Origin of the sequence: Streptomyces sp. NPDC002476 (genome assembly GCF_042889785.1) — a bacterium.
Taxonomy (GTDB): Bacteria; Actinomycetota; Actinomycetes; order Streptomycetales; family Streptomycetaceae; genus Streptomyces.
Genome location: NZ_JBIARH010000019.1, coordinates 1 through 57671 on the forward strand (window position 1 = coordinate 1; position 57671 = coordinate 57671).

45 protein-coding genes, 4 pseudogenes and 1 riboswitch (1 of these 50 running past the window's edge) are annotated in these 57671 nt (G+C 72.1%); of the genes and pseudogenes, 36 read left to right on the forward strand and 13 right to left on the reverse strand.

Annotation, left to right across the window (positions count from 1 at the left end):
* Positions 1-151 precede the first annotated feature (151 nt).
* From ACFYXM_RS21645 to ACFYXM_RS21660, 4 genes and pseudogenes are all read left to right on the forward strand, one after another.
* A complete protein-coding gene (locus ACFYXM_RS21645; protein WP_389291484.1) occupies positions 152-613 on the forward strand; it encodes a hypothetical protein in 462 nt (153 codons plus the stop codon).
* 64 nt (positions 614-677) lie between these two features.
* Positions 678-1063, forward strand: a pseudogene (locus tag ACFYXM_RS21650) (LuxR C-terminal-related transcriptional regulator); the annotation flags it as partial.
* An 86-nt stretch (positions 1064-1149) separates the two neighbouring features.
* Positions 1150-1341, forward strand: coding sequence for a DUF6381 family protein (locus ACFYXM_RS21655; protein WP_389291486.1), 192 nt, complete (start codon positions 1150-1152; stop codon positions 1339-1341).
* 311 nt (positions 1342-1652) lie between these two features.
* On the forward strand, positions 1653-2162 hold the full coding sequence (locus tag ACFYXM_RS21660) for a DUF664 domain-containing protein (RefSeq protein ID WP_389291487.1): 510 nt from the start codon (positions 1653-1655) through the stop codon (positions 2160-2162).
* 126 nt (positions 2163-2288) lie between these two features.
* On the opposite strand, the gene ACFYXM_RS21665 is transcribed toward ACFYXM_RS21660, so the two are convergent.
* Both ACFYXM_RS21665 and ACFYXM_RS21670 read right to left on the reverse strand, forming a co-directional pair.
* Positions 2289-3095 carry an SAM-dependent methyltransferase gene (locus tag ACFYXM_RS21665; RefSeq protein WP_389291489.1) on the reverse strand — a complete coding sequence of 269 codons (807 nt, stop codon included), beginning with the start codon at positions 3093-3095 and terminating at the stop codon, positions 2289-2291.
* Positions 3096-3296: 201 nt separating this feature from the next.
* Entirely contained in the window at positions 3297-3863 is a 567-nt protein-coding gene (locus tag ACFYXM_RS21670; protein WP_389291490.1) for a DUF4291 domain-containing protein, read from the reverse strand.
* A 245-nt stretch (positions 3864-4108) separates the two neighbouring features.
* On the opposite strand from ACFYXM_RS21670, the gene ACFYXM_RS21675 reads away from it, so the two are divergent.
* From ACFYXM_RS21675 to ACFYXM_RS21705, 7 genes are all read left to right on the forward strand, one after another.
* Complete coding sequence (locus ACFYXM_RS21675; protein ID WP_389291492.1) at positions 4109-4291, forward strand: hypothetical protein; 183 nt, start codon at positions 4109-4111, stop codon at positions 4289-4291.
* Positions 4292-4346: 55 nt separating this feature from the next.
* A complete protein-coding gene (locus ACFYXM_RS21680) occupies positions 4347-5738 on the forward strand; it encodes a serine hydrolase domain-containing protein (protein ID WP_389291493.1) in 1392 nt (463 codons plus the stop codon).
* A gap of 1 nt (position 5739) precedes the next feature.
* On the forward strand, positions 5740-6120 hold the full coding sequence (locus ACFYXM_RS21685) for a M20/M25/M40 family metallo-hydrolase (protein ID WP_389291495.1): 381 nt from the start codon (positions 5740-5742) through the stop codon (positions 6118-6120).
* Positions 6117-6974 (forward strand): GNAT family N-acetyltransferase, encoded by an 858-nt coding sequence (locus ACFYXM_RS21690; RefSeq protein WP_389291496.1) that lies wholly within the window; start codon positions 6117-6119, stop codon positions 6972-6974. The genes ACFYXM_RS21685 and ACFYXM_RS21690 overlap by 4 nt, the downstream gene beginning before the upstream one ends.
* Positions 6971-8077 (forward strand): o-succinylbenzoate synthase, encoded by a 1107-nt coding sequence (gene menC / locus ACFYXM_RS21695; protein ID WP_389291498.1) that lies wholly within the window; start codon positions 6971-6973, stop codon positions 8075-8077. The genes ACFYXM_RS21690 and menC overlap by 4 nt, the downstream gene beginning before the upstream one ends.
* A gap of 159 nt (positions 8078-8236) precedes the next feature.
* On the forward strand, positions 8237-9835 hold the full coding sequence (locus ACFYXM_RS21700; protein WP_389291499.1) for a helix-turn-helix domain-containing protein: 1599 nt from the start codon (positions 8237-8239) through the stop codon (positions 9833-9835).
* A 205-nt stretch (positions 9836-10040) separates the two neighbouring features.
* Complete coding sequence (locus ACFYXM_RS21705) at positions 10041-10487, forward strand: nitroreductase family deazaflavin-dependent oxidoreductase (RefSeq protein ID WP_389291501.1); 447 nt, start codon at positions 10041-10043, stop codon at positions 10485-10487.
* A gap of 142 nt (positions 10488-10629) precedes the next feature.
* Here the strand turns inward: ACFYXM_RS21705 and ACFYXM_RS21710 are convergent, their stop codons facing one another.
* Positions 10630-11604 (reverse strand): acetylxylan esterase, encoded by a 975-nt coding sequence (locus ACFYXM_RS21710; RefSeq protein WP_389291503.1) that lies wholly within the window; start codon positions 11602-11604, stop codon positions 10630-10632.
* A gap of 172 nt (positions 11605-11776) precedes the next feature.
* Here ACFYXM_RS21710 and ACFYXM_RS21715 point away from each other — a divergent pair.
* Positions 11777-12032: pseudogene (locus ACFYXM_RS21715) on the forward strand (alpha/beta hydrolase); the annotation flags it as partial.
* Positions 12033-12147: 115 nt separating this feature from the next.
* Here ACFYXM_RS21715 and ACFYXM_RS21720 read toward each other — a convergent pair.
* Entirely contained in the window at positions 12148-12720 is a 573-nt protein-coding gene (locus ACFYXM_RS21720) for a rhodanese-like domain-containing protein (RefSeq protein ID WP_389291505.1), read from the reverse strand.
* A 98-nt stretch (positions 12721-12818) separates the two neighbouring features.
* On the opposite strand from ACFYXM_RS21720, the gene ACFYXM_RS21725 reads away from it, so the two are divergent.
* The 8 genes from ACFYXM_RS21725 (at position 12819) to ACFYXM_RS21760 (ending at position 20093) form a co-directional block, all read left to right on the forward strand.
* Positions 12819-13097 carry a metal-sensitive transcriptional regulator gene (locus ACFYXM_RS21725; protein WP_389291507.1) on the forward strand — a complete coding sequence of 93 codons (279 nt, stop codon included), beginning with the start codon at positions 12819-12821 and terminating at the stop codon, positions 13095-13097.
* Positions 13098-13216: 119 nt separating this feature from the next.
* Complete coding sequence (locus tag ACFYXM_RS21730; RefSeq protein ID WP_389291508.1) at positions 13217-14185, forward strand: NADPH:quinone oxidoreductase family protein; 969 nt, start codon at positions 13217-13219, stop codon at positions 14183-14185.
* A gap of 230 nt (positions 14186-14415) precedes the next feature.
* The gene (locus ACFYXM_RS21735; protein WP_389291510.1) at positions 14416-16020 is read left to right on the forward strand and encodes an ABC transporter substrate-binding protein; all 1605 of its coding nucleotides are present in this window, start codon (positions 14416-14418) and stop codon (positions 16018-16020) included.
* A 23-nt stretch (positions 16021-16043) separates the two neighbouring features.
* A complete protein-coding gene (locus ACFYXM_RS21740) occupies positions 16044-17009 on the forward strand; it encodes an ABC transporter permease (RefSeq protein ID WP_389291652.1) in 966 nt (321 codons plus the stop codon).
* The gene (locus ACFYXM_RS21745; protein ID WP_389291512.1) at positions 17002-17859 is read left to right on the forward strand and encodes an ABC transporter permease; all 858 of its coding nucleotides are present in this window, start codon (positions 17002-17004) and stop codon (positions 17857-17859) included. Before ACFYXM_RS21740 ends, ACFYXM_RS21745 begins: the two co-directional genes overlap by 8 nt.
* Positions 17860-17951: 92 nt before the next feature.
* A complete protein-coding gene (locus ACFYXM_RS21750; RefSeq protein ID WP_389291654.1) occupies positions 17952-18869 on the forward strand; it encodes an ABC transporter ATP-binding protein in 918 nt (305 codons plus the stop codon).
* Positions 18862-19566, forward strand: a complete 705-nt coding sequence (locus tag ACFYXM_RS21755; RefSeq protein ID WP_389291514.1) for an ABC transporter ATP-binding protein — start codon at positions 18862-18864, stop codon at positions 19564-19566. Before ACFYXM_RS21750 ends, ACFYXM_RS21755 begins: the two co-directional genes overlap by 8 nt.
* A 332-nt stretch (positions 19567-19898) precedes the next feature.
* Positions 19899-20093, forward strand: a complete 195-nt coding sequence (locus ACFYXM_RS21760) for a hypothetical protein (protein WP_389291516.1) — start codon at positions 19899-19901, stop codon at positions 20091-20093.
* A gap of 67 nt (positions 20094-20160) precedes the next feature.
* Here ACFYXM_RS21760 and ACFYXM_RS21765 read toward each other — a convergent pair whose 3' ends face one another.
* Positions 20161-21171, reverse strand: a complete 1011-nt coding sequence (locus ACFYXM_RS21765) for an alpha/beta fold hydrolase (protein ID WP_389291518.1) — start codon at positions 21169-21171, stop codon at positions 20161-20163.
* Positions 21172-21356: 185 nt separating this feature from the next.
* Positions 21357-21695, reverse strand: a complete 339-nt coding sequence (locus ACFYXM_RS21770) for a DUF779 domain-containing protein (RefSeq protein ID WP_389291655.1) — start codon at positions 21693-21695, stop codon at positions 21357-21359.
* 640 nt (positions 21696-22335) lie between these two features.
* Here ACFYXM_RS21770 and ACFYXM_RS21775 point away from each other — a divergent pair.
* The 4 genes from ACFYXM_RS21775 to ACFYXM_RS21790 all read left to right on the forward strand — a co-directional run bounded on the left by ACFYXM_RS21775 (position 22336) and on the right by ACFYXM_RS21790 (position 27440).
* Positions 22336-22809, forward strand: a complete 474-nt coding sequence (locus ACFYXM_RS21775; protein WP_389291519.1) for a pyridoxal-phosphate dependent enzyme — start codon at positions 22336-22338, stop codon at positions 22807-22809.
* Positions 22810-22811: 2 nt separating this feature from the next.
* The gene (locus ACFYXM_RS21780; protein WP_389291521.1) at positions 22812-24044 is read left to right on the forward strand and encodes an MFS transporter; all 1233 of its coding nucleotides are present in this window, start codon (positions 22812-22814) and stop codon (positions 24042-24044) included.
* Between the two features lie 61 nt (positions 24045-24105).
* Entirely contained in the window at positions 24106-25170 is a 1065-nt protein-coding gene (locus tag ACFYXM_RS21785; protein ID WP_389291523.1) for an ornithine cyclodeaminase family protein, read from the forward strand.
* Entirely contained in the window at positions 25167-27440 is a 2274-nt protein-coding gene (locus ACFYXM_RS21790; protein ID WP_389291525.1) for a M20/M25/M40 family metallo-hydrolase, read from the forward strand. Before ACFYXM_RS21785 ends, ACFYXM_RS21790 begins: the two co-directional genes overlap by 4 nt.
* Positions 27441-27526: 86 nt before the next feature.
* Here the strand turns inward: ACFYXM_RS21790 and ACFYXM_RS21795 are convergent.
* The 3 genes and pseudogenes from ACFYXM_RS21795 to ACFYXM_RS21805 all read right to left on the reverse strand — a co-directional run.
* Positions 27527-27823 (reverse strand): annotated as a pseudogene (locus tag ACFYXM_RS21795) (FGGY-family carbohydrate kinase); the annotation flags it as partial.
* A gap of 153 nt (positions 27824-27976) precedes the next feature.
* Entirely contained in the window at positions 27977-28822 is an 846-nt protein-coding gene (locus ACFYXM_RS21800; protein WP_389291527.1) for an MIP/aquaporin family protein, read from the reverse strand.
* A 311-nt stretch (positions 28823-29133) separates the two neighbouring features.
* Entirely contained in the window at positions 29134-29523 is a 390-nt protein-coding gene (locus ACFYXM_RS21805; protein WP_389291528.1) for an ArsR/SmtB family transcription factor, read from the reverse strand.
* 93 nt (positions 29524-29616) lie between these two features.
* On the opposite strand from ACFYXM_RS21805, the gene ACFYXM_RS21810 reads away from it, so the two are divergent.
* Complete coding sequence (locus ACFYXM_RS21810; RefSeq protein WP_389291530.1) at positions 29617-31590, forward strand: heavy metal translocating P-type ATPase; 1974 nt, start codon at positions 29617-29619, stop codon at positions 31588-31590.
* A gap of 670 nt (positions 31591-32260) precedes the next feature.
* A riboswitch (cyclic di-AMP (ydaO/yuaA leader) is annotated at positions 32261-32446 on the forward strand.
* Positions 32447-32450: 4 nt separating this feature from the next.
* The gene (locus ACFYXM_RS21815; protein ID WP_389291532.1) at positions 32451-33221 is read left to right on the forward strand and encodes a transglycosylase SLT domain-containing protein; all 771 of its coding nucleotides are present in this window, start codon (positions 32451-32453) and stop codon (positions 33219-33221) included.
* Between the two features lie 153 nt (positions 33222-33374).
* Here the strand turns inward: ACFYXM_RS21815 and ACFYXM_RS21820 are convergent, their stop codons facing one another.
* Positions 33375-33692 carry a hypothetical protein gene (locus ACFYXM_RS21820; protein WP_389291534.1) on the reverse strand — a complete coding sequence of 106 codons (318 nt, stop codon included), beginning with the start codon at positions 33690-33692 and terminating at the stop codon, positions 33375-33377.
* Positions 33693-34262: 570 nt separating this feature from the next.
* On the opposite strand from ACFYXM_RS21820, the gene ACFYXM_RS21825 reads away from it, so the two are divergent.
* The 9 genes from ACFYXM_RS21825 (at position 34263) to ACFYXM_RS21865 (ending at position 54020) form a co-directional block, all read left to right on the forward strand.
* Positions 34263-35030: an SMI1/KNR4 family protein gene (locus tag ACFYXM_RS21825; RefSeq protein ID WP_389291536.1), complete on the forward strand. Its 768-nt coding sequence runs from the start codon at positions 34263-34265 to the stop codon at positions 35028-35030.
* Positions 35031-35179: 149 nt separating this feature from the next.
* Positions 35180-36040: a Gfo/Idh/MocA family protein gene (locus ACFYXM_RS21830; RefSeq protein ID WP_389291538.1), complete on the forward strand. Its 861-nt coding sequence runs from the start codon at positions 35180-35182 to the stop codon at positions 36038-36040.
* Positions 36041-36137: 97 nt separating this feature from the next.
* On the forward strand, positions 36138-36329 hold the full coding sequence (locus tag ACFYXM_RS21835) for a hypothetical protein (protein ID WP_389291539.1): 192 nt from the start codon (positions 36138-36140) through the stop codon (positions 36327-36329).
* A gap of 1227 nt (positions 36330-37556) precedes the next feature.
* Positions 37557-38498: a sterol desaturase family protein gene (locus tag ACFYXM_RS21840; protein ID WP_389291540.1), complete on the forward strand. Its 942-nt coding sequence runs from the start codon at positions 37557-37559 to the stop codon at positions 38496-38498.
* 82 nt (positions 38499-38580) lie between these two features.
* Positions 38581-48159, forward strand: coding sequence for an amino acid adenylation domain-containing protein (locus ACFYXM_RS21845; protein WP_389291542.1), 9579 nt, complete (start codon positions 38581-38583; stop codon positions 48157-48159).
* A complete protein-coding gene (locus tag ACFYXM_RS21850) occupies positions 48149-49831 on the forward strand; it encodes a phytoene desaturase family protein (protein ID WP_389291544.1) in 1683 nt (560 codons plus the stop codon). The genes ACFYXM_RS21845 and ACFYXM_RS21850 overlap by 11 nt, the downstream gene beginning before the upstream one ends.
* Positions 49828-51576, forward strand: a complete 1749-nt coding sequence (locus ACFYXM_RS21855; RefSeq protein ID WP_389291545.1) for a phytoene desaturase family protein — start codon at positions 49828-49830, stop codon at positions 51574-51576. The genes ACFYXM_RS21850 and ACFYXM_RS21855 overlap by 4 nt, the downstream gene beginning before the upstream one ends.
* The gene (locus tag ACFYXM_RS21860; RefSeq protein ID WP_389291546.1) at positions 51573-52628 is read left to right on the forward strand and encodes an MDR family NADP-dependent oxidoreductase; all 1056 of its coding nucleotides are present in this window, start codon (positions 51573-51575) and stop codon (positions 52626-52628) included. Before ACFYXM_RS21855 ends, ACFYXM_RS21860 begins: the two co-directional genes overlap by 4 nt.
* Before the next feature lie 249 nt (positions 52629-52877).
* A complete protein-coding gene (locus ACFYXM_RS21865) occupies positions 52878-54020 on the forward strand; it encodes a cytochrome P450 (protein WP_389291656.1) in 1143 nt (380 codons plus the stop codon).
* A 37-nt stretch (positions 54021-54057) separates the two neighbouring features.
* On the opposite strand, the gene ACFYXM_RS21870 is transcribed toward ACFYXM_RS21865, so the two are convergent.
* From ACFYXM_RS21870 to ACFYXM_RS21880, 3 genes and pseudogenes are all read right to left on the reverse strand, one after another.
* Complete coding sequence (locus tag ACFYXM_RS21870; protein WP_389291548.1) at positions 54058-55347, reverse strand: cytochrome P450; 1290 nt, start codon at positions 55345-55347, stop codon at positions 54058-54060.
* 435 nt (positions 55348-55782) lie between these two features.
* A pseudogene (locus ACFYXM_RS21875) lies at positions 55783-56046 on the reverse strand (ferredoxin-NADP reductase); the annotation flags it as partial.
* Positions 56047-56091: 45 nt separating this feature from the next.
* The gene (locus tag ACFYXM_RS21880) at positions 56092-56553 is read right to left on the reverse strand and encodes a hypothetical protein (RefSeq protein ID WP_389291549.1); all 462 of its coding nucleotides are present in this window, start codon (positions 56551-56553) and stop codon (positions 56092-56094) included.
* 819 nt (positions 56554-57372) lie between these two features.
* Between ACFYXM_RS21880 and ACFYXM_RS21885 the strand changes: the two genes are divergently transcribed.
* Positions 57373-57671, forward strand: the start of a protein-coding gene (locus ACFYXM_RS21885; protein WP_389291550.1) for a glyceraldehyde-3-phosphate dehydrogenase. Its footprint extends 1147 nt past the window's final position; the window shows 299 of its 1446 coding nt (coding positions 1-299); its start codon is at positions 57373-57375; its stop codon lies off the right edge, out of view.

Genomic DNA, 57671 nt, shown 5'->3' on the forward strand with positions numbered 1-57671 from the left:
CGCAAGGCGGAGGGGCGTCCGCATACTGGATGTATGCGGACGTTCCGACAACGCGGCGAGGTGCCGCAGCTGACGCCGCGCGCCCGCCAGGGATTACGGGACAGCCCTTAAGCTCGACGGGGGGCCGGACCACTGACCGACGGAGGCTCCCATGACGACGGCGATCGAACTGCGCGATGTGGCCCCCCGCCTCGCCACCGGCGCGTTCCTCCTGAACTCCGGCCTGGGCAAGCTGAAGGCGGACGAGGAAACCGCGCGGACCGTGCACGACATGGCCTGCGTCGCCTACCCGTTCCTGCGGAGGATCGAGCCCGGGCGATTCACCCGGATGCTCGCCTGGTCGGAGGTCGCGATCGGCGGTGCCCTGGTCTCCCCGGTCGTGCCGACGCGACTGGCCGGGCTGGCGCTGACCGGGTTCTCGGGAGGGCTGCTGGGCCTCTACCTCCGGCTGCCCGGAATGCGGGAACCCGGGAGCCTGCGGCCCACGCAGAACGGCATTCCGCTGGCCAAGGACACCTGGATGCTGGGCATCGGGCTCGGATTCCTCGGCGCGGGCGCCCGCCGGACGGCCCGCCTCCGCCCCAGGTGCCACCGGCGCCGGGGCCGGGGCTGACGATCAGCCGGATCCCGGGCGGGCACCCGCGGAACGTGCCCGGGGCGGGGCGATTCCGGGAGTGGGGGCCGACGGTTTTCTGCTCAAGGACGTCGATCCGGCGGAGATCCTGCGGGCCGTGCACGTCGTGGCCGCGGGATCGGCCCTGCTGCACCCGTCCGCGGCCCGGGGCGGCTGATCGACCGCTTCCCGCACACCGCCCGCACGGGGACCGGAGCGGGCCGGGAGCGGGTGGACCGGCTGACGCCGCGCGAGCGCGAGGTGCTGGCGCTGCCGGCCGAGGGGGCCTCGAACGCGGAGATCGCAGGACGGTCGGGCATGAGCGAGAGCACCGTGAAGGCCCATGTCGGCCGCATCCTGACTACGCTGGGGGTGGGAAATCGCGTCCGTGCGGCGCTGGCCGCCCGGGACGCCGGGCTGACGCAGGACGCTCCGTCCCGTAATCGGTGACGGTGAGTGATGGTCTGGGGTGCGGTGTCCCGGGAAACCTGGTTCCGTGGCGGAGGCGGCTCCACCCACAGATCCAAGGAGTGATCATGAGCGAGTCGGATGAATACCGTGGCCGGGTGAAGGAGTTGCGCGCCAAGGCGAAGGACCTCAACGAGGCCGCCGAGCGCACCACCGATCCCGAGGAACGCCGGCGCCTGAAGGACAAGGCCCGCCGGATCGAGGCGGAGAGCGAGCAGATCAGCGGCATGGCGAGCGGGGACATCTATCCCATGGAGTGACGGCCTCTCCCCATGGGCCGACGGCCCCGTCGTACCCCGTGGCACGACCGCTCTCATGTCCGTGGCGTGACGGCCCGCGCTCCTGTCCGACCGGCAGGGCGGGCGTACCACCGCGCGGCTCCCGAGCTTCCGCGCACCGCCGCTCGGGGCCGCGCGAGCCGGCGCATCACGGGCCTGATCGCCGGGCGGGAACCCCCCGCCCCGCGCGAACACCGAGCCCCCGCGCGCCGCGGCCGGGCGGGGCGTCGGCGCCTGGCGCGGCGCGCGTGTCGGTCGCGGGGCCTGTGCGGAGCAGCGGCCATGGTGAGGGCATGAACAGCGCTGACCTTTTGACGGACGCGTTCGGCCGCGTCCGGGAGACCGTGCACGCGGCGGTCGAGGGCGCGTCGCGCGCCGACCTCCACGCCCGGCTCGACGACGGGGCCAACACGATCGCCTGGCTCGTCTGGCACCTCACCCGTGTCCAGGACGACCACATCTCCGACGCCTCCGGTACTGAGCAGATCTGGTTCACCCAGGACTGGGCCTCCCACTTCGACCTGCCCTTCGAGCAGTCCGCCACCGGATACGGGCACACCGCCTCGGAGGTGGCCGCCGTGCGCGTGGGCTCGCCCGACCTGCTGCTCGGCTACCACGACGCCGTGCACGAACGAACCCTGGAGTTCGTCCGCGGACTCGACGGCAGGGCACTGAACCGCGTCGTCGACGAGGCGTGGTCGCCACCGGTCACGCTCGGGGTCCGATTGATCAGCGTCATCTCGGACGACCTGCAGCACGCGGGACAGGCGGAGTTCATCCGGGGCTCGCTGGCCCGGCGCTGACGCCGTCGCCGGAACGGCCCGCCGGGAAGCCCGCGGCGCGTCCGGCCCGCCCTCCGGCCTCCTTCCGACTCCCCGGTGCCGAGGCGGTGGAAACACCGTGCGGTCGGGCACCGGGGAGCGGGTGTTTCACACCTTGAGCCCGACGCCGCTCACCGCGTGACCCTGCAGTTCGTCCACCCCGTCCAGGGCGGGATCCGGGCGCCAGGCCGACGTCCTCACCACGCCTGGCTCCACCAATTGCAGACCGTGGAAGAAGTCGGCGATCCGCTCGGGGCTGCGCAGATGGTACGAACTGGCCGAGTCCGCGTTGTACGAGGCGACGGCCTCGTTCAGCGAGTCGCTCGTGTTCGTGCCGTCGCTGAGGGCCAGATAGCTTCCCGAGGGGAGCGCCGCCAGCAGCCGGTCGACCAGCGTCCATGGGTCGTCCTCGTCGGGCAGCTGCCCCATGATCCCCAGCATGGTCAGCCCGACCGGCTTGGTGAAGTCCAGTGTCCCGCCGGCCTCGGCGAGGATCGTGTCGACGTCCCTGACATCGGCGTCGATGTACGCGCACGCGCCCTCGGGGGTGCTGGTGAGCAGGGCGCGCGCATGGGCCAGGACGAGCGGGTCGTTGTCGACGTAGACGATCCTGGACTCGGGGGCCACCCGCTGGGCCACCTCGTGCGTGTTGTTGGCCGTCGGCAGGCCCGTGCCGATGTCGAGGAACTGGCGTATGCCGGCCTCCGCGGTCAGGAAATGCACCGCGCGGGCGAGGAAGGCCCGTTGGAGGCGGGCGATGGCGGCGAAGTCCGGGAACGCCTGCAGGACCATGTCGCCCATCCGATGGTCGACGGCGTAGTTGTCCTTGCCGCCCAGAAGGTAGTTCCATACGCGGGCGGAATGGGGCCGGTCCGTCTGGATCCGGTCGGCCGGAGACTGCGGTGAGGTACTCATGGCCAGATCTTCACATATGCCATACGGGTGTGCTCCGGATGGTGCGGGATCTTCGCGGAGACCGGTGAATCGCCCCGGGACACGGGTGTTTGACCGGAGTCCCGTCCCTGACGGACCATCGAAACCATCAAACTCGCGAGGCCGACACGACCGATCACGCGGTGTTGCGCGAGAAGGGGCCGAGCGGCCCGTGTTCGGGGCTCAGCCGTCCATGCCCAGCCTCTTCGCGAGGGCGGGCGGAACCGGATAGACCCGTTCCGGCGGCAGCAGCCGCTGGGCCTGCGACGCCCGCCCGCTCCGCTTCGCCTCCGCGGCCTTGCGTGCCTGGGCGGTGATGTCGGTGAGGCCGACGACCCAGTCCTCGGCGAGGGTACGGATCAGCCCGCGTCCGACGCCGACCTGGATGCTGTAGTGATTGAGCGCGGCACCCCGCAACGAGCGTTCCGGATCCCACTGCACGTGCACGGGGGCTTGCGCCACGGCTGCCGGATCGGCCGTCGTCAGTACCGCCGAGGACAGCGCCTCCTCCCATCCGGAACGGGTGATCCGTACCGCGAGGATCCGTTCCTGCCCCGATTTCCGGGCCCAGTTGCTGCGGTGCATGAGCCACAGGAACGAGGGCTTGATCCACGTCATCCGGTGGAACGAGAACGGCGGCACGAGGCGCCCGGCCCGCAAGCAGGGATCGGCGATCGCGGGTGAATACGCCTGGTAGACCACGATCGTGCGGGCGTCGTACTGGGCGCGTATCTGGTACCGGGGAGTCACCGGCACATCCTGCCCGGACGCCGCGACCACCCGCAAAGGGTTATCCCCGGCCCGCGCGGGCCCGTTCGGGCCGGGGGCCCGAGCCGCCCTCGCGAACCGTTCACCTCCCTGGCACCGCGTTCGTCTTCGTCGCGGCGCACCATCGGTGAGGCGGTATTTCGTGCGGTGCCACCACGCACGGCCGACGCACCGCTGCCTACTGTTTCCGCACTCGGCGGCGGGGCACCGCTTCTTCGGAGGAGACCATGGTCAGCGCCACAGGCACGGACACGAGAAGCAGAAGGACGCGCGGGCCCCGGGACGTCCCGGTCCGGATGGTCCTGTATCCCGGCGGGTCGCACCTGTTCCTCCTGGACGGCCGGCCCTCGCACCGGGAGGACCACTTCCGTCGGCCGGTCGAATGGATCATCACGTACGCCGACCGCTGACCGCTGACGACAACATCGCCCCCGACCGCCCAACCCGACGGAAACGGAGCCGAACATGACCGACACCACGGACACCGCCGACACCACCACCGATCTGTCCGCCCACTGGACCGCCCGCCTCGCCGAACTGGCCGCGCGGCACTCCGTCCCCGGTGCGAGCCTGGGCATCCTGCACCGCGGCGAACTGGTCGCCGAGGCCGCCGTCGGCCTGGCCAACACCGAGGCCGGGATCGAGGCCACGCCCGACACCCTGTTCCAGGTCGGCTCGATCACCAAGGTGTGGACCACCACCGTGGCCATGTCCCTGGTCGACGAGGGACTGCTCGAACTGGACGCCCCGCTCGTCTCCGTCCTCCCCGAGCTGCGGCTCGCCGACGAGGAGCTGACCCGGCGGGTGACGGTGCGTCACCTCATGACCCACACCAGTGGAATCGACGGCGACCTCTTCACCGACACCGGCCGGGGCGACGACTGCCTGGAGAAGTTCGCCGCACTGCTGGCCGACACCGCTCCCAATCACCCCCTCGGCGCCACCATGTCGTACTGCAACGCCGGTTTCACCCTGCTCGGCCGGGTGCTGGAGGTCGTCACCGGTGTGCAGTGGGACCGGCTCATGCGGGAACGCCTGTACGGCCCGCTGGGCCTGACGCACACCGTGACCCTGCCGGAGGACGCGCTGCGCTTCCGCGCCGCCGTCGGACACCTGGGCGACCCTCCCGCCCGGGCCCCGCAGTGGGGGATGATGCGCTCGGCCGGACCGGCCGGGCTGATCTGCTCGACGCCGCGCGAGGTGCTGAAGTTCGCCCGGCTGCACAGGGACGACGGCGTCACCGAGGACGGCACCAGGATCCTCTCGGCCGAGAGCGTCGCCGCCATGCAGACCCCGCAGGTCGAGCTCCCCGACCCGTACAACCTGGCCCACTCCTGGGGGCTCGGCTGGTTCCTCGACACCTGGGACGGACACCGGGTGTACGGGCACGACGGCGGCACCATCGGACAGAGCGCGTTCCTCCGGGTGCTGCCCGAGGCCGACCTGGCGATCTGTCTGCTCACCAACGGCGGTGACACCGCGAGTCTCTACCGCGACGTGTTCGCCGAGATCGCGCGGGACCTCGCCGGTGTCACGATGCGTCCCGGGATCGAGCCGGCCGCGGAACCGGTGGCGGTGGACCCCGCCGACCACGTGGGCGTGTACGAGCGGCTCTCCAGCCGGATGGAGATCGTGGAACGGGACGGCGGCCTGGTCATGCTCGACCGGATCACCGGACCGCTGGCCGGACTGGTCGCCGAGACGGAGCGGGAGTACGCGATGCGCCCGGTCGAGCCGGGACTGTTCGTGGTGCGGCGGCCGGGGGCCAAGTCCTGGGCCCCGGTCGTCTTCTACACCCTCGCCGACGGCACGCCGTACCTCCACCACGGTGGCCGCGCCACCCCCAAGGCGGGCTGACGTGACGCCACTCGCCGCCGCCCCGGAGACCCTGGAGGCGGGACTGCCGGACCTCCTGGCCGACATCGGGGCACTGGTCCGCACCGAATCGCCCAGCGAGGACCCGGCCGCCGTCGCCGACTGCGCCCGGGTCGCCGCACGGATCGGCACCCGGCTAGGCCCGCTGCGCGGGGTCGCTGTCGGAGGCGCCTCGGACGGCAACATCACCGCCGGTGCGGGCACGCCCACCCTGGACGGCCTGGGCGCCGTGGGCGGCGGGGCGCACGCCGCCGACGAACACGTTCTCGTCGCCGAACTCCCACGCCGCACCGCCCTGGTGGCCTCACTGGTGGCCTCGCTCCTGCGCGAGCCGCTGGGCGCCCCGGACCGGGTGGGACCGTGAACGGGACCCGGGCGGCCGAGGCGGCCGCCGCAGCCGGCCTGGCCGCACGGCGGGCCGGCGTGACCCTCTGCGAACTGCACGGGCTGGACGAGATGCGGGAGGCCTGCCGGCTACTCGACCGGGTCTGGCGGCCGGTGCCAGGAAACCCGCTGATCACCCCGGAACTGCTCCGGGTCTTCGCGCACTCCGGCAGCTATGTCGTCGGCGTCCACCGCGACGGCCGCATGATCGGGTTCTGCCTCGGCTTCCTGGCCACCGCCGGACTGCACTCGCACATCGCAGGGGTGGACGGCGCCGCCCGGGGCCGCGACATAGGCTTCGCCGTCAAACTCCACCAACGGGCCTGGGCCCTGGCCCGCGGCATCACCACGATCACCTGGACCTTCGACCCGTTGATCAGCCGCAACGCCTATTTCAACCTGTCCAAACTGGGTGCCGCGCCCAGCGAGTACCTCGCCGACTTCTACGGGGCGATGCAGGACGAGGCGAACGCCGGGACCGAGTCGGACCGGCTGATGGTCCACTGGGAGCTGGCGGGCGACCGCGCCGTGGCCGCCGCCGCGGGCGCCCCCCACCGCGTGACCGTCGACGACGCGGGCGGGCACGCGGTCGTCGGCCTGGACGCCGAACCCGACGGCCGTCCCGCCGTCGGGCACCGGGACGGCGACACCGTCCTGGTCCGGATCCCCACCGAGGCCGAGGCACTTCGCCGCACCGACCCGTCGCTGGCCCGCGAGTGGCGGTACGCGCTGCGCGAGGTGCTCGGCGGCCTGATGGCCCAGGGACGCACCGTCACCGGATTCACCCGGGACGGCCGGTACGTGATCGACAGACGTCAGGAGAAGCAGGGATGAAGCTCGTCGGTGTGGAACTGCGCCGGATCGCGATGCCGCTGGTCGCGCCGTTCCGGACCTCGTTCGCCACCATGGACACCCGGGAGATCCTGCTGGTCAGGGTCGAGACCGAGCACCACGAGGGCTACGGCGAATGCGTCACGACGGCCGATCCGCTCTACTCCTCGGAGTACACGGCGGGCGCGGCGGACGTGCTGCGCGGTCATCTGGTGCCCGCGCTCGCCGCCCTGCCGGACCTCGACCCCTGGGCCGTCGCCCCGGCGCTGGCCCCGTTCAAGGGCCACCGGATGGCCAAGTCCGCGCTGGAGACCGCGGTGCTGGACGCCTGGCTGCGGGCCCACGGCCTGTCCACGGGCCAGTGGCTGGGGGCCACGGCGGACCGGGTGCCCGCCGGGGTGTCGGTCGGGATCATGGACTCGGTCCCCGCCCTGCTCGACGCCGTCGACGGCTACCTGGCCGAGGGCTATCTCCGGATCAAGCTGAAGATCGAACCCGGCTGGGACGTGGAGCCCGTGCGCGCGGTCCGGGAGCGCTTCGGCGACGACGTGCTCCTCCAGGTGGACGCCAACACCGCGTACACCCTCGCCGACGCCGGGCACCTCGCCCGGCTCGACCCGTACGGACTGCTGCTCATCGAACAGCCCCTGGACGAGGAGGACGTACGCGGCCACGCCGCCCTCGCCGCCCGGGTCCGCACCCCCATCTGTCTGGACGAGTCCATCGTCTCCGCCCGCTCGGCGGCCGACGCCATCGCCCTGGGCGCTTGTTCGGTCGTCAACATCAAGCCGGGGCGGGTCGGCGGCTACCTGGAGGCCCGGCGGATCCACGACGTGTGCGCCGCGCACGGTGTCCCGGTGTGGTGCGGCGGCATGCTGGAGACCGGCCTGGGGCGGGCCGCCAACGTCGCCCTCGCCGCCCTGCCCGGCTTCACCCTGCCCGGCGACACTTCCGCCTCCGACCGGTACTACCGCACCGACATCACCGAACCGTTCGTACTGAGGGACGGCCGTCTCGACGTGCCCCGCGCACCCGGGCTCGGCCTCTCCCCGATCCCCGAGCGGCTGGCCGAGGTGACCGAATCGACGGAATGGATCAGCCGATGACCACACCGTGACCCGGCCCCGCCGGGCGCCCTGCCGCCCCTGACCCCGCCGGGGCGCCGTGACCGGCACGGACGCGTGCCGCGTTCGTCCGACGGGCCCGGTGACCGGGCGGGCCGGGGAGCCGCCCGCGGCCGTGTCCCGCTCGTCTACCGTGTGACGATGACGGAGCAGCCGCGGGCCGTGCTCGGCCGGATCCTCGACGATCTGGGATCGACGCTGATCGAGGTGGTGGCGGGGGAGGCCGACCCCTCCACCGCCGTCACCGGGGTGCTCATCCAGGATCCGCTGGACGAACCGGCGGGGCTGCCCGGGGCGGTGGTGCTCGGCGTCGGGGTGTACGGCGCCGGGGCCGTCGCGGCCCTCGTCGAACGGGCCGCCGGGCTCGGTGCGGTGGCCGTGGTGGTGCGTTCCCCGGTCCCGGTCGCCGGACCCGTGGCGGAGGCCGCCGACCGCACCGGCGTGACCGTGCTCGGCCTGACCCCCGGCGCGTCCTGGGCCCAGGTCGCCGCCCTGCTGCGGTCGCTGCTTGCCATCGGCGAACTGGGCACCGTGGGCGGCCCCGACGCCGCGGGCGGCACCGAACCGCTCGCGGGTGACCTGTTCGCCCTGGCCAACGCGACCGCCGCCCTGCTGGACGGGCCCGTCACCGTGGAGGACCGGGGCGGTCGGGTGCTGGCCTTCTCCAGCCGCCAGGACGAGGGCGACGACGCCAGGATCGCGACCGTCCTCGACCGCCAGGTGTCCGCCGAGAACCTGCGCGCCCTGGAACGGCGCGGCGCCTTCCGCGCCCTCTACCGCAAGGAGGAACCCGTCTACGTGACCGGTGTCTCCGACAAGCCCCGGGTCGCGACCGCAGTCCGGGCGGGCGGCGAGATCCTCGGCTCGATCTGGGTCGTGGTCGACGGCCCGTTGGGCGAGGACCGCACCCAGGCCCTCCAGGAGGCGGCGAAGGTGGCCGCGCTGCACCTGCTGCGCCACCGCGCGGGCGAGGACGCCGAACGGCGGCTGCGCGCGGACCTGCTGGCCACCGTTCTGGACGGCGGGCCGCACGCCCCGCAGGCCGCCGCACGGCTGGGGCTGTCCGCCCAGCCCGCCTGCGTGCTGGCGCTCCGGGTGACCGGCGAGCCGTCCGCCCCCGACCGGGTGGCCGCGGGCCACCGCGTCGCCGAGGCCCTCGCCCTGCACCTGGCCGCGATCCACCCCCGTACGGCCACGGCGCCGTCGGGAGGCGTCACCTACGCGGTCCTGCCCACGCGTTCGGACGAAAAAGCCCTGCGGGCGGCCGAGGCGTTCCTCGGCCGCGTGGGCGACCGGGTGCCCGCGGTCATCGGCATCGGGCGGCTCGCCGTCCGCCCGGCGGACCTGCGCCGCTCCCGCGCCGACGCGGACCGGGCACTGCGCGTCCTCGGCTCGGGGCGCTCGCGGCGCCGGTCCGCCCGCCTCACGGACGTCCATGCCGCCTCGCTCCTGGAGGAGCTGAGGGAACGGCTCGCCGCCGAGGACGACATCCCCGACGGGCCGGTCGTCCGGCTGCGCGCCTACGACGCCCGGCACCACACCGCCCTCACGGAGACCCTGGACGCGTGGCTGAACACCTTCGGCGACGTGCCCGCCGCCGCGGCGGCCGTCCACGTCCACCCCAACACCTTCCGCTACCGGCTCAAGCGGCTGGCCGAGGTGGCGGGCATCGAACTCGACGACCCGGAGGCCAGGTTCGAGGCGATGCTGCACCTGAGGCTGGATCCGCCGCACCCCTGACGTGGACCGCGTGGCCGATGCCGCCGGAACCGCGCCCCGCCGCAGTGACACGCGAGTCCGTCAGGACGGTGCGGGCGGCGCGGGGATGACAGAGTGCTCGCAGCAGCCGGACACGCCGGGGCACGGTGCCCGACCCCGGTGCGTCTTCGCGCCCGCGCGCGTCCGACGGCCTCGGTATCCGCATGTCGACGATGGGACAGATGCCATGCCTCTCCAGGGCGAGTACGAGCCGAGCCCCGAGAAGTGGGTCCGCGATCAGGTCGAGCTGTTCGAGAGCTCCGGCGGGACGGACGGAATCACCATGCGCGGCCTGCCGGTGGTCATCCTGACCACCCGCGGGGCCAGGAGCGGGAAGATCCGCAAGACCCCGCTCATGCGGGTCGAGCACGCGGGGATGTACGCCGTGGTCGCCTCGCAGGGCGGCGCCCCCAAGCATCCCGTCTGGTACCACAACGTCGTGGCCGATCCCCGGGTGGAGCTCCAGGACGGCCCGGTCCGGCAGGACATGAACGCCCGTGAGGCCACCGGCGAGGAGAAGGCGTTGTGGTGGCGGCGCGCGGTGGACGCGTTCCCCGACTACGCCGATTACCAGCGCAGGACCGAACGGCAGATCCCGGTCATCGTCCTGGAACCGGCGGCCGAGCAGCACTGACGACCGTCGCGGGGAGGCGCGGCGAACGCTCCGGCGCCTCCCCGCGCACCGCCCAGCGCGGTCATCCCGCGGGCGCGCCGGTCCCGAACCCCCGGCCCGGCGTGGCCGGACGGGCGGCGCGCCGAACGCATCCCGTGTCCGGTCAGGCAGTCAGTTTTCCGGGCAGCCAGCCGAGCTGCGCGGCCTTCTGGAACGGCCCGCCCCCCTCGTGGTCGTTGAAGTCGTACACCTCGATGGCCTTGTCCGGGTGGGCGTAGGCGTTGTAGGCGGCGAAGACGGTCGACGGCGGGCAGGTCATGTCCTCCAGGGCCGTCGAGAACAGCGCGGGCGCCCGTCCGCGCGCGGCGAAGTGCACCCCGTCGAAGTAGGAGAGGGTGGTCCTCGCACGCTCGGCCCGGCCCCGGTGCGTCTTGAGGTAGTTGCCCACTTCGCGGTACGGATTGCGGTCGGTGACGGTCAGCGCGCGGGGGAAGTCGCACAGGAACGGGACGTCCGGCGCGATCGCCGCCAGATCGGGTATCAGCCCGGCGACGGCGAGTGTGATGCCGCCGCCCTGGCTCTCGCCGACGGCCGCGGTGCGCGCCGCGTCGGCCAGCGGATGCGACCGGGCTGCCTCCACCGCCCGCACCGCGTCGGTGAACACGCGCCGGTAGTAGTAGGAGTGCGGGTCCTCGATGCCCCGGGTCATGAAGCCGGGGAACGCGGGCGCGCTGCCCACCGGGTCGGGGGTGTCGCCGGCCATCCAGCCGCTGCCCTGGCCCCGGGTGTCCATCACGAAGTGGGCGAACCCGGCCGACGCCCAGAGCAGATGGGTGTGCGGCAGGCCCCGCCCGCCGCCGTAGCCGATGAACTCCACGACCACCGGGAGCGGCCGCGTGGTACCGGCGGGGAGGACGAACCAGCCCTTCACCGGGTGACCTCCGAAGCCCGCGAATGTCACGTCGTACACGTCGACCGTCCTCAGCCCCGTGTCCGCGCACCGCTCGAACCGGGCGCCGAGCTCGTACGACCGTGCTTCGTCGAGCGTCTTCGACCAGAACGCGTCGAAGTCCGCCGGTTCCACCGACCGACTGCGGTGGTCGCGCAGCTCCTCGACGGGCAGATCGAACAGGGACATGAGGAACCGCCTTCGTCACGAGGGTGAGTGATCACCCATGGATTGTCGGTCACACCGTACGGGCACGGCGGAGCGTCGGTGCCGGGCGCCCTCCCGTGCGCGGGAGGGCGCCCGGTCCCTCGACGGTTGCCGCTCCGGCGCACCAGGGCGGTCGTCGGCAACATGACTCATGCGTATGACCCTGCCGCTGCGCGGCGGCCCGCGCGAGCAGGCCGACCATCTCGCGCACTTCCGGGCCGACGCCATGGTGCGCGACTGCGAGCTGATCCGGACCCGGCTGACCGGCGGCGAACCGCGGACGGTCCTCGGCCAGTCCTTCGGCGGCCCCCGAAGGACTGAAGGCCGTCCTCGTCACCGGCGGACTGCCCTCCCTCGACGCCCACGCCGACGACGTCGGGTGGTTGACCCTTGAGCGCGGTGTGTCTGCGGGTCCTCGACCGGCTGCCGGCCCTCGTCGGGACGAGATCCGACCCGTCGGCACGGGCGCAGGAGGCCGGTCACGCGCTCTCGCGACCGGCGCCCGCGCGCCGGGTGCGGCGCGGGTCAGCCCTGGAGGGCCCGCAGCGTCGCGTCCAGGTCCGTGGCCGGGCGCGGGGCGCGGTTGTGCGGCAGCTTCGACAGGGCCGCCGCCATGCCGCAGGTGTTGGTCACGGCCGAGAAGACCAGCCCGGCGCCGACACCGGCGGAGAGCCAGCGCGCGGCCGGGAAGCGCAGGCCCGTCAGCAGCCCCGCCATCACGAGCGAACCCGCGGCGAGCCGGACCTGACGTTCCATCGGCCAGGTCGTCCGGGCGCCGGCGGGGCGGTCGAGCGCACGGCCCTCGTTCTCCCAGCCCGACGTCCCGCCCGACAGGGTCGTGGCGTCGACATCGGCCGCCGCGAGGATGTCGCAGGCCCGGGTCGAGCGGACTCCGGAGGCGCACACCATGAGCAGCGGACCGCGGGCGGCGGCCGACTTGAGCGCGGGCACCGCTTCGGGGAGGCGGTCCAGCGGGATGTTCAGCGCGCCGGGGACGTGCCCGGAGGCGTACTCGCCAGGGGCCCGCACGTCGACGACGGTGAACTCCGCGAGCCGGGCCGCGGCCTGGGCGGGGGAGAGGGAGGCGGTGCTGGTCACGAACAGTCTTCCTTTCGTCCACCGGGGACACGGAGGGAGCTCGGCCCATCCGTCCCCATTCAGGTTAGAATACCCCTTGGGGTATCAGAGGAGGGTGTGTGCAACTCGACATCGCGGCCGACGAACTGAAGTCGGTCCTCAATCGCCTTCGCCGCGCTCAGGGGCAGCTGGCGGCGATCATCCGGATGGTCGAGGAGGGCCGGGACTGCGAGGACGTCATCACGCAGATGGCGGCCGTGTCCCGGGCGCTCGACCGCGCCGGTTTCGCGATCATCGCCACCGGGCTCCAGCAGTGCCTGGCCGACGGCGGGAACGAGCCGGCGGACCGGGACCAGATGCGGGCGCGGCTGGAGAAGCTCTTCCTCTCGCTGGCCTGAACCGGCCGCCGGGGGAGCGTCCCGGCGGCCGGATCGTTCCCAGGAGCCAAGCGACTGCTTGGTATGCGCTGCGGCGATGGTTTCGCCGACCGTGTTCGACAGCGTTGCGGAGGCCCCTCATGCAGGCATGGCGAGTGCACCGGAACGGCGAGCCGGGCGAGGTGATGCGGCTCGAAGAGACCGGACGCCCCGTGCCCGGGGAGGGCCAGGTGCTGCTCAGGGTGCGCGCTGCGAACGTCAACTTCCCCGACGCGCTGCTCTGCCGGGGGCAGTACCAGGTAGGGCCCCCGCTGCCGTTCACGCCCGGCGTGGAGATCTGCGGCGAGATGCCGGACGGGCGCCGGGTGCTCGCCACGGCGGCCCTGCCGGACGGCGGATTCGCGGAGTACGTCCTCGTCGGCGCGTCGGCGCTCCTGCCGGCCCCGGCATCCCTCGACGACGCCGAGGCCGCCGCGCTGCACATCGGCCACCAGACCGGCTGGTTCGGACTGCACCGCCGCGCCCGCCTCCGGGAGGGCGAGACCCTCCTGGTCCACGCGGCGGCTGGCGGCGTGGGCAGCGCGGCCGTCCAGCTCGGCAAGGCCGCCGGAGCCACTGTCATCGGTGTCGTCCCGGGGCCCGGGAAGGCGCGGACCGCCGCCGCGCTCGGCTGCGACCTGGTCGTCGACCGCTGCACCGAGGACATCGTCACGGCGGTCAAGGAGTTCACCGGCGGACGCGGCGCCGATGTCGTCTACGACCCGGTCGGCGGCGACGCGTACGCCAACTCCGTCAAGTGCGTCGCCTTCGAGGGCCGGATCGTCGTCGTCGGCTTCGCGAGCGGCGTCGTCCCTGCCCCGGCCCTGAACCACGCGCTCGTCAAGAACTACTCCGTCCTCGGACTCCACTGGGGCCTCTACGCCGCCAAGGACCCGGCAGCGGTCCTCGCCTGCCACGGCGAACTCTCCCGGCTCGTCGCGCAGGGCGTCGTCGAGCCGCTCGTCAGCGAACGCGTGGCGCTGTCCGGCGCGGCGGACGCCGTCCAGCGCGTCGCCGACGGCGCCACCACCGGCCGGATCGCGGTCCTTCCGGCGGGAGCGGCCCGCTGACGGCCCCGGCATCCGCCGGCCATATCCGTACGGCCGTCGCGGAACTGGTGGAACTTTCCGTGTCGTGACCGGGCGGGAGGAACGGTCCGGCGAGCGACGGGAGTTGGTGGCGCGATCGCGGACCCGTGCACCCGTGTCCCGTCGCCCCGGTACCGCGCACCCCTTTACCTGCTGTTTAATTGCAACCGATTCGCAATAACAGTCGATCTTCAATAAGGGGTGTGCGAAGTATGACGGGCCGATCGATACGGGGCACGGCCGCCGTGACACTGGCGACCGTGCTGTCGCTGTCCGCGGCGGCCTGCTCGACGCCGAACGGCGCGGACGGCGGCGGCTCCGGCTCGGGGGCGGGCGACTCGGCGGTGGTCGGCATCGCGTACGAGCCCGACAGCCTCAGCCCGCTCCTGGGCTACGGCAAGGACGGCAACTCCAAGATATTCGACGGGCTGCTCACCCTCGACGCGGACATGAAGCTGCGCCCCGCGCTGGCCACCGCCCTGCCCGAGGTGAGCGCCGACGGGCTCACGTACACCTACCGGCTCCGCAAGGGCGTGAAGTTCAGCGACGGCAAGCCGTTCGGCGCCAAGGACGTGGTCTTCACCTACCGCACCGTCCTGGACCCGAGGACCAACAACGCCTCCCGCACCGAGCTCGACGCACTGAAGAGCGTCGAGGCGAGCGGCGAGGACACCGTCGTCTTCCACCTCAAGTACCCCTACGCGCCCTTCGCCCAGCGCACCGTCCTGCCCATCGCCCCCGAACACGTCGCGGCCGGGCAGGACGTCAACACCGGCGCCTTCACCACCCACCCCGTCGGCACCGGCCCCTACCTCCTCACCAAGTGGTCCAAGGGCGAGAAGCTGAGCTTCCGGGCCAACCCCCACTACTGGGGCGGCGCGCCGAAGGTGAAGAAGTTCACCATGGTGATCATCAAGGACGACGACGTGCGCGCCACCCGGCTGCGCTCCGGCGAGCTCGACGGCGCCATCCTGCCGCCCATCCTGGCCAAGGGCTTCGCCAAGGACAGCGGCACGAAGACGTACGCCGCCACCACCTACGACTACCGCAACGTGACCCTGCCCACGCACAACAAGGTCACCGGCGACACCGCGATCCGGCGAGCCCTGGACGTCGCCGTCGACCGGCAGGCCATGGTCGACTCCATCCTCAACGGCGAGGGCAGGCCCGCCTACGGTCCCGTCCCCACCGACAGCGAGTGGTTCACCAAGGGCACCGAACGCGCCCAAGACCCGGCCGCCGCGAAGAAGATCCTCGACGCCGCCGGCTGGAAGCCCGGCAAGGACGGCATCCGCGTCAAGGACGGCGTGCGCGCCGCGTTCCCGCTCTGGTACCTCACCGGCGACAAGCTCCGCCAGGACCACGCCCTCGCCTACGCCTCCGACGCCAAGAAGGTCGGCATCGACATCACCACCGAGTCCGGCACCTGGGAAGTCATCGAGCCCCGGATGAAGCACGACGCGGTCCTCGCCGGCGGCGGATCGCCCGCCGACCCCGACTTCGACCAGTACTCCCTGCTGAAGTCCTCCCTGGCGGGCGACGGCTTCAACAACATGGCCCGGTACGAGAACAAGACCATCGACCAGGCCCTCGAAGAAGGCCGCAGGAAGGGCGACAAGGCCGCCCGCAAGGCCGCCTACGACACCGTCCAGCGCGAACTGGTGAAGGACCCCGGCTACACCTTCCTCACCCACATCGACCACCTCTACGTCGTGAAGGACCGGTTCGGCGCGCTCACCACCCAGGTCGAGCCGCACGACCACGGCCTGGCCACCGGCCCATGGTGGAACGTCGAGGACTGGACGCCCAAGAAGTGAGCCGCCGCCTCCCCTGGGGGCCGATGGGCAGGATGGCGGGACGGCGGGCACTGCTCGCCGTCCCCGTCCTCCTCGCCGTGACGTTCGGCGTCTTCGCCGTCGCCGCCGCCTCGCCCTTCGACCCGGTCAAGGCGTACGCGGGCACCGCCGGGCTCACCGCGTCGCAGGAGAACCTCGACCAGCTGCGCGCCAATCTCGGCGTCGACCAGCCACTGGTGACCCGCTGGTGGAACTGGCTGACCGCCGCGCTCCACGGCGACCTCGGCGTCTCCAGTGTGATGCGCCAGCCGGTCGCCGACGTCATCGGTGAGCGCCTCGGCTGGTCCGTGCTGCTCGCCGGGACCGCCTTCCTCGTCGCCATCGTGCTCGGCACGGGCCTGGGTGTCCTGGCCGCCCGCAGGCCCGGCGGCCTGCTCGACCGGTGCGTCTCCGCGGCCGCGTACACCCTCGAAGCCGCCCCGGCATTCTGGCTGGGACTGCTCGCCATCTGGTTCTTCGCCGTGGAACTCGGCGTGCTCCCGGCCGGCGGCCTCACCGACGCGGCCAGCGACACGGTCACCTTCGGCCAGGTCGCCGGTCATCTGGTGCTCCCCGCGTCCGTGCTCGGGATCTCGCAGCTGCCGTGGTTCTTCCTCTACGTGCGCCAGGGCGTCGCCGACGCGCTCGACGAGGACCCGGTGCGCGGTGCCCGCGCCCGCGGGCTGCGCGAACGGACCGTGCTGCTCGGCCACGCGCTGCGCTCCGGGATGCTGCCGATGCTCACCCTCATCGGCTCCCGCGTCCCCGAACTCATCACCGGAGCCCTGCTCGTCGAGACGGTCTTCAGCTGGCCGGGCATCGCCGCGGCCACCGTGCAGGCCGCCACCTCCGTCGACTTCCCGCTGCTCGCCGCGCTCACGGTGCTCGCCACCGCGGCGGTCGTGCTGGGCAACCTGCTGTCCGATGTGCTGTACGCGCTCGCCGACCCGAGAGTGGGTTTCGATGGCTGAGGCCGTTCTCGGATCCACCCGCCGCACCAGCCGCCGCGTCCGGCTGCTGTGCTCCGCCGGGATCACCGCCGCGGTCCTCCTCGCGGTCCTCCTCGTCCCCCCGCTGGTCCAGCTCGACCAGCAGGCCGTCGACCTCTCGGCCCGGCTCCGGCCGCCGTCCTGGGAGCACCCGTTCGGAACCGACGAAGTCGGCCGCGACCTGCTGCTGCGCTGCATCTACGGGCTGCGCGTCTCGCTGCTCGTCGGCGTCGTCGCCGGCCTCACCGCCACCGTCGTCGGCACCGCCGTCGGCGCGCTCGCCGCCGTGTTCGGCGGCTGGGTCGACCGGGTCGTCATGCGGCTCGTGGACACCTTCTCGTCCGTACCGCACCTGCTGCTGGGCATCTTCATCGTGGCCATGTTCCGGCCCGGCGTCGGCCCGGTCATCGTCTCCATCGCCCTCACCCACTGGCTGTCCACCGCGCGGATCGTGCGCTCCGAGGTGCTGTCGCTGCGTTCCCGGCCGTTCATCGACGCGGCGATCTCCGGGGGCGCCTCGCGCGGCCGGGTCGTCGTCCGGCACCTGCTGCCCGCGGTGCTGCCGCAGGCCGGTCTCGCCGCGGTGCTGATGGTGCCGCACGCCATGTGGCACGAGTCCGCCCTCTCGTTCCTGGGGCTGGGGCTGCCCGCCCACCAGGCGAGCCTGGGCAACCTCGTACAAACGGCGCGCGGTCCGCTGCTCGCCGGGGACTGGTGGCCGACGCTCTTCCCCGGCCTCTTCCTGATCGTCCCGACCCTCGCCCTGGCCGGCCTCGCCGGTGCCTGGCGGGAACGGATCAACCCGCGCCGCCGATCGGAGCTGATGCTGTGACGACCACCCCGCGACTGCCGTCCCCGGGCACCGGGACCCCGGCCCCAGCGGCCCCGGTCCTCTCCGTCCGCGGGCTCTGCGTCCGCTTCCGGATGCGTGGCGGACGGCACATCGCGGCCGTCACCGACGCGCACTTCGACCTCGCGGCGGGGGAGTGCCTGGCCCTCGTCGGCGAGAGCGGTTGCGGCAAGTCCGTCCTCGCCTCCGCGCTGCTGGGACTGCTCCCCGGCAACGCGGAGACCGGGGGCTCGGCGGTTCTCCAGGACGGCACCGACCTCCTCACCGCCGACGAGAAGACCCTCGCCCGCACGGTGCGGGGCCGCCGCGTCGGACTTGTCCCGCAGAGCCCCGCGGCCCATCTCACCCCGGTGCGCACCGTCCGGACCCAGCTGGAGGAGACCCTCCGTGAACTGACCGGCACCCGCAGGCCGGAGCTGCGCGCCGCCGCCGAACGGGCCGCCGAACGCGCCGCGTTCCCGCCCGGCCACCTGGACCGCTACCCGCACGAGCTCTCCGGCGGCCTCGCCCAGCGCGCCGCCACCGCGCTCGCCCTGATCGGCGACGCGCCCCTGCTCCTGGCCGACGAACCCACCACCGGGCTCGACCGCGACCTGGTCGAGCGGACCGTGGACGAACTGCGCCGCCACACCGACGGCGGCCGGGCGCTGCTGATCATCACCCACGACCTGGCGGCGGCCGAACGGATCGCCGACCGCGTCGCCGTCATGTACGCGGGCCGCATCGTCGAGATCGCCGACGCCGGAGGGTTCTTCGGGAAGCCCGGGCCACGCCACCCGTACGCCCGCGGGCTCCTCGACGCCCTGCCGGAACGCGCTTTCCTCCCCATCCCCGGAATGCCGCCGGAGCTCGGGGCGCTCCCCGACGGCTGCGCGTTCGCGGCCCGCTGCCCGCGCGCCGACGACCGATGCTCCGCGCCACCCCCGTTCGACGGCCGTCTCGCCTGCCACCATGGTGCGCCGGCGTACGCGCAGGAGTCCGCCCGTGCTTGAACTCACCCGTATCACCGCCGGGTACGACCGTCGTGCCCCCGTGGTCCGTGACGCCTCGCTGGCCATCGAGCCGGGGGAGTCCGTCGGGCTCCTCGGGCCCAGCGGCTGCGGCAAGTCCACCCTGGCCAAGGTGGCCGCCCTGCTGCACCGGCCGGACGCGGGCACGCTCACCCTCGACGGCCTGCCGGTACGCGGCTGGCGGCACCGGGCCCCGAGGGAACAGCGCATCGCCGTCGGCGTCGTCTTCCAGCAGCCCCGGCTCTCCGCCGATCCCCGGCTGAGCCTGCGCGAACTCATCGCTCAGCCGCTGCGGGCCACCGGCCGGCGCGCCGAGGTGGCGGACCGGGTGGCGGAACTCGCACCGGCCGTCGGACTCACCGCCGAACTGCTGGGCCGCCGCCCCCACGAGGTGAGCGACGGACAGCTGCAGCGCGCCTGCCTCGCCCGGGCGTTGGTGCTGCGCCCGCGCTGGCTCATCTGCGACGAGATGACGGCGATGCTCGACGCGTCGACGACCGCCGCACTGGTCGCGGTCGTCGAGGCGTACCGGCACGAGTCGGGCGCCGGACTGCTGGCCGTGGGCCATGACCGGGTCCTGCTGGAACGCTGGTGCGACCGCACGGTCGGCTGGCCGGAGATCTGCGAGCCCGGCCCGGCGACCCCCGAGCCCCGGGAGGGCGCGTGCCGGGCGGGATGAGCGGCGACCGCGCCCGCGGGACCGCCGCCGTGACGAGGCCGTCGGCTCCCCGCCGGCGTCGCGCGCGCAGAGCGGCCGGGCCGGGGAGGACCCAGAGGCCGATCGCCTCGGCACCGATGACCTGACGGACCTGGAGCACTCGCCCGACGGGGGCACCCGCAGCGACGGGATCGGCCCCGGCGGCCGTTCCGGCGCGCCGGGGCCGGTACGTGACAGCCGACAACACCCGGACAACACCCGGATGGCGGACATGCAAGTCCATCGGACGGCCTCCCCACTACGCCACACTGGCGGCCGAATGCCGCATTCCGGCGCGGCGGAGGAGGTTGGCCATGGCCATTTCGATCTCACTGGTGCTGCTTCTGCTGATCCTCGCTGTGGTCTTCCTCCGCAACGGGGGGCTGAAGGTCTCGCACGCGCTGGTCTGCGCCCTGCTCGGGTTCTTCCTCGCGGGCACGAGCATGGCGCCGACCATCCAGGACGGCCTGACGGCCACGGCCGACGTCGTCAGCAGCCTGGGCCCCTGACGCCGACGGTCCTTCGGCGACCCCGTCGCGTCGGCCGTGCCGGCCAATCGTACGGTGCCCCGGGCGCTCACCCGGCGGCGCGCACCCGCGGGGAGCGCAGCCATGCGACGAGCAGGCGGTTGACCTCCGCGGCACGTTCCTGCTGGAGCCAGTGGCCGCAGCCCGGCAGGATGTGGGAGGAGACCAGGCCGGGGAGCGTGGCGGGGAAGGCGGCGATCGCGTCGGCCGACCAACCGGTCGACGGGTCGAGTTCACCGCCGATGAAGAGGGACGGCGGGGTGAGCGGCGCCCCGTCCAGGCCGGCGAGGTCCTCCCAGTCCCCGTCGACGTTGCGGTACCGGTTCAGCGCACCCGTCAGCCCGGTCCGCTCGAACTCCGCCGCGTAGAAGTCCAGATCGGCCTCGCTCAGCCAGGACGGGAGCACCCCGGCGGGGAACCGGTCACGCATCCGCGCTCCCGGCGGCACGAGGAAGGGACTGTCCGCCCCGCCCGGCGGCATCGTGTCGGCGGAGAGCGCGGCGTAGAACCCGGCCAGCCATCCGCGCACATCGGGCTCGATCTCCGCCTCGGCCCGTCCCGCTGCCTGGAAGTAGCCGACGTAGAACTCGTCGGCGCCGCCGACGCGGGCGAACACCTCGGTCGGCCGGGGGCCGCTCCTCGGGGCGTACGGGACACCGAGCAGCCCCACGGAGGTGAACACGTCCGGTCTCAGCAGCGCGCTGCCGGACGCGATGACCGCCCCCCAGTCGTGCCCCACGATCGTCGCGGTCCGCTCGCCGAGCGCCCGTACCACCCCGACGTTGTCGGAGACGTGGACGGGCATCCGGTACGCCTCCACCTCCCCGGGACAGGACGAACGGCCGTACCCGCGCACGTCGATCGCGACCGCGCGGAAACCCGCCGCGGCGAGTGCCGGAAGCTGATGGCGCCACGAGTACCACGACTCGGGAAAGCCGTGCACCAGCAGAACCAGGGGGCCACTGCCCTGTTCCACCAGATGGATGCGGCCGCCGGGCACTTCCACCAATCGGTGGACGGCGGCCGACGGCGCGGGCAAGGGCAGGTGGGTGGACGGCACGGTTCTCTCCTCGCAGGCGTGGGCGGCGGCGGTCCGGCCGTGGGCGCTGGGCACCCGCCCGGGAGCGCGCCGGTGCCGGTACCGCCGATGCCACGATCATTCGGCCGTGCCCGCCGCGGCCACAAGGATCCTTGCCATTGCGGCAAACGCCGGTACGGGGCGCCGTGTCCCGGCGCACCACGCGCTCACGGACCGACGAGCCGGGAACGGATCAGGAACCGCACCCCCTCCGGAGCCTCCAGCGAGAATCCGCTGCCCCGTCCCTCCACCACGTCGACGATCAGCCGGGTGTGCGCCCACACCTCGAACTGACTCCGCGAGATCCAGAACGGGATGCTCTCCGGCACCCCGTCGACCTGGAGGGAGGCCAGCAGCACGTCGGAGCCACCCGTACGGAACTCGCCGTCCCGGTAGCACATGGGCGCGCTGCCGTCGCAGCAGCCGCCCGACTGATGGAACATCAACGGGCCGTGGGCCGCACGCAGCCGTCGCAGCAGCTCGGCCGCCGCGGGGGTGAGCTCCACGGCCGCCGCCCCGGCCGCGCTCACCGCGGCGTCCCGCGGCCGGGAGACGCCGGTGCGCGCCGGGACGGCGGCAGGCTCCTCGCCGTGTCCCACCGGCTCGTACCGATCCGGTCCATGTCGTGTCGGTCCATGTGCGTGTCCCTCCACCTCTGCGCGGGAAACGGGGCGCGGGCGCGACCGTCGTGCACCTCTCGGCCCGTCCCCGCCCACGCGGCACGGTCCCGGGCCGGCCCCGGTGTCACCGTACTTCAGGACCGGGCCGGGGCCGAGGCCGATGCGACGGTCCCGGACCCGGCCCGGAAAGGCCGCCGGCGCGACCGTACGGGCCACCCGCGCCGGCCGGTGCCGCACACGGCGTGACGCGTGGCGCCGGCGGAATCGAACCGGCCATTTCGAGTTGCCCGCCGCGCCCCGTCCCCACCGGACGGCCCGGGGGACGGCCGTCGGCGACGGGGGACCGGACCGGCCGGAAACAGCGCGACGACGGTGCGTCAAGCGCGGTTCTCGCCAACAGCGATGGGCCCCCCGAGGAACGGCATGGTGACAGCGGGGCGGGCCCGCTTAGTGTCTGAGGTCGCACAGCGAAGGCATCCCGGCCGGACCACCGGAAGGGCCGACGACCCATCGCACGGGGGAAGCAGTGACGCCTGTCCGACCCGTCCTCGCGCGGGCCATCCATCGCACCCCCTTACTCCCCCTGGACGTCGCCCACCGGGGCCGGGTCCGGCGTCCGGGACTGAAGCTGGAGGAACACGGCCCCACCGGATCGGTGAAGGACCGCAGCGCCGTCGCCCTCCTGCGGGCGCTGCACGACGAACGACCGCTCGCCCCCGGCACGGTGGTGGTGGAATCCACCTCCGGCAACCTCGCCGGGATCGGCGCCCACCTGCGGCAAAGCCGCCCGGACGTCGCCGTCGTCGCCGTGGACGTCACCGGCTCCACGGCCGTCTCGGGCGGCACCGGGCGCCGCCTGATTCCCGACGGCGGCGAGAAGTACCGCGACCCTCTACTCCGACGACTGGGCGGGCGGGGCATCGTGAAGGAGGTCGCCACGGCCATGCAACGGCTGCGCCGCGAGGGCCTCTTCTTCGACAGGAAGCACCAGGAGCACTGACCATGGGCACGAGCACCACCACCACTCCCGCCCCGCAGGCGCAGGACACCGGCTACCGGCAGTTCCTGCCGCTGGTCCAGGGCGCCACGCTGATCGAGTGGACCGGCACGGGACTGTTCCTCGCGGTCTCGACCATCTACTTCGTCAAGGTCGCCCATCTCAGCACCTCCTCCGTCGGCGCCGGGCTGACGATCGGCGGCGCCATCGCCGTCGCCGCCGCCGTCCCCATCGCGCGGCTGGCCGGGCGATGGGGACCGAAGCCGGTGCTCATCGGGGTGATGCTGCTGCGCGCCCTGGCCACGATCGGCTACCTGTGGGTGGACGGCTGGTGGAGCTTCCTCGTCGTGGTCGCCCTCGTCGCCGTCACCGAGCAGTCCTCGCCCCCGCTCGTGCAGTCGTACGTCGGCGCCCGGGCCCCCGAGAGCCTGCGCGCCAAGGTGATGGCCGTGCAGCGCACCGTCGTCAACCTCGGCATCAGCCTGGGCGGACTGATCGCCGGGGCCGCGCTCGGCTCCGGCGCGCCGGGCGCCTTCCGGCCGTTGCTGATCGGCGGCGCGGTCGCCTACGTCGTGGTCGCCGGGGTGTACGCCACCGCACGGACGGAGGAGACCGCGGCCACCGCCGACAGCGCCCGGGTCGCCCCGCTCCTCAAGGACCGCGCGATGCTCGGGCTCACCGCCTACAACGCGCTGGTGTCGCTGTGGATGCCGGTCCTCAACGTGGCGTTCCCGCTGTGGCTCGTCACCGAGACCGACGTACCGGAGCGGTATGTCGGCATCCTGTACGCCGTCAACACCGTGCTGTGCATCGCCCTTCAGTACCCGCTCAACCGCTGCTACGGCACGACCCGCCGGGCGTGGTACTCGTACGCGGCCGCGGCCCTGCTGCTCGCCCTCAGCGCCCTGGCCTTCGCCGCCGCGCCCGGCTTCGGCCGCGAACCGGCCCTGCTGGTGCTCGGCGGCGCGGTCGTCCTGCTGACCTTCGCCGAACTGCTCCAGGTCGGTGCCTCGTGGACGCTGTCCTTCGAGCTGGCACCGCAGGGGGCGCGCAGCGCCTACCTGGTGCTGTTCAACACCAGCCGCACCGTCGCCAACCGGGTCGCCGGTCCGGTACTCATGACCGGCGTAGTCCTCGCCCTCGGCACGGCCGGCTGGATCGCGCTCGCCTGCGTGCTGCTGCTCGGCGCGCTCGTCCCCTTCGCGGTACTGCGCGGACCGCGCGCCACCGCCGGCTGAACCACCCCCGCACGCCTTTCCCCGTCAGTGCCGGACCTCATGCCAAGGAGCCCCGCCCGCCATGGACTTCGAGCACTGTCCCGACAGCCGTTTCCGCTATCTGACCCGTGCGGACGTCATCGAGGCCGCCCGCGGCGTCGACATCGTGACGGCGGTGGCCGAGGCGCTCACCCTGCACTCCGCCGGACAGTCGGTCCTGCCCGAGGAGGCGTACCTCGGCTGGACCACGCCGGAGGGCGACCAGGCCCGGCTGCTGGCCATGCCCGGCGCGCTCGTCCAGGACGGCCGGCCGCCGGTCATCGGCATGAAGACCATCAACGCCTCGATCGGGAACCCCGATCGAGGCATACCGCGCTCCCAGGGCTTCACCCTGCTCCTGGACCCGGAGACCGCCCGCCCCCGCGCACTCATGGAGGCCGCGTACATCAGCGCGATGCGCACCGCGGCGGTCACCGCCCTCGCCGTCCGCCATCTGGCGGTGCCGGAGCCGCGCTCACTGGCGCTGATCGGCTGCGGGGCGCTCGCCCAGGCACACGTGGCGCTGCTGCTGGAGACCGTGCCCACCCTGCGCCGGATCGCCCTGTACGACCTGGCGCCCGAGCGTGCGAAGGCCGTCGCCGCGTACATCGCCTCGCTCCCCGGGGCCGCGGGCATCGAGACCGTGCTCGCCGAGGACCCGCGCGAGGCCGTGCGGGACGCCGAACTCGTCGAGCCCGTCATTACGGTGACCGAGGGCCACATCGAGCCCGACTGGCTGAGGCCGGGCGCCCTGGTGTGCCACGTGTCGCTCGACGACCTCACCGAGGCGGCCGTGCTCGCGGCCGGCACCGTGATCGTCGACGACTGGAGCCTGGTCCGCGGCGACCCGCGCCGGCTGCTGGGACGCATGCACCGGGCCGGCACCCTGCTCGGCCCCGACGGCACCCCGCGCGAGGGCGTCACCGCGCGCCCCGGCGCCCGCCGTGTCGACGGCACCCTCGGCGACGTTCTGACGAGCCGTCACCCTGGCCGCCGCGACCCGGAGGAGACCGTGATCAGCAACCCGTTCGGCATGTCGATCCTCGACGTGGCCGTCACCGCCATCGCCGCACTCTGCCGCGAGACCCCGCAGGAGGACCAGGCATGAGCACCCCCTGGCTCGGCATACCGGAGAACGAACCGGAGGGCGGGGGCGCGACCGGCACGCTCGTGGTCTGCTTCGCCCCCACCGGCGCCCACGGCTCGACCTTCGCGGGCTGGCGCGGCCGGCTCCCCGCGGACACCGCGCTCGCGCTGGTCACACCGCCGGGACGGGGCACGCGGATCGACGAGGAACCGGTCGTCGACATGGCCGTCTACGCGGACGCCGTGGCGGCCGAGGTGCGCGCGGCGCGCGGCGGACGGCGCCTGGTGCTGATCGGCGTCAGCCTCGGCGCGCTGCTGGCGTACGAGACGTGCGGCCGGCTGCTCGGCGCCGGGGTGCCGGTCGCACGGCTGTGCGCGGTGGCCGGACAGTGCCCCGGCGACTTCCACGGCGACGGCGACGAGGTCACCGTCGAGGACGCGCGCGCCTTCGTCGCCGGGACCGGGCTGACCGATCCCGAACTCCTGGCGGACCCCGAGTTCGAGGAGGTGCTGCTGCCCCCCGTCATCGCCGACCTGCGGCTGTGCGGACGCTACGACGGCGGCCGGACCCCCGTGCCCGACGTCGAACTGCGCGGCGTGTGGGCCACCGACGACCCGCACGTGCCCGAGGTGACGGTGCGCCGCTGGGCCGACTGGACCCGGGGCACGTGCACCTTCCGGTCCGTCGAGGGCGGGCACTACGCCCACCAGGAGAACCCGGACGCGGTCATCTCCGCCTGTCTGGACGGCCTTGTCGGCACCAGCCCGTCCCGCCGGTCCGTCCTCGGAGCCGGTGCGACGGCCGTCGCGGGCACGCTGCTGGGCCTGGGCACGGCCACCGCCGCCGCGCCCCGCGCCTCGGCCGCCGCGCGCACCACGGGCGCGGCGGCCTTCGACGGAGACCCCACCGACCCGGTGGAGCTCGCCGTCGCCATGATCCGCCAGGACACCAGCAACCCCGGCGACGGAGCGCTCACCGAACCGTACGCCCGGATGCTCCAGGACGTCTTCCGGGCCGCCGGGGTCGCCACCGAGATCGTGCCCACGCCCAAGGACGGCAACGTCCACTTCTTCGCACGCGTGCCCGGCAGCGGGACGGCCCGGGAGAAGCCACTGGTCCTGCTCGGCCACTCCGACGTCGTGCCCGCCGTCGGTGACGCCTGGACCACGGACCCGTTCGTCGGCGAGATCAAGGACGGCAAGCTGTACGGCCGCGGCGCGCTCGACATGAAGGGCGTCAACGCCGCCTTCGTCGCCGCTCTGCTGCGACACGTCCGCGAGGGCGCGATCTTCGACCGCGACATCGTGTTCTGGTCCGACTGCGACGAGGAACAAGGACCCTACGGGGTGCGCTGGTTCCTCACCGAGCACCCCGGCAGGGTCGAGGCGGGCGCGGTCATCACCGAGGGCGGCTGGGTCCTCGACCAGCGCGACGGCACCACCCCCATGATCGCCTCCCTCACCTGCAACGACAAACGGTCCCTGCTGCTGCGGCTGGAGACCTCCTCGTACGCCACCCACACGTCCAAGCCGTTCACCGGACAGGCGGTGATCCGGCTGGGGGAGGTGCTGGAGCAACTGGGGGACTGGCGGGCCCACATCCGCCCCAACGCGCTGTCCCTGCGCTACTTCGCCGAACTCGCCGAGGCCACCACCGACCGACAGCTCGCCGAGGCCGTCCGGCAGATGTTCGCCGCCCGCGGCGAACAGGAGCGGGACCGGGCCGGTGAGGCGGTGATCCGGCTCAGCGGGACACCGGAACTGCACAACGCGATGCTGCGGACCACCCTCGCCTTCACCGCGGCCCGGTCCGGCTACTACCCGAGCATCGTGCCCGGCACGGCGACCGCGGAGTTCCGCGCCGCCTTCCTGCCCGGCGCCGACGACCCCGGCCGGATCGTCGCCGAACTGCGCTCCCTGATCGGCAACCGGGCGACACTGACCGTCGTAGGGAACCCCGGCGAGAGCGAGCAGCAGGCACTGGACCGGCTGCGCGGCTACCTCGCCACGCCCGACTCCACGCACGACACGGACGTCTTCCGCGCCTGGCAGGCGGCCGTGCGCCGCACGCACCCCGGAGCGAGGGCCACCGCCTGCCAGTTCGAGGCGGTCACCAGCGCCGTCCCGTTCCGGGAGCAGAACATCCCCGTCTACGGCATGTATCCGTTCACGGTGGACCGGGACATGCTCAAACGCATGCACGGAACCGACGAGCACATCGGCGTCGAGGCCCTGCGGCGGGGCACCGACACCGTCTACCACCTGCTCGCCGGACTGCGCACCGGTACCTGACCCCCCGAGCACACCGTACGGGCGTGTCCCCGGCCACGCCCGTACGTCCGGCACGCCGCGCCGGCTGTCCGGCGGGGGGGGCCGGGTCAGGGCACCCGGACCCGGTCGAGGGAGCGTTCGCCCGCCCGTTTCCCGTCCTCGTACCGCTCGGAGCGCCGTTCGTCGTCCCGCTGCGGTTCCCAGCGCCTCGACTCCTGCCAGTGCTCCCGCAACTCGCCCTCGTCCTGCCGGAAGCCGGTGGCCAGGCCCGCCGCCTGCGCCGCTCCCGGTGCGGTCGTCTCGGAGACGACCGGGCGGCTGACGGGGACACCGAGCACATCCGCCCGGATCTGCATGCACAGGCCGTTGGCCGTGACCCCGACGTCGACCTTCAGCACGCCGATCTGCTCGTGCTCCAACTGGTGCTCGGCCACTTCGTTCCCGTCGTGATCGAAGATCACGAAGCGGCTGCTGGTGGTGCCCTGGTCCAGTGCCCCGATGAAGTCCGCCATGGCGTGCTGCCTCTCCTGGATCCGCGTCCGGTGCCGGATCTGCCGTCATCTCTCCGGGGGCACCGGGATGCTGCCCTCCGGCTCCGGTTCCGCGGCGGGGATGAACCGGCCGACGAGGTACTTGTAGAGAAAGGCGCCGACCGGGCCGCCCACGAGCGGGCCCACGATCGGCACCCAGAAGTAGAGGTTCCCGTACTGGTCCCGCCACGCCTCCCCATAACCCGTCAGAAAACTCGCCAGTCTGGGCCCGAGGTCACGGGCGGGATTGATCGCGTATCCGGCATTGGTGCCGAATGCCATGCCGATGGCCACCACGACGAGCCCCACGATGAACGGACTCAGATTGGCGCCCGGTGGCGTATTGAGCAGATCCGTGACCGCGAAGATCAGCAGGACCAGAATGGCGGTTCCGATGATCTGGTCCCGCAGTGCTCCCCATTCGGTGACGGGGAGTGCGGTATTGCCGTTGGCGGGCAGGGTCGAGAAGACTCCTTGCGTTTTGATGGTGTGTCCGGGATCCGCCCTCGCCAGTGCCTCGGTGTAATTCCAGCGCACCACCAGTGCGGCGACGAAGGAGCCCGCCAGCTGTGCGAGGGAATAAGGTGCGACCTTCCTCCAGGGGAAATCCTTGAAGGCCGCGAGCGAGAGCGTCACGGCCGGATTGAGGTGAGCACCGCTCAGTCGGCCCGCCACATAGATGCCCAGGGTGACTCCGAGCCCCCAGGCCCAGGCGATGCTGTCGTGGTTCCCGAGTCCGCCCGGCGGTTCGGTGAGCGCGCCGCCGGCCGCGACCTGGGCCACCACCCCGCAGCCGAAGAGAATGAGAATCAACGTTCCGGCGAATTCCGCCGCGAGTTCCCCGCCCAGTCCCGACAACCTGCGTCGTTCCATGGGGATCTCGCTTCCTGTCGGGTCACGGCCGTGGTCGGCATTGATCCAGACATGAGCGTAGGCGCGCGGGTCTGCTTCCGCGCGCGGTGCTGCGGCGGTGGTGTGAGGGCGGTCCTCAGAGCCTGTCGGGCGACCTCTGGCCGGGCAGCCACGCCCTGGTACGCACTCCCCAAGGCGTCGAGGGCCAGGGGAGACCCTCTCCGGCGTTTCCTGTACGTCGTGATAGCGCCGCTACCGGGACGTATAGGCGCCTTGGAATCGCACGCACCGAGCCGCGTCCGCTTTCCGGTCGCAGGCCGCCCGACAGGCTCTCAGCCCGCCCCGCCGGTCCGGACGGCCCGCGGTGCCGGGGCGTCACGCAGCCCGAGGCGCAGATGCTCCACGTGGTGGAGGGCCTGGTCGAGGAGCTCGGCCACGTGGTTGTCGTACAGCGCGTAGATCACCGACCGTCCCCGGCGCTCACCGGTGACCAGGCCGAGGTTGCGCAGCAGTCGCAGTTGATGGGAGCAGGCGGACTGTTCCATGCCGACCGCCTCGGCGAGCTCCGTCGCCGCGCACGGCCCCTCCTGGAGGCGGGCGAGGATGCGGAGCCGGGAGGGGGTGGCGAGGGCCTGCAGGGTGGTCGCCACGTCCGCGGCCCCCACCGCGTCGAGACGCTCGCGCGCCGTGGCAGTGGTGTTCGCGTCGACTCCGTGGCCCATGCCCTCATCCTACGGAGTCATTGCATGAATACCTGTTCATATAATCCTGTATGGTGAACCCGGTCCGGCCCGCCGCGCGAAGGAGCAGCGTCCATGTCCGTCACCATCACCCCCCAGGCACCACCCGCCGGGCGGGTCCGGGACGGGCGTCCCGGCGGGCGCCGCACCCGGCTCCTGGCTCTTCCGGAGGCCCGCTGGGCCGCCGCGGCCCTCGTGCTGTTCCTGGCGGCACTGCCCCTGCATCTGCTCGGCGCCCCGGCCTGGGCGTGGGGCCCGCTCTACGCGATGACGTACGCAGCGGGCGGCTGGGAGCCCGGGTGGGAAGGGCTGAAGGCCCTGGGGAACCGGACGCTGGACGTGGACCTCTTGATGGTGGTCGCCGCTCTCGGGGCTGCGGCGATCGGACAGGTGCTGGACGGCGCCCTTCTGATCGTCATCTTCGCGACGTCCGGCGCCCTGGAAGCACTGGGCACCGCGCGGACCGCCGACTCGGTGCGCGGTCTGCTCGATCTCGCGCCCGCGACGGCGACGCGGCTGGGCGAGGGCGACACCGAGGAGGTGGTGCCCACCGAGCGGCTGAGGGTCGGAGACGTGATCCTGGTCCGCCCGGGGGAGCGGGTGGGCGCCGACGGCCGCGTCCTCGACGGGGCCGGCGAGGTCGACCAGGCCACCATCACCGGCGAGCCGCTGCCGGTGGCCAAGGAGCCGGGCGACGAGGTCTTCGCCGGGACGCTGAACGGCACCGGGGCGCTGCGGATCGTGGTGGAGCGGGATCCGTCCGAATCGGTGATCGCCCGGATCGTCGCCATGGTCGAGGAGGCGTCCGCGACCAAGGCCCCCACCCAGCTCTTCGTCGAGAAGATCGAGCAGCGCTACTCGCTCGGCATGGTGGCGGCCACTCTCGCCCTGTTCGCCGTGCCCCTCGCGTTCGGCGCGGCGCTGCAGCCGACCCTGCTCCGCGCCATGACCTTCATGATCGTGGCCTCGCCGTGCGCCGTGGTCCTTGCCACCATGCCGCCGCTGCTGTCCGCGATCGCCAACGCCGGACGGCACGGGGTGCTGATCAAGTCCGCCGTCGTGATGGAGCGACTGGGCCAGGTCGACGCCGTGGCACTCGACAAGACCGGCACCCTGACCGAGGGTGCCCCGCGCGTCACCGACATCTGTCCGCTGCCCGGATCCGGTCTCACCGAGGACGCCCTCCTGGCCCTCGCCGCGGCGGCCGAGCGCCCCAGCGAGCACCCCCTGGCGCGGGCCGTCGTCGACGCGGCCCGCGCCCGCGACCTCGTGCCGCCGCCCGTGGAGGACTTCGCCTCCACGCCCGGCACCGGCGTCACCGCCACGGTGGACGGCCGTGCCGTCGCCGTCGGCAGCCCCGGTCGGGTGCTCGACGGGCGCACCGGCCGGGCGGCGGCCGGACTCGTCGCACGGTTGGAGGAGGACGGCCGCACCGCCGTGCTGGTCGCCCGCGACGGCGCACCGGTGGGCGTCCTCGGTGTGGCCGACCGGCTGCGCGACGACGCCCGCGCCACCGTCACCCGCCTCGCAGGGCTCACCGGCACCCCGCCGGTGCTGGTCACGGGGGACAACCCGCGCGCCGCAGCTCGTCTGGGCGCCGATGTCGGGATCCAGGATGTCCGGGCGGGGCTGCTGCCCCAGGACAAGGTGGCGGCGGTGCGGGGGATGGAAGCCGCCGGGCGCAAGGTCCTCGTGGTCGGGGACGGCGTCAACGACGCCCCCGCCCTGGCTGCGGCCCACACGGGCATCGCCATGGGCGGGGCGGGTTCCGACCTCGCCCTGGAGACCGCCGACGCGGTCGTCGTCCGCGACGAGCTCGCCGCCGTCCCCACCGCCGTCGCCCTCTCGCGCCGGTGCCGGCGCCTGGTGGCGCAGAACCTCCTGATCGCCGGCGTCTTCATCACAGGCCTGGTCGTCTGGGACCTGGCAGGCACCCTCCCGCTGCCGCTCGGCGTCGCCGGGCACGAGGGCTCCACCGTCCTCGTCGGCCTCAACGGGCTGCGACTGCTGCGCGACGCCGCGTGGAGGCGTGCCTGCAACGACCGCTGAATCCCGCGGGCGCCCCGGCCACCCGGGTCGGGACAACCCTGCCGCGGGGCGGGCGGCGTCTCGTTGCGCCCCGAGAACGAGCGCGGCGGAAGCCTCCTGTGCGGGAAGGGAGCCGCTGCACCAGGTGTGCGCCGCACGGGCGGGACGGCGCACCGGCCGGGCGGCGGCCGGACTCGTCGCACGGCCGGAGGAGCACGGCCGGAGGAGCACGGCCGGAGGAGGACGGCCGGAGGAGGACGGCCACACCGCCGTGCCGGCCGCCCGCGACGACGCCCGCCCCCGCATGCCCGGCTTACGGGGGAGTTCAGCTGTGCGGTGCCGAAGACCCGCGCGACCGGTTCAGATGAGCACGCGACAGAACGAAAGAGATGTCCCTTTTGTCTCCATTTAGAATGAGTTGCAAATTTAGCCGGTAAAGTCGCTTTAGGTAATTTTTGCGTTGTTTGGGGGATGAGCGGAACGCCCCTTTTGTCGATTTGTGGTGTGAGTCACGTAAAGACCCGCCGGAGGGCCGGTCCGCGATTCGGCTCCCCTTGTCGCGCAAGGAGGGGCGAGTTCGATCTGTGAGGTGGATTACTGCGAATTCCGTGAATTGATCATGCGAATCAATTGTGATCAAAAAATACGGGCTTGTTCCGCTCCGCTTTTCTCGCCTACGGTCACCGTCAATCCGGACGGAACGCCGAATCCTGCCGCCGTCCGAAAAACCGACCCACTTGTCCACGGCAGGAGCGGGGGAACCAGGTAAGCCGCCGGTCCGGTATCCGGAACGGCTCGGGGTGAAGTCGCATTCCATGCGGCCAGACATCTCCAGTCTGAACCCGACAGCTCACCTCGCAGGCGACGGAGAGGAATTCACCATGACCGCAACGGGTACGTACCGTCGCCGTTCGTCCACTTTCCGGACCCGTGGCCTCATCGCCGCGGCCACGGGCGGAGTCGCCCTGGTGCTTCCGCTGATCGGAGCGGGTTTCGCCTCGGCCGCCCCGGCCCAGGCCGCCCCGGCCCAGGCCGCCACCACCGAAAAGGCCGCGGTGTCGGGCGCCGTCACCACCGGAAGCGTTTCCCCGCAGAAGGCCGCGACCGTCACGCATTCCGTGATCTCCGGGGACACCCTTTCCAAGATCGCGCAGACCTATTCCGTCGAAGGCGGCTGGCAGAAGCTGTACGAGAGCAACCGGGAGATCATCGGGAGCAGTCCCTCCCTCATCCGCCCGGGAATGAAGCTGGCCGTCGGTGCCGAGTCCGAGGCCGCCACCGGTGCCTCCGGCGCCTCGTCCGCGACCGTCACCGCCGCACCGGTCTCCTACACGGACAACCTGGACGGCTGGATCAGGGAATCGCTGGCCATCATGGCCCGGCACGGCATTCCCGGCAGCTACGACGGCATCCACCGCAACGTCATGCGTGAGTCCTCCGGCAACCCCCGGGCCATCAACAACTGGGACTCGAACGCCGTCGCCGGGACGCCGTCCAAGGGCCTGCTCCAGGTCATCGACCCGACGTTCCGCGCCTACCACGTGCCCGGCACGCCGTTCGACAGCTACGACCCGGTCGCCAACATCACGGCCGCGTGCAACTACGCCGCCGACAAGTACGGCTCCATCGACAACGTCTTCGGCGCCTACTGACCCATACCGGCCCGGCCCCGTGCCGGTTCGGAAGCGACGGGATGCGCCCCTCGGGAAGCCGCACGGCTCCCCGAGGGGCGCATCCCGTAGCGTCGTACCGGGGCCCCGTCGCTTCCCCGCCCCGCCCGCCGGCGGGGCGGACTTCGCCCGTGGTCACTCCAGGGCACTGCCCGCCGGCCGTTGCGGCCGCCGCAGCGGCGGTCTGGGGACCGTCGCCGCAGCGCCCTCCCGGACTGAGTGCACCGCCGCGTCGTGAAGACGCCTGCTGTCCTCCTCGGAGCTGCAGGGCACGGGGCTGCCCGACATGGTGAACCAGTCGATCGCACCCGTGTACTGCACGGTCACCTGAGCCGTGTCGTCGGCCCAGGTCGTGTGAACGGTCAGGTCCCCGGTCAGGACGCCGACCTCGTCCGTGAGCACGCCTCCACGCCCCGAGAACACACCACGAGTGGTCCATGACGCCCAAGTCATGTACCCAGGCTGACACCAGGTCCGCGGATCCGCGACCCGCGCGAGCGCGCCGCCTGGCGCCCCGGAGTCCGTTCCGGAATGCGGAACGGGCGAAACCTTCCCTCCGGGCCGCCTGCGATTCCTGTCCCGCCAATCGCCCGCGAATCGACGCACTCCTTACGCCGAACCGCCGGATCATCGCTCTGAAACAACGGATTCCGTAGGTAAACACCCCTCGGCCTGAGGAACTCGTCGGGATTGCGTGTCGCGCTGGGAGCGACGAAACCACTCATCACGTCCTCGTCCGGAGGCGATACCGCTCCCGTGCTCAACCACCGCACCTGTTGATCGGAAACGCACGATGACCGAAATGCTCAGCACTCCCCAGGCGCTCGCGCCGGCTACCGGCCCCGTACCGCGGAAGCTCAAGCGTTCCATCGGTGTCGTCGGCGGATTCGCCGGACTCGAAGCACACGGTGCTCGACGACAGGAGGGGCGGTGCGGCGCCCCGCGCGGACCGTCTCGTCCGGTTCTCTCCCGCGCGGTCCCGCCCGTCGCACGGGCCCGGCGGGGCCTGGCAGACTCCGCGTCGTGAGACCTGATCTGACTCAACTTCGGGACATGATCGACGGGGCGCCGGAATCCGTCCGCAGGCGGGCCGTCGCCACACCGGAGGCGCTGATCCGGCGGGCCGAGGCGCGCGTCGGCCCGCTGCCGCCGTCGTACCGGTGGTGGCTGGCGCGATTCGGTCACGGCCGCGCCGGGCGCGCGGAGATCGCGACCGTGCCACCGGGCGACTGCGCCGACGACGTGTACGAGTCCATCACCGCCGACTGGCGGCTGGACGACACCCGGCTGTGCTTCGCCGTCGAGCCCGACTGCGGCGACAGCTACTGCTTCGCCCTCGACCGGAACGGCGAGGCGGGGGACGGGGAGCGTCCGGTGGTGTGCCGTGAGGGGAAGGACGGCGAGGAGTACCCCGTCGCGGAGTCCTTCGCCGGTTTCCTCACCGTCCAGGAAGCGCTCGCGCGAGGACTGCGGGACGGCCCCAACCCCGCGGTCGCCCGCCTGTGGCGGTCGACGCCGGGCGTCCTGCTCGGCAACGGCGTCCAGATCTACGGACCGCATAGCCTCACGGAACGCAACGAGACCTTCGAGGTCGCCCGGTACGCGCCCCACTGGGTGCTGATCGGCGACGACAGCGGGGGGCATGGACTGTTCATGCGCCGTCACGGCCGGGACCGCACCCGTGTGTTCCGCCTGGATCTCGGGGCGATCGACGAGCACATCGAGACGAACGGCGACCTGATGACGGACGACCTGCTCGGCTGGCTGCGCGCGGGCGGCCCGTCGGCCTGAGGGGACGGCCGATGCGACCATGCGCGCGGCGACCGGCCCCCGCGACCGGCGCTCGCGCGGCCGGCGCTCGCGCGGCCGGCACATCACCGCCCGGTGGCCACGGGGGAGCCCGGCCGGTCGGCTCGACGCCGTGAAGGTAGCCTCTCCCGATGCGCATTGGGATCGTAGGAACCGAGAACAGCCACGTCGACCACATCGTCGACCACCTCAACGTCCGCCGCGCGGGCGGCGACGCCCGTGTCGTGGCCCTCAGCGGCGGACGAAACCCACGCAACGAGGCACTTGCGGCCACCGGGGGGACGACGAGGATCGTCGACGCCCCCTCCGACCTGCTCGGCCTGGTGGACGCCGTCGTCGTCGCGGACCGCAACGGCGCGTACCACCGCGACCACACGATCCCCTTCCTCGCCGAGGGACTGCCGGTCTTCGTCGACAAGCCACTGGCCTGCACAGTCGAGGACGCCCAGGCCATGATCGACACCGCGCTCGCCCACGACGCGCCGCTCACCTCGTCCTCGGCCCTCCGCTGGATACCCGACGCCGAGACATTGGTGGCCCGTGCCACGCGCGACGGCCGGCCGCACCTGGTCGTCGTGTCCGGCCCCGCCGACCCCGACGGCGAACACGGAGGGATCTTCTTCTACGGAATCCATCCGGTGGATCTCGCGCTCAGGCTCGCCCCCGGAGAGATCTCCGACGTGCGCACGGACACCACTGACACCACCGTCACCGCCACGTTCACGGCGGGTGGCACCCGTGTCGTCGTGAATCTCGTCCAGCCCACCGGAACCCACCAGATCCCCTTCCACGGAATGACGTTCACGCAGGACACCATGGCCGAGCAGACCCTCGCCCTCGATGCCCACTACTGCGTGCCGGGCCTCGAGGCGTTTCTCGGAATGGTCCGCACGGGCAGGCCCCCGATCGCCTACGCGGACCTGCTGCGCCCCGTCCAGGTCCTGGAATCCGTGGCCACGGACCTGCGCACGCGGCGGGACGCTCCCCGGTGAGGTGACGCACGTCGGGGCGTCACCTCACCCCACGCCCCGGCCACCCCGCCGCGGCGGTCGCGCGCGGTCGGGACGACGGGCTGCCGCCCGTCTCGACGTGCTTCAGCAGTGCCGCGATGCGTACGGACTCCTCCTCGCCGGTCACGTACGCGAACTCCCGCGGCAGACGCGCGGCGAGTTCGCCGAGCAGCCTCCGACTGCCGCTCTCGTAGTCCTGTCACGGTCCGCGCGCAGCGTGCCGCCGACGACGACGCACCCCGTCTCGTCGGTGCTCACCGTGTCGGCGTGAAGGCCGCCGAGGACGATCAGTCCTTCGAGGCCGTGCATCGTGCATGCCGACCGCTCAGCCGACATGCAGGTCGCCGACGACGACACGCCGGTGAACGACGACGCCCGCGGGCCCGACCTCGGCAACCCGCACGGGGTCCGCCGGCCCGGACGCGCCGGAACCGAGCAGCACGCGGGCCGGGGCCTACGCCCATCGGCGTTGCGGGGGTACGAAAGAGCGACGACAGGCCTCGCCGTCCCACTCCCGTGGCCGTTCACGCACCGAGGAGAGCACGCGGCCGGTGTCGTCGCGGACTGTGCGATCGGTCCGCGGTTCCGGTTCGGCTGCCGCCAGGAGTGCCGAGAACGTGCCCTCGTCCATGACGGTGATCGGTTCTTTCGGATGTACAAGAGTCTGACGGACGTCTCCGCCCGAAAGAATGCGGTGCCCGTTTCAGGGTGACGCCCGAAGGGCCGGCGAGGGGGCGAGCGGGTTCACCGGCTCCGGCCGACGGCAGGGGCATCGGAACGGGTCGACGCCACAGAGCGTCCGTACGTCGCCGGGCGTCCCCCGGTGACGCGAACCGGGCCTGACCGGCGCTCGGGATCCGACGTTAATGAGCCATCCCGGAAGGCGTTGGTGCCCAGTGCGTCGCCCTGTTCGGCCCGGCGGTCGAGGTGTTGCCCGGAAGGTACCGACACCGCCTGTCGCATGGCCGGATTCCGGCGACGAACCGGGTGTCCGCCCCGGTCCGTACGGACGAGAGCCTGGCAGGCGCACGATTTTCCGTTCGGGCGCGGCCTGTTCCGGGATACCCGCCGCAGATCTGTCATGGAGCGCGATGCGCATGAGGCTTTGAAAAATATGAAATCCAATAAGTAATCAATATGATTAACGGTCCACTTAAGTGTGGGGTGAATTATTCCCATTCCGCCCGGCTGGTCCGTCTGGTTCATTGAAAAGCGGACGGCTGACGGGATTTCCGATGTCCGCGCATCCCGCCGATACGCGGCTGGAATCCGACGGTTGGCGGCGCCGGGAGGGGAAAAGAAAAGGAGCGGGTTCGCTCGGTGACCCCGCCCGGCGGTGCGGGGGTCGTGAAGCGGTCCGTGTCGGTCCCCGAACGTCAATGGCTCATGCGTGAATATCGGCGTCCGTTCGCCGGTCTCGCGTGCCCGCAGGAAAGTCGTCAGTCCTCTACTCACGGTCTGCGCATTTTCTGTGCCGTAATTCATGAAGGTGCTGCGGATGGAAAATTGCGAACCCATGCCGGGCGGTGGTCCGGAGCCGGGCGCCGGTCCGGCGGAGGGGAAAGGTTCCCCCGCGTCCCGGGCGCGCGGCCTGCTCAGGGTGTCTGCGTACCCGGTCCTGCTGCTCGCCGCGGTATCGGTGGCGACGGCGGCACTGCGGTTCCACTGGGAACCGGACAGCGTGAGCCCGCTTTTCCTGCTCGGCACCGTCGCCTACCTCACCGCCCTCGAAAGGGTGATCCCCTATCAGCGTTCCTGGCATCCGAGCCCCAGTGAATGGCGCTGGTACGGCGTATATTTCCTGCTCACGATGGCGGCCAGCGGAATGGCCCAGTACTTGGTCACCGCGACCGTCTCCATGCTGACGCCCGAAGAACCCGTGCTCGACCTCTGGGAAGAAATCCCCGCGGCACTTCTGACGGGCTCGCTGGCGAGTTATCTCGTGCACCGGCTCGGTCACACCAACCCGATACTGTGGCGATTCCACGGCGTGCACCACGTGCCGCACAAGGTCAACGTCGCCAACAACGGCGTCAATCACGTCATGGACATCGTGCTCGCCCAGGGCTTCGTTCAGCTGGCCCTGGCGCTGATCGGGTTCTCGCGTGAATCCGTTCTCGTCGTGGGACTTTTCGTGGCCGCCCAGGGATATTTCGTCCACGCCAACATCGACGTGCGCATAGGCCGGCTCAACCATGTGCTCGCCAGCCCCGAACAGCACCGCCTGCACCACAGCACCGACCTGTCCGAGGCGGGCCACTACGGCTCGGACCTGTCGATCTGGGACCACCTCTTCGACAGCTACACCTGGCGGCCCGGCCGGGAACCGGTGGCGGTCGGACTCGTCGACCCCGCGTCGTTCCCGCCGACAGGCGAGATCACCTCCACCCTTCTCCACCCCTGGCGCCGCGCGAAGAGAGCCGGGCCCGGTCCGGTCTGACCGTTTCCGGACGACCCGGACAGCCCAAACAGCCCTCCCGATCCCTGCCGTGCCCCGGCGCCACGACTTGAGGAGTACGACCTTGCCCGACGTGAACAGTGCCTCTGTGAGCGACAAAGTAGCGATCATCGGCATGGGCTGCCGACTGCCCGGCGGTGCGTCCGACCACCGCACGTACTGGCAGAACCTCATGGAGGGCAAGGACTGCATCACACCGACGCCGGCCGACCGCTACGACGTCACGACGCTGGGCAGCCGGCACAAGGACATGCCGGGACGCCTCGTCGGCGGCCGGGGCGGATACATCGACGGATTCGACGAGTTCGACCCCGGGTTCTTCGGCATCAGCCCGCGCGAGGCCGACCACATGGACCCGCAGCAGCGCAAGCTGCTGGAGGTGGCCTGGGAGGCGCTGGAGGACGGAGGCCAGCGGCCCGCGGAGCTCGCCGGAAGCAACACCGCCGTGTTCGTCGGCGCGTTCACGCTCGACTACAAGATCCTCCAGTTCTCCGACCTGGGCTTCGGTTCACTGGCCGCCCACACCGCCACCGGCACCATGATGACGATGGTCTCGAACCGTCTCTCGTACTGCTTCGACTTCCGGGGCCCCAGCCTGTCTATCGACACCGCCTGCAGTTCCTCCCTGGTCGCGGTGCACCTCGCCTGCCGCAGCCTGCACCACCGCGAGACCGACCTCGCGCTGGCCGGCGGCGTGCTGCTGCACATGGCGCCCCAGTACACCATCGCCGAGACGAAGGGCGGCTTCCTGTCGCCCGACGGCCGCTCGCGCGCGTTCGACGCCGCCGCCGACGGCTACGTACGCGCGGAGGGCGTGGGCATGGTCGCCCTCAAGCGCCTCGACGACGCCCTGCGGGACGGCGACCCGATCCACGCGGTGATCCTCGGCACGGGTGTCAACCAGGACGGCCGCACCAACGGCATCACCGTGCCCAGCGCGGACGCCCAGGTCCGGCTCATCCGCAGCGTCTGCGCCGGGGCCGGCATCGCGCCCGGCGCCCTGCAGTACGTGGAGGCGCACGGCACCTCGACCCCGGTCGGCGACCCGATCGAGGCGAACGCGCTGAGCCGGGCGCTCGCCGAGGGCCGCAGACCGGGCGACGCGTGCTACGTGGGGTCGGTCAAGACCAACATCGGGCACACCGAGTCGGCGGCGGGCGTCGCCGGACTCATCAAGACCGTGCTCTGCCTCAAGCACCGCCGGATCCCGCCCCACATCAACCTGGACCGGGTCAACCCGGCCGTCGACGCCGCGTCCGCCCCGTACCGGATCCCGACCGAACCGACCGACTGGCCCGCGCACGAGGGCCCCGCACGGGCCGGTGTGAACTCCTTCGGATTCGGCGGCACCAACGCGCACGTCGTCCTGGAAGAGGCACCCGAACGGGAAACCCCGCGCACCGTGCACGAGAAACGGTCCTGGAACGTCCTCCCGCTCAGTGCCAGGACCCCGGAATCCCTGCCGGACGTGGCGGAGGGCATCCGCCGCGAACTGGTCGGCGCACACGGGCCGACGCCACCGCTGCCCGACCTCGCCCACACGCTCGCCCGCCGTCGCCAGCACCTCGAATCCCGGCTCGGCATCGTGTACTCCTCACCGGCCGAACTGGACGAGGGGCTCGCGGCCTTCCTCCGCGGCGAACCCCACCCCCGGGTCGTCCAGGGCCGAAGGCTCGACCCCGAACAGCGCGGCCTGGTCTGGGTCTTCACCGGAATGGGACCCCAGTGGTGGGGCATGGGACGCCAACTGCTGGAGGGCGACGCGGTGTTCCGGGACGCCGTGACCCGCTGCGACCGGGCGATCCGCGAGCTCGCGGGCTGGTCCCTGATCGACGAGATGACGGCCGACGAGGCCGATTCGCGCATGTCCGAGACCTGGCTGGCACAACCGGCCAACTTCGCCGTCCAGGTCGGACTCGCGGCGATGTGGCGCCGCCACGGAGTGCGGCCCGATGCCCTGGTCGGTCACAGCACCGGCGAGATCGCCGCCTTCTACGAGGCGGGCGTCTACACGCTGGACGACGCGGTGAGGATCGTGGTGCACCGCAGTCGGCTCCAGCAGATGCTGACCGGCACCGGCACCATGCTCGCGGTGAGCCTGACCGAGAAGGAGGCGCAGACCCGGGCGGCCGCGTACGGGGACCGGGTGTCCGTGGCCGCGGTCAACAGCCCCTCGGCCGTCACCCTGGCCGGCGAGCGCGACGCCCTCGCCGAACTGGCGGAGGAACTGCGGGCGGAGCAGGTCTTCGCCAAGTTCCTGACCGTGGAGGTGCCCTACCACAGCGCGGGCATGGAGGCCATCAAGGACGAACTGCTCGCCTCGCTGGACGGGCTCGGACCACGGCCGGCGACCGTACCGCTGTATCTGACCGGCCAGGAGGGCATGGCACACGGCCCCGAACTGGACGCGGGATACTGGTGGAAGAACGTCCGCGACCGCGTGCGGTTCCGGTCGGCGGTGGACCGGCTCGCCGACGACGGATACGGCCTGTTCCTGGAGATCGGCCCCCACCCGGTGCTCGGCCACTCCATTCGCGAATGCCTCGACGGCCGGGGAACCACCGCACGCACCCTGCCCTCCATCCGCCGCCAGGAGAACGAGCCGGAACGCTTCGCCGCCTCACTGGCGCACCTGCACACCCTCGGTGTCCCCATCGCCTGGGACACTCTGCACCCGGCGGGCACTCCGGTGACGCTGCCCCGCTACCCCTGGAAGCGCGACCGGTACTGGACGGAGCCCGGCCCCGTCGCGCAGGTCCGCCTCGGCCGCACCGACCACCCACTGCTGGGCCGCCGCACCACACACACCGAACCGACCTGGCACACCGCGCTCGACATCGAGCGGCTGCCCTATCTCGACGACCACCGCATCCAGTCCACCGTGGTCTTCCCGGCCGCCGGGTATCTGGAGATGGCCATCCAGGCGGTCCGTGCCCTGACCGGCGGCACCCACGCCGTGCTCACGGACATCGAACTCCGCAAGGCGCTCTTCCTGCCCGAGGGCGAGGACCGCGCCGTACGCCTGACGCTCTCGTCGCGGAACGCCGCGTTCACGATCGCCTCGGCGGGAGAGGACGAGAACGACCGCGCGGTGCACGCGAGCGGAGTCGTACGCTCCGGTCAGCCACGCCCGTCCGGCCCCCCGGCCGACATCGAAGCCGTCCGGGCACGCATGCGGCGTCGGCTGGACGGCGAGGGCTGCTACGCGGAACTGGCGGCCCTCGGGTACCACTACGGTCCCGCGTTCCGTGCCGTCGAGGAGGTCCGGATCGGCCACGGGGAGGTGCTCGCCCGGCTGCGCCCGCCCGCGGTGATCGGCGACGACGCGGCCGGCTACCACATCCACCCCGCGCTGCTCGACGGCTGCTTCCAGGCGCTGCTGGCGACGCGGCTCCTCGACGACGGCACCGACCGCCAGGACTCCGGCATCCGCCTGCCGCTGTCGATCGACGAGGTGTGCCTCGCCCCGGTCGGGGACCGGCCGGTCCGGGTGCACGCAACGGTGACCCGCGAGGACGCGGACGAACTCGTCGGGAACATCGCCGTCTACACGGACGACGGCGAACCGCTCGGGAGCATCAGGGGATTCCGTGCCGCCGACGTGGAGAAGGCGTCGACGGCGGTCGGCCTCGGAACGATCGACTCCTGGCTCGCCGAGACCGTGTGGACCGAACTGCCGCCCCTCGGCGAGAACGAGTACACGGGCGAGAACCGGAGGCCGAACGCGGACGGGAACGCGGACGAGGCGCGGACCGGAGCCGACCGCGCCACCGGGGGCGGCTGGCTGGTGTTCGCCGACAGCCGCGGAGTCGGCGACGCCCTGAGCGCCCTGCTCGCCGCGCGCGGCGAGCGGTGCCACCTCGTACGGCCGGGGGAGACGTACCGGAGATCGGACGACGGAAGGGAGTTCACGATCGCCCCGGGCTCCGTCGTGGACCTGGAACGGCTCCTCGCCGACCTCGCCGAGGCCGGACACGGTGAGCGCGGCCTTTGGACGGGAGCGCACGGAACGGACGGAACACACGCAGCGGACGGACGCGACGGCGCGGCGCCGTTCCCCACCACCGTCGTGCACCTGTGGAACCTCGACCTGCCGTGCCTCGCGGAGGCGACACGACGCGACCTCGCACACCACCGCGACACCGGCGCGTACTCCCTGATCACGCTCGCCCGGACGCTGCTGCGCCACTCGGCGAGCGGGCGGCTGCACATCGCGACCCGCGGCGCACAGCACGTCGAGCCCGGCGAGACGGTCGAACCGCTGGGAGCACCCGCGTGGGGCGTCGGCCGGGTGCTCCGGCACCAGGAACTGCTCAGCCACCCCGGCAAGCTGATCGACCTGGACCCCCGCCCCGGGGCGGGCGAGGGCGCCCCGGCCGAGGCCGCCGCGCTCCTGCGGGAGATCCTCACCGAGGACGAGGAGGAGATCGCGCTGCGCGGCACGCGCCGCCTCACCAGCAGGGCACGGCGCGCCGAGGGACTGACCCGCCCCCTGCCGCTGCGCCTGCGCGCCGACGCCGACTACGTGGTCACCGGCGCCTTCGGAGCGCTCGGCCGACTGCTCTGCCGGACCCTGGTCCGGCGCGGAGCGCGCGGCCTCGTCCTCATCGGACGCACCACGCTGCCGGACCGCACCGCCTGGCGCGATCTGGCCCCCGACACCGTCGAGGGCCGCGCCGCCGCCTTCGTCAAGGAACTGGAGGCGCTCGGCGCCCGCGTCGTCCTGGCGCCGCTCGACATCACCGACGAGGAGGCGTTCACGGCCTGGCTCGACGCCCACCGGCGCACCGACCCGCTGCCGGTCCGCGGGGTGTTCCACCTGGCCGGGCAGGTCCGCGACACCCTCGTCGCGGACATGGACCACCGTACGTTCACCGACGCCCACGACCCCAAGGCGGTCGGCGCGTACCTCCTCCACCGGCACCTGCGCGACGAACCACTGGACCACTTCGTCCTGTTCGCCTCGATCGCCTCCCTGCTGGCCACCGCCGGTCAGACCAACTACGCCGCGGGGAACGCCTTCCTGGACGCACTGGCCCACCACCGCAGGTCACTCGGCCTGCCGGCCCTGAGCGTGGACTGGGGGCCGTGGGCCACCGGCATGATCGAGGAGCTGGGCCTCGTCGGCCACTACCTCCACAGCCGGGGGATGAGCTCCCTCGCACCGGACGTCGGCATGGCCGTACTGGAACGCGTCATCGGCCAGGACCGGGCCCAGCTCCTCGTCGCGACCGTCGTCGACTGGCCGGTGTTCCTGGCCTGGTACGCCTCACCGCCCGCGCTGGTGGCCGAACTGGCCGCGACCGCCCGCGCGGACACGGCCGACGCGGGGGCGGGCGACGGCCTCCTCGACACCTTCCGCGACGCGGACGCGGCCGAACGCCTGGCCCTGGTGACCCGGCGGTTCGTCGCGGTCGCCGCCGCCGTGCTCCGGGCGGGCCCCGAGCAGATCGACCCGCAGGCGGGCCTCAATGCGCTGGGGCTGGACTCGCTCCTGGCGATGGAACTCCGTGCCCGGCTCGGTGCCGAGCTCGGTGTGGCCCCGCCGGTGGTGGCGCTGCTCAGCGGCACGACGGTCGGCGAACTGGTCGCACAGCTCCACGACAACCTCGCCGAGGCGGTGGCGCTGGAGGCCGGAGGCGGCGACAAGGCGGCGGTGGAGGTGTTCGAGGACGAGTCCCGCCACCCGCTGACGCAGAACCAGAAGGCCCTGTGGTTCCTCCGCCAGCTCAACCCCGAGGGCTATGCGTACAACATCGGCGGCGCGGTCGAGGTCAGGGTCGCCCTCGACCCCGACCTGATGTTCGAGGCCGTCCGCCACCTCGTCGCACGCCACCCCGCGCTGCGGACCAACTTCCTCACGGTGGACGGGCTGCCGATGCAGCAGGTCTCGCCCGACCCGAGCCCGGACCTCGCGCTGTTCGACGTCCAGGACCGGGAGTGGGAGGACATCCACCGCACGATCGTGGCCGAGTACCGCAAACCGTACGACCTCGCGCACGACCCGCTGTTCCGCTTCCGCCTCTTCAAGCGCGGCCCCGACCGGTGGGTGATCATGAAGGCGGTCCACCACATCATCTCCGACGCGATCTCGACGTTCACCTTCATCGAGGAACTCCTCGCGGTGTACGAAGGGCTGCGTCAGGGCCGTGCACCCTCACTGCCCCCCGTCACCGCACGCTACCTGGACTTCCTCAACGCGCAGAACCGGTTCCTGGCCGGACCCGCGGCGCAGCGCATGCTCGACTACTGGCGGTCGCACCTGCCGGACGAGGTACCCGTCCTGGAACTGCCCACCGACCGGCCCCGCCCCGCCGTCCAGACCCACAACGGCGCCTCGGAGTTCTTCGTCCTGGACACGGCCCTCACCGCCCGTGTGCACGCCCTGGCCCGTCGGCACGACGTGACCCCCTTCATGGTGCTGCTCGGCGCCTACTACGTGCTGCTCCAGCGCTATTCCGGACAGGACCACGTCATCGTGGGCAGTCCGGTCACCGGCCGGACCGAGCAGGAGTTCGCCTCCGTCTACGGCTACTTCGTCAACCCGCTGCCGCTGCACGGCGACCTCTCCGGCGAGCCGTCGGTCGCCGAACTCCTGCAACAGGTGCGCACGACCGTACTGGGCGGCCTGGACAACCAGGAGTACCCGTTCGTCCTGCTGGTCGACCGACTGGGCCTGCAGCACGACCCCAGCCGGTCGGCCGTGTTCCAGGCCATGTTCATCCTGCTCACGCACAAGGTCGCCACCGAGAAATACGGCTACCGGCTCGAATACATCGAACTCCCCGAGGAAGAAGGGCAGTTCGAGGTCACCCTGTCCGCCTACGAGGACGAGGCGGACCACCGTTTCCACTGCGTCCTCAAGTACAACACCGACCTCTTCGAGGCGGAGACCATGCGGCGGATGGCCTCGCACTACACGAGGATCCTCGACAGCATGACCCGGGCGGCGGCCGAGCACCCCGTCACCCGGCTGGAGATGCTCGGCGCCCGGGAACGCGAACGCCTGGTCGGTGAGTGGAGCGGCGCGGTACGTCTCACCGCGTCCCCGGAGCCGGAGAGGCCCGGCACCCGTGGGGTCCGGCCGGTGCACGAACTGATCGTCGAGGCCGCCGCCCGGTGCCCCGACGCGGTCGCCGTCACCGTACCGGCACCTCGCGGCCCGGCCCTCCGGCTGACGTACGCGGAGCTCGACCGCCGCTCCGACCACCTGGCCTCACGGCTGACGGAACAGGGAGCCGGGGACGGTTCGACCGTGGCCCTGTGCCTCGACAAGTCGCCCGACCTCGTCGTGGCGCTCCTCGCGGTGCTCAAGGCCGGCGGTGCCTACCTCCCGGTCCCGCCCGACCACCCCGCCGACCGCGTCGCCCGCACCCTGCGGACGGCCGGCGCCACCCTCGCCCTGGTCGAGGACGACACCGCCCGCGACCGGTTCACCGGACTGCCGGCCCGCACGCTGACCCTGCGCGACCTGTACGAGGCGCCGCCCGCGCCGCAGGAGCGGCAGGCACCCGCATCCGGATCCGGACAGCCGCAGGCTCCCGACACGCCCGCACCTGCCGCCGTACCCCCGGTGGACCTCGACGCGCCCGCCTACGTCATCCACACCTCCGGCTCGACCGGACTCCCCAAGGCGGTCCAGGTCAGTCACCGCAATCTCGCCTCCGCGTACCGCGCGTGGCTGGACGAGTACCGGCTCGACCGGGACGTGCGCGTGCACCTCCAGATGGCGGCCCCCTCCTTCGACGTCTTCACCGGCGACCTGGTGCGCGCACTGTGCTCGGGCGGCACCCTCGTACTCGTCGACCGAGACCTCCTCTTCGACACCGAACGCCTCCACCGCACCATGCGCGAGGAACACGTCGACTGCGCCGAGTTCGTCCCCGCCGTCGTGCGCGGACTCATGGACCACTGCGAACGAGAGGGCCACCGGCTGGACTTCATGCGCCTGCTGGTCGTCGGCTCGGACGCCTGGAAGGTGGGGGAGTACCGGCGGCTGCGCGACCTGTGCGGTCGGCGCACCCGCGTGCTCAACTCCTACGGGCTCACCGAGGCCACCATCGACAGCGCCTGCTTCGAAGGATCCGCCGACGACCTCGAACCCGGCCGGACCGTGCCCATCGGACGCCCCCTGGGCAACAGCACGCTCCACGTCCTCGACCGGCACGGCGAACCGGTCCCGCCCGGCGTCCCGGGCGAACTGTGGATCGGCGGCGAAGGCGTCGCCCTCGGCTACGCCGGCGATCCGCGGCAGACGGCGGAACGCTTCGTGACCCGGACCCTCGGCCGGGGACCGGAGGCCCGCCCGGTACGCCTCTACCGCACCGGGGACGCCGCACACTGGGACACGCACGGCGTCGTCCACCTGCTCGGACGCGTCGACGGCCAGATCAAGCTCCGCGGCCACCGCATCGAGATCGGCGAGATCGAGACCCACCTCGCCGGGTGGCCGCAACTGGCCCGCACGGTCGTCACGGTCCGCCCCGACGCCCGCGGCGAGGATGCGCTCTGCGCGTACTGCGTACCGGTGCCGGGAGGGGAACTCGACCGGCGCGCGCTGCGCCGTCACCTCGCCGACCTGCTGCCGGCCCACATGATCCCCGCGCACTTCGTCACCCTGGCGCAGCTGCCGCTGACCCCCAACGGAAAGGTCGACCTCGCCGGCCTGCCCGAGCCCCGGCCCGAGGCCGCCGAGGAACCCGAGGAGACGCCCGGCACACCGTTCGAGGTCGGCATGGCCCGGCACTGGAAGGAACTGCTCGGGCTCGAACGGGTCGGCGCCACGTACGACTTCTTCGAGGCGGGCGGGAGCTCCATCAAACTGATCGAACTGATCCACCGCCTTCGGCAGGAGTTCGGCGTGGGCATCCCCGTCAGCCTGCTGTACCGGGTCACCACCCTGCAGGGCATGGCCGCGACCGTGGAACGCCTCGCCACCGGCGGCCTCGCGGACGACCTGCCCTGCCTGGACTTCAACACCGACCGGGAACAGACCCTGTTCTGCTTCCCCCCGGCCGGCGGTCACGGACTCGTCTACCGGACCCTCGCCGCCGATCTCGCCGAGCACCGCCTCGTCGCCTTCAACTACGTCCCCGGCGAGGACAAGACGGCCCGCTACGCCGACCTCGTCGAGTCCATGCAGCCCGAGGGCGGCATCCGGCTGCTCGGCTACTCCCTCGGCGGCAACCTCGCGTTCGAGGTGGCCAAGGAACTCGAAGGCCGCGGACGCGACGTCGCCCACGTGATCGTCCTGGACTCCCACCGCATCACCGAGCCCTACGTCCCCGGCCTCGAACACTTCGAGATCTTCGAGGCGGAACTGGCCGAACACCTCCTCAAGCACACGGGATCGGAGATCGTCGCCCGAGAGACCCTCGAGCACGCCGCGGAATACCTGGCCTTCTGCGGCCGTCACCCCAACCTCGGCACGGTGTCCGCGACCGTCAGCGTCGTCACGGACGAGGAGAAGACCGCCCTCTACTCCGCCGACGCGCGCGGCACCTGGCACGGCAGCTCCGCCACCGCCACCGCCGTGCTTCGCGGTTCCGGGATCCACGCCGACATGCTCGACCCCAAGCACGCGGCCCGCAACGCCGACCTCGTGCGCGGCATCCTCCAGGAAGGCGGCGGCCATGACCGATGAAACGGACGAGACCTGGGGCCGCGACGGACGCGCGGGGGACGGCGCGCCCCGGGTCATCGTCATCGGCGCGGGAATCGCCGGACTGTCCACCGGGTGCTATGCGCAGATGAACGGCATGAGGTCGCGCATCTTCGAGAAGCACGTACTGCCCGGGGGCTGCTGCACCGCCTGGTCGCGCGACGGCTACATCTTCGACTACTGCATCGAATGGCTGATCGGCACGGCCGCCGGCAACGAGGCCCACCAGGTCTGGCGCGAGCTCGGAGCGCTCGATGGCAAGACCGTCACCAACTTCGAGATGTTCAACCGGGTCGTCGACGAGACCGGCCGGTCGGTCGTCTTCTACAACGACCCGGACCGGCTGGAGAAGCACCTGCTCGAACTGTCGCCCGCCGACGCCCGCCTCATCCGCTCGTTCTGCCGTGACCTGCGGCGGTTCACCGCCATCGAGCTGTACCCGTTCCTGACCGCGCCCGCCCTGCGCACCCTGCGCGAGAGAGCCGCGACGCTGCGCACCGTGCTGCCCGCGTTCCGCCTGTTCTGGCGCACCGCCTCCACCCCGATGCACGAATTCGCCGACCGGTTCCAGGACCCGTTGCTGCGCCGGGCGTTCCGCAACATCTTCTTCCAGGACCCCGAGGGCTTCCCCCTCCTTCCGTACCTGTTCAACATGGCCAGCGCCCACCACCGCAACGCGGGCTTCCCGCAAGGGGGTTCGCTGGGCCTGGCCCGGTCGGTCGAGGAACGTTACACGGGACTGGGCGGCCGGATCGGCTACCGGGCACGGGTCGAGAGGATCCTGGTCGAGGACGGACGCGCCGTCGGCGTCGAACTGCGCAACGGCAGGCGGTACTACGCCGACCACATCGTCTCCGCCTGCGACGGTCACACCACCATTCACGGCCTCCTCCAGGGGCAGTACACCGGACCCCGCATCGACAAGCTCTACAACGACCTGCTGCACCGCCGCGGCACTCTCTTCCCCGCCGTCGTCTCCGCCTTCGTCGGGATCCGCGGCGACCTGGGACACGACCGGGCACACAGCACCACCTACCTGCTCACCGCCGAGGACGCCGCACGCCTGCCCGGAGCGCTCCAGAGCAGCCTGGTGGTCCAGCTGCGCTCCGACTACTCCGACGGATTCGCCCCGCCCGGCCGCTCGGTGATCCACTGCACCTACTTCAGCGACTTCGCACACTGGAAGGAACTGCGCGCCGCCGACCGCAAGGCGTACCGCGCGCAGAAGCACGAAGTGGCCGAATTCGTCAGGGGCTTCCTGGAACGCCGCATGCCCGGCACGGCCGAACGCATCGAACTCGTCGACATCGCCACCCCGGCGACGACCCGCCGCTACACCGGCAACCACGACGGCTCGATCCTCGCCTGGAAGGCGTTCTCCGAGGCCGACGACATCGCGACCAAGCTCGTCGGCAAGGACCGCATGCGCCTGCCCGGGCTGAGCGGCTTCTCCATGGCCGGGCAGTGGGTGGGCCTGGGCGGCCTCATCCGCGCCGCGTCGACCGGCCGCTTCGTCGTCCAGTACCTCTGCGACGAACTGGGACGCTCCTTCACGGCGCACGAGAGCAGGGGCGACGAACCCTGGTACCCCGGGAAGCTGGGCCGGCTGCCCCAGCTCGACCGGTGGTCCACCCGAGGGGACACCCGCACATGAACACCGAGGAGACCACGCGCGTGTCGCGTTCCCGACGAGAATCGATGATCATCATCGGCGCGGGGCTCGGCGGCCTGTCCACCGGCTGCTACGCCCGGATGAACGGCTACCGCACCCACATCCTGGAGATGCACGAACTGCCGGGCGGCTGCTGCACGGCCTGGGACCGCGGCGACTTCACCCTGGACCCCTGCGTCAGCTGGCTCCTCGGCAGCGGGCCCGGCAACGAGATGCATCAGATCTGGCTGGAACTGGGCGCGTTGCAGGGCAAGGAGATACGGCATTTCGATGTCTTCAACGTGGTACGCGGCCGGTGCGGCCGGGCCGTGTACTTCTACTCGGACCCCGACCGCCTCCAGGCCCACCTCACGGACCTCTCGCCCGTCGACGCACCTCTGATCCGCCGCTTCTGCAAGCAGCTGCGCGCCTTTCGCAAGTGCCTCGCCGTCTACCCGTTCCTCAAGCCGGTCGGGCTGATGTCGACGCCGGAGCGCTGGCGCATGCTGGCCGGCTTCATTCCCTACTTCAACGCCGTGCGCAAATCCATCGGCATCCTCATGAGCGACTTCTCGGCCAGGTTCAAGGACCCCCTGCTGCGCGAGGCGTTCAACTTCATCCTGTACGAGAAGCACCCGGCCTTCCCGGTGCTGCCGTTCCACTTCCAGCTCGCCTCGCACGCCAATCTCTCCGCGGGCGTCCCCGAGGGCGGATCGCTCGGCCTCGCCGAGTCCATCGAGCGCCGCTACCGCGCGCTCGGCGGTGAAGTCACCTACAACACCAAGGTCGAGGAGATCCTGGTCGAGGACGACCGGGCGGTGGGGGTGCGGCTGAGCGACGGCGAGGTACTGCGCGCCGACATCGTCGTCTCGGCCTGCGACGGCCGCACCACGATGATGGACCTGCTCGGCGGGCGCTACCTCGACGACGCGTACCGCCGGCTCTACACCCGCACCATCCTCGAACCCGGCATGGTCTTTCCCGGGTACTTCATCCTCTTCCTCGGCCTGCGCCGGGACTTCCCCGACGCCGATCCCTGCACGACCCACCTGCTCGACGACGAGGTCGCCTCCGAGCTCACCGGGATCCGTCACCCGAGCATCAACGTCCAGTTCCGCAGCAGGCACTTTCCGGAACTCTCCCCGCAGGGGACGAGCATCGCCTACGTCACCTACTTCTGCGACATCGCACCCTGGCGGGCTCTGGACGAAGGGCCGGAGCAGGTGACCCGCAGCCGTGGCGGCCTGAGGCTCCACACGCTGCCGGTCCGTCACGGACGCGGCTACTACGCCGCCAAGCGGCGGGCCCGAGAGGCGCTGATCACGTTCTTGGAGCGGCACCACCCCGGGATCAGGGACGCGATCGCCGTCCGTGACGTGTCGAGCCCGCTCACCCAGGTCCGCTACACCGGAAACTACGACGGCACGGTGCTCGGCTGGCAGCCGTTCGTGGAGAGCGGGGAGACGCTGGAGACGCTCATCAAGAAGCACGGACCCGGCCTTCCGAGACTGCGCAATTTCTACCAGTCCGGTGTCTGGGCGACGACGGGCGGCCTGATCCGGGCGGCTGCGGCGGGCAGACACGTCATGCAGTTCATCTGCCGGGACGACGGGCGGAAGTTCACCGCCTCCGTCGACGAGAGCGGGCCGCCACCTACCCATCGCGTCATTCCGGTGGGACCCCGGCCGGGCACCCCGTCCGGCACGGCGGACCGTTCATCCCTCGTCGAGAGAAAGGGAATGCGATGAGGACCAGGAAGTGGGCCGTGCAGGAGCACATCGAGGGCGTGCCCGACATCGACCGGGTGTACGGGATGGTCGAGGAGGACCTCGACACCGACCTCGCCCCCGACGAGATGCTGCTGAGGACGCGGTACGTGTCGGTGGACCCCTACCTCCAGGGCATTGCGCTGGACACCCCGATCGGCGCTCACATGGGGGCCGACTCGATCATGGAGGTGCTGGACGCGGGCCCGCTGGCGGCCCACCGCCCCGGCGACCTGGTGCAGGGATTCGGCGGCTGGCGTACCCACCTCGTCAGCGACGGCAGGGCGACCCCCTGGCAGACCGGCACGTTCCCGATGGTCTTCCCCGCCTTCCGGCGCCTGGACCCGCACTGGTACGACGACGCGCTCCCGCTGGCCACCGCGCTGAGCGTCATGGGCGGCCCCGGCATGACGGCCTGGGGCACCCTGACCAAGTTCATGTCGGTCCGTCCCGGCGACACCGTCGTGGTCAGCGGCGCCTCCGGCTCGGTGGGTTCGCTGGTCGGGCAGCTCGCCAAGCTCGCGGGCGCCCGCGTGGTGGGCACGACGTCGACGGCGGAGAAGGCGGACTACCTGGACGAGCTGGGGTTCGACGCGGTCGTCGTCTACCGCCACGGGGACAGCTGGGAGGCGGTCCGGGAGGCCCTCGGCTGGGTGGCGCCCGACGGGATCGACAAGTACTTCGACAACCTCGGGGGCACGGTCACGGACGCCGTGTTCTCCATGCTCAACGTGGACAGCCAGGTGGCCGTGTGCTGGCAGTGGGCCACCCAGGTCGGCCGGGAGGCGACCGGCCCGAGGCTGCTGCCGTACATCATGTTCCCGCGCACCTGCGTGCGCGGCATCTTCTCGCTGGAGTGGTTCACGGAGCAGAACTGGCGCGCGCTCCATCACGAGCTCGGCGGCAGGGTCCGGCGGGGCGAGGTCCGCTTCGGCCACACCGTCCACCGCGGCTTCGAGAGCATTCCGGACGCCTACCGGAGCCTCTACGAGGACACGGGAGGCCACCGGGGCAAGGTGCTGGTGGAACTCTGACCTCCGGTCATCCGCACCTGGGCCGGGGGTTCCGTCGTCGCGTCCCGCCGTCAGGCGTCCGTGGCCTGCACCGGGGCCCGGCCCGGGCCCCCGCCCGGCTGCGAGTCCGCGCGCCCCGCGCCCCGGCGCCTCCGTCCGCCTGCCCGTACCCGTGTCCGTGATCCACCGACCCGCACCCGTGGAGGACCCGTGCCCCGCCCCGACGACAACGACGCGATCACCGGCCCGCCGACGCTCCCGCTGCACCGAATGGAATTCGACCCGTCCGGCCCGCCCCGGCCCGTCGCACTGCCGGACGGCACCCGGGCCTGGCAGGTGACCCGCTACGACGACGTGCGCAAGGTTCTCACCGACCCCCGGTTCGGACGCGCACGGCTCCGGATATCCGATGCCGCGCCCCTGGCGGGGCAGGCGGGCCTCGTCGCCAGCACGGACCTGATGTTCAACCAGGACGGCGAGGACCACGTGCGCCTTCGCCGCACCCTGCGCGGCGCGTTCACCCCGAGGGCCGTCGCCCGCTGGCGGCCCTGGATCGCCTCGATCGTGGAACAGCGGCTGGACACCCTCGCGGACGGCGGGCCTCCGGCGGACCTGGTCGCCGGTTTCACCCTGCCCCTCCCGGTCGAGGTGGTCAGCCGGCTCATGGGTCTCGGTGCCGCCGCGCGGGAACGGCTGAGCCACTGGAGCCGGTACGCGTTCTCCGACGGCTCCCACGCGGAGGAGGACATGGAACCGGTGCTGGCGGAGTTCGCCGGGTTCGGGGCGGCGCTCCTGGCGGAGCGGCGCAAGGACCCCGGCGAGGACCTGACCAGCATGCTCGTCCGCGCGGCGGACGACGAGGGCGGCATCCCCGAGGGTCAACTGGTCGACCTCGTGTGCGGACTGGTGGTGGGCGGTCACGACAGCACCATGACGATGCTGAGCAACTCCCTGCTCTACCTGCTCGGTGAACGCCCGGAGTGCTGGCCCCGCATCGGGGCGGACGAGGACGCCGCGGGAGTGGTCGCCGAGCGGTTGCTGCACCTCGTTCCGCTCGGCGACGACCGGGGGACCGCACGGCACGCCGCCACGGACACCGAGGTCGGCGGCGTCGTCATCCCGGAGGGAGCGGTGGTGCTGGCGGACTGCGGCGCGGCCAATCGTGACCCGGAGGTATTCCCGTCCCGGCAACTGGACGATCTGTTCAGCCCGTTGGAAGCCCCCACCCTGGCGTTCGGCGCCGGTCCGCACTACTGCCTCGGCGCGTGGCTGGCCCGGCTCGAACTCCAGCTGTCCCTGCACCGGTTGGCCGCACGATTCCCCGGCCTGCGCCTCGCGCGTCCGGACGACGGTGTCGAGTGGCGTCGCGGCAGCACCTCCCGCAGCCCTCAACGCATCGCCGTCACCTGGTAGCCGCCCGTTCCGGGCGACGAGGCGTGCGCGCACGTGCTCAGTCCAGGTGCACCGGCAGCGTCTCGACGCCGTACACGATCGACAGCTTGCGGAAGGACAGGTCCTGGGGCGCCACGGCGAGCCGCATCCTGGGGAACCGCCGGGTCAGGGCCGGGTAGGCGGTGCGCAGTTCCATGCGGGCCAGTTCGGCGCCGACGCAGCGGTGGAATCCGTGACCGAAGGCGAGGTGCGCGGTGGGACTGCGGTGATGGTCGAAACGTCCGTCGTCCCCGACGTACGAGGCGTCGCGGTTGGCGCCACTGAGCGAACAGAGCACCATGTCGCCCTCGGGTATGACCACCCCGGCTATCTCTATGTCCCGCCGGGCGAACCGGGGGAACGCTATCTGCACCGCGGAGGTGTACCGCAGCACCTCCTCGACGAACGGGGAGGCCGCCGCGTCGTCCGTCCGTATCCGCTCGAACACGTCCTCGTTCCGCAGCAGCACGAGAGAACCCAGGGCGATCGTGCTGGCGGTCGTCTCGAATCCACCGGTGAGCACACCGTCGGCGAGGCCGGCGAGTTCCTCGTCGTCGATGTCGTCGCCGTGCTCCTTGACGATCACGCCGAGCAGCCCGTCGCCCGGCTTCCGGCGCTGCTTCGCGACCACGTCCCTGAAGTACGCCAGGGACTCCGACATGGCGCCGAAGGGCGCGGTCGTCCCGGCGAAGAGATCGAACCGGTCCATGGCCAGCTGCTGGAAGTCGTGGCGGTCCTCGTAGGGCACACCGAGCAGTTCGCAGATGGTGAGGGAGGGGATCGGCAGCGCGAATTCCTTGACCAGGTCGACCGGGCCGCGCCGGGCCTGCATCGCGTCGAGACGCTCTGCGGTGATGGCGTCGATCCGGGGCGCGAGCCTGCGTAGCCGTCGCATCGTGAACTCGGGGGTCAGGATGCGGCGCAGCCGCGTGTGCACCGGAGGGTCACTGAATCCGAGTCCGCCCGGGCTCTGTTCCGCCGCGACTCCGGCATTCGTGGCCAGGTGGGCGAAATCGGTGCTGAAGCCGTCGGGCGAACCGAGAACGGCCTTCGACTCCTCGTAACCGCTGACCACCCAGGCGTCCATCCCGAACGGCAACGAGACCTTGTGCACAGGTGAGTTCGCCCGGAGCGCGGCCAGCCTGTCCACCGGGTCCAGACCGTCCCTGCGCAACAGCGCCAGCAGATCGTCGGGCAGGAGGCGGATCGTGGAGGAGCCGATGCCGTACTTCTGGATCCTGGACAGGTAGGTGCGCCCAAGCCGGGCGGTGATACGAGAACGGAACCTCGTCCTCAACGTGTTCTCCATGGGTCGTCGCGCGGTCCGCACCGCCGGGGTGCGGAGAATGAGAGAAGGGATGCAGCGGGCTCGGAATCGGACATGGGCAGGCGCTGCGACGCCACGTGCCGGCGGATGACGTGCCGTCACCCGGGGAACGAGGCGGAGGAGCGCTGATGGCACACGGTAGCGTGAGTGGGTCCGACGATTGTTCGACAGTGTTCGATGTCGGTGGGGTGCACCGGAGACGACGCCGACCCGACGCGTGCGTGGTGGCGCCCTCCCGTGCCGTGCGTGATGACGGCGCGGGCCGCGTCCGAAACCCGATCGACCGGACCGGTGGGGAGAATGGTCCTCGTCGCCGTGATCGAGACTGAGCGACCGTCATTGCGGCCTCTCCGGCTCTCCGACACCTTCGTCGGACTCCACGCCGCCCCGGGAGTCAACCGGTTCGTCGGAGCCTGTTCCCGTCCGCAGACGCTGGAACGGCTCGCCGTCGCGCGCGAAGGTCCCGCGGACCCCCTTCGTCGCCGGGTGGTCGGGCGCCACGCCGTACCGCACCGGCCCTCCGGCCACCGCTAGCCGGTCGTTGGTGTGCAGCAGCAGGTCCTCGGCGGCGTACATGCCCGCCGGACCGGTACCGACCACCGCGACCCGGATCGGCGTGAAGCCGGACGGCGGACCGCGCTCGAACGTCGGCGCCTCCCCGCGGTGGGAGCTCGGCGCCGTGTCGTCGGACCCTTGCGTCCGGCGAGGCGGCCTATGGCTCGATCCTCAGTCCCAGAGGGTGTGGTACGTGACGCGGTGCGCCTGCGCCGGTACGCCGTCGGTGTAGACGAGCCGCAGCCGGGTGAACCGCTGGATCCCCGGATCCTGCTGCCAGCTCGTCGGGCGGTCGAGCCGCACCTCGACGGGGTACGTGTGGAACGTGCCCGCGGCGCAATAGGGCCGGCAGTCGTTCACCGCGTCGAGCCCCGTGCCCACGGCGGAGGACGGGCCCCAGTGGGTCCAACGCAGCGAGACGAGGCGGTTGTTGCCGTCCCCGCAGGCGAGCAGGAAGTCGCCGGGACGGACGCGCGCGTGCGAGAAGCAGTCGACGGCCACCGCGCGGGCGGTGGGGGACTGGGAGGAGGACCGTACGGGCGACGCGGCGGGCGCGGCCGTCGGTACCGCCGCCACCGCGAGCGCCGAGGCCGCGCACAGCACGACCGTGTTCCTGAGTCCGTGTCCGCGCATGCCGTCTCCCCAACTGCTCCTCGGGCACCGCGGGCGGCCCCGGCCGATCCGCTCGCGGGGTCCGCGCCGTGTGCCGTACGGGCGCACCGCGTCCTGTTCCGGGTGTGCCGGAAGCGGCCACCGGTGCCGCGCTTCCGCCGATCCCCGGCACCGCTCTCGGCCGGTCCGTCGCGGGAGCCCCGGCAACCGTCTCCTCAGTCGACGGTACGACCGGGCGCGTGCGCGCACCACCCGTGCCTGCCGCGCCCCTGCGGTGCGGCCGCCGCCGAACGGCCGGCCGGACCGGTGCCCGTGGGCGGGCCCCGGACGCGTCCACGGCGCCCCACGCCGAGCGGCGCGCCGTCTTTGCGCCGCACCAGTCCGCCAGGGGTCCGCTCAGGACGCGGAGCCGTCGGAACGCCCGGCGGCCCCGGACCCTTCCAGCAGCGTGAGGGCGAACGCGGCCCGGTCGCCGTCCGCCCCCGGCCGACCACTTCTCCGTGTCGGCCCTGAGGAAGGAAACGAGCGCCGCGGGACCGGGCACCCGGCCGCCGCCGAAGCGGCCCGCCGGCCGCTCGGTCGCCGGGTAGGGCTAGGGCCTCGCTCACCCCGTCCGTGTGCGGCACGACGACCTCTCCGGCGCTGTCGTCGGCCGCTTCCGCCGTCGCCGCCGCCCGCTCGCTCCCGGGGTGGGGGCGTGCCCGCACGGGCGTCGGGGACGCCCGGTTCCGCGCCGGGCGCGGGCGCGGGCCCTTGTCTGCCACCCGAACGGCACCCCATGGAGGGCCGAAACGTGGTCGGGTTAGCATATGAGCGCCGCCTAGCTCGAAAGATAAATCTGTGACTGTCAACGACGACTCGTTCACCAACTGGAAGAACCGTGAGGAAATCGCGGAGTCGATGATCCCGATCATCGGGAAGCTGCAGCGGGAGCGGGACGTCACCGTCCTGGTCCACAGCCGCTCCCTGGTGAACAAGTCGGTGGTCAGCATCCTCAAGACCCACCGATTCGCGCGCCAGATCGCGGGCGAGGAACTCTCGGTCACCGAGACGCTGCCGTTCCTGCAGGCACTGACCACCCTCGATCTCGGCCCGTCCCAGATCGACATCGGCATGCTCGCCGCGACGTACAGGAACGA

What these genes read in the sequence shown, in the direction of transcription:
- ACFYXM_RS21750 (WP_389291654.1), top strand. Translation starts at nt 17,952, where the DNA reads ATGCGTGGCGGACGGCACATCGCGGCCGTCACCGACGCGCACTTCGAC.
- ACFYXM_RS21745 (WP_389291512.1), top strand. Translation starts at nt 17,002, where the DNA reads ATGGCTGAGGCCGTTCTCGGATCCACCCGCCGCACCAGCCGCCGCGTC.
- ACFYXM_RS21780 (WP_389291521.1), top strand. Translation starts at nt 22,812, where the DNA reads ATGGGCACGAGCACCACCACCACTCCCGCCCCGCAGGCGCAGGACACC.
- menC (WP_389291498.1), top strand. Translation starts at nt 6,971, where the DNA reads ATGAAGCTCGTCGGTGTGGAACTGCGCCGGATCGCGATGCCGCTGGTC.
- ACFYXM_RS21760 (WP_389291516.1), top strand. Translation starts at nt 19,899, where the DNA reads ATGGCCATTTCGATCTCACTGGTGCTGCTTCTGCTGATCCTCGCTGTG.
- ACFYXM_RS21710 (WP_389291503.1), bottom strand. Translation starts at nt 11,604, where the DNA reads ATGTCCCTGTTCGATCTGCCCGTCGAGGAGCTGCGCGACCACCGCAGT.
- ACFYXM_RS21860 (WP_389291546.1), top strand. Translation starts at nt 51,573, where the DNA reads ATGAGGACCAGGAAGTGGGCCGTGCAGGAGCACATCGAGGGCGTGCCC.
- ACFYXM_RS21705 (WP_389291501.1), top strand. Translation starts at nt 10,041, where the DNA reads ATGCCTCTCCAGGGCGAGTACGAGCCGAGCCCCGAGAAGTGGGTCCGC.
- ACFYXM_RS21660 (WP_389291487.1), top strand. Translation starts at nt 1,653, where the DNA reads ATGAACAGCGCTGACCTTTTGACGGACGCGTTCGGCCGCGTCCGGGAG.
- ACFYXM_RS21645 (WP_389291484.1), top strand. Translation starts at nt 152, where the DNA reads ATGACGACGGCGATCGAACTGCGCGATGTGGCCCCCCGCCTCGCCACC.
- ACFYXM_RS21800 (WP_389291527.1), bottom strand. Translation starts at nt 28,822, where the DNA reads ATGGAACGACGCAGGTTGTCGGGACTGGGCGGGGAACTCGCGGCGGAA.
- ACFYXM_RS21870 (WP_389291548.1), bottom strand. Translation starts at nt 55,347, where the DNA reads ATGGAGAACACGTTGAGGACGAGGTTCCGTTCTCGTATCACCGCCCGG.
- ACFYXM_RS21735 (WP_389291510.1), top strand. Translation starts at nt 14,416, where the DNA reads ATGACGGGCCGATCGATACGGGGCACGGCCGCCGTGACACTGGCGACC.
- ACFYXM_RS21815 (WP_389291532.1), top strand. Translation starts at nt 32,451, where the DNA reads ATGACCGCAACGGGTACGTACCGTCGCCGTTCGTCCACTTTCCGGACC.
- ACFYXM_RS21680 (WP_389291493.1), top strand. Translation starts at nt 4,347, where the DNA reads ATGACCGACACCACGGACACCGCCGACACCACCACCGATCTGTCCGCC.
- ACFYXM_RS21805 (WP_389291528.1), bottom strand. Translation starts at nt 29,523, where the DNA reads ATGGGCCACGGAGTCGACGCGAACACCACTGCCACGGCGCGCGAGCGT.
- ACFYXM_RS21830 (WP_389291538.1), top strand. Translation starts at nt 35,180, where the DNA reads ATGCGCATTGGGATCGTAGGAACCGAGAACAGCCACGTCGACCACATC.
- ACFYXM_RS21790 (WP_389291525.1), top strand. Translation starts at nt 25,167, where the DNA reads ATGAGCACCCCCTGGCTCGGCATACCGGAGAACGAACCGGAGGGCGGG.
- ACFYXM_RS21665 (WP_389291489.1), bottom strand. Translation starts at nt 3,095, where the DNA reads ATGAGTACCTCACCGCAGTCTCCGGCCGACCGGATCCAGACGGACCGG.
- ACFYXM_RS21700 (WP_389291499.1), top strand. Translation starts at nt 8,237, where the DNA reads ATGACGGAGCAGCCGCGGGCCGTGCTCGGCCGGATCCTCGACGATCTG.
- ACFYXM_RS21730 (WP_389291508.1), top strand. Translation starts at nt 13,217, where the DNA reads ATGCAGGCATGGCGAGTGCACCGGAACGGCGAGCCGGGCGAGGTGATG.
- ACFYXM_RS21880 (WP_389291549.1), bottom strand. Translation starts at nt 56,553, where the DNA reads ATGCGCGGACACGGACTCAGGAACACGGTCGTGCTGTGCGCGGCCTCG.
- ACFYXM_RS21740 (WP_389291652.1), top strand. Translation starts at nt 16,044, where the DNA reads ATGGGCAGGATGGCGGGACGGCGGGCACTGCTCGCCGTCCCCGTCCTC.
- ACFYXM_RS21810 (WP_389291530.1), top strand. Translation starts at nt 29,617, where the DNA reads ATGTCCGTCACCATCACCCCCCAGGCACCACCCGCCGGGCGGGTCCGG.
- ACFYXM_RS21785 (WP_389291523.1), top strand. Translation starts at nt 24,106, where the DNA reads ATGGACTTCGAGCACTGTCCCGACAGCCGTTTCCGCTATCTGACCCGT.
- ACFYXM_RS21865 (WP_389291656.1), top strand. Translation starts at nt 52,878, where the DNA reads ATGGAATTCGACCCGTCCGGCCCGCCCCGGCCCGTCGCACTGCCGGAC.
- ACFYXM_RS21850 (WP_389291544.1), top strand. Translation starts at nt 48,149, where the DNA reads ATGACCGATGAAACGGACGAGACCTGGGGCCGCGACGGACGCGCGGGG.
- ACFYXM_RS21675 (WP_389291492.1), top strand. Translation starts at nt 4,109, where the DNA reads ATGGTCAGCGCCACAGGCACGGACACGAGAAGCAGAAGGACGCGCGGG.
- ACFYXM_RS21855 (WP_389291545.1), top strand. Translation starts at nt 49,828, where the DNA reads ATGAACACCGAGGAGACCACGCGCGTGTCGCGTTCCCGACGAGAATCG.
- ACFYXM_RS21840 (WP_389291540.1), top strand. Translation starts at nt 37,557, where the DNA reads ATGGAAAATTGCGAACCCATGCCGGGCGGTGGTCCGGAGCCGGGCGCC.
- ACFYXM_RS21655 (WP_389291486.1), top strand. Translation starts at nt 1,150, where the DNA reads ATGAGCGAGTCGGATGAATACCGTGGCCGGGTGAAGGAGTTGCGCGCC.
- ACFYXM_RS21820 (WP_389291534.1), bottom strand. Translation starts at nt 33,692, where the DNA reads ATGACTTGGGCGTCATGGACCACTCGTGGTGTGTTCTCGGGGCGTGGA.